The 55,259-nt window shown below is 70.0% G+C and carries 51 protein-coding genes and 2 pseudogenes (2 of these 53 only partly in view); 34 read left to right on the top strand and 19 right to left on the bottom strand.

Going from position 1 to position 55,259, the window contains the following annotated elements:
• The 3 genes from L1Z78_RS16815 to L1Z78_RS16805 form a co-directional block, all read left to right on the top strand.
• Nucleotides 1–971: the 3' portion of a hypothetical protein gene (locus L1Z78_RS16815; protein WP_234637531.1), read on the top strand. Its footprint begins 499 nt before the window's first position; the window shows 971 of its 1,470 coding nt (coding positions 500–1,470); its start codon lies off the left edge, out of view; the stop codon is at nt 969–971.
• 39 nt (nt 972–1,010) lie between these two features.
• On the top strand, nt 1,011–1,610 hold the full coding sequence (locus L1Z78_RS16810; RefSeq protein WP_234637530.1) for an SMI1/KNR4 family protein: 600 nt from the start codon (nt 1,011–1,013) through the stop codon (nt 1,608–1,610).
• 175 nt (nt 1,611–1,785) lie between these two features.
• The gene (locus tag L1Z78_RS16805) at nt 1,786–3,120 is read left to right on the top strand and encodes a M16 family metallopeptidase (protein WP_234637529.1); all 1,335 of its coding nucleotides are present in this window, start codon (nt 1,786–1,788) and stop codon (nt 3,118–3,120) included.
• A gap of 60 nt (nt 3,121–3,180) precedes the next feature.
• Here L1Z78_RS16805 and L1Z78_RS16800 read toward each other — a convergent pair whose 3' ends face one another.
• The 3 genes and pseudogenes from L1Z78_RS16800 to L1Z78_RS27975 form a co-directional block, all read right to left on the bottom strand.
• On the bottom strand, nt 3,181–4,131 hold the full coding sequence (locus L1Z78_RS16800) for a LysR family transcriptional regulator (protein ID WP_234637528.1): 951 nt from the start codon (nt 4,129–4,131) through the stop codon (nt 3,181–3,183).
• A gap of 127 nt (nt 4,132–4,258) precedes the next feature.
• The gene (locus tag L1Z78_RS27980; protein WP_267966980.1) at nt 4,259–4,792 is read right to left on the bottom strand and encodes a branched-chain amino acid ABC transporter substrate-binding protein; all 534 of its coding nucleotides are present in this window, start codon (nt 4,790–4,792) and stop codon (nt 4,259–4,261) included.
• 76 nt (nt 4,793–4,868) lie between these two features.
• A pseudogene (locus tag L1Z78_RS27975) lies at nt 4,869–5,450 on the bottom strand (ABC transporter substrate-binding protein); the annotation flags it as partial.
• 246 nt (nt 5,451–5,696) lie between these two features.
• On the opposite strand from L1Z78_RS27975, the gene L1Z78_RS16790 reads away from it, so the two are divergent.
• The 8 genes from L1Z78_RS16790 to L1Z78_RS16755 all read left to right on the top strand — a co-directional run bounded on the left by L1Z78_RS16790 (nt 5,697) and on the right by L1Z78_RS16755 (nt 14,910).
• Nucleotides 5,697–6,614, top strand: coding sequence for a branched-chain amino acid ABC transporter permease (locus tag L1Z78_RS16790; protein ID WP_234637527.1), 918 nt, complete (start codon nt 5,697–5,699; stop codon nt 6,612–6,614).
• On the top strand, nt 6,614–7,795 hold the full coding sequence (locus L1Z78_RS16785) for a branched-chain amino acid ABC transporter permease (RefSeq protein ID WP_234637526.1): 1,182 nt from the start codon (nt 6,614–6,616) through the stop codon (nt 7,793–7,795). The genes L1Z78_RS16790 and L1Z78_RS16785 overlap by 1 nt, the downstream gene beginning before the upstream one ends.
• Nucleotides 7,785–8,612: an ABC transporter ATP-binding protein gene (locus L1Z78_RS16780; protein ID WP_234637525.1), complete on the top strand. Its 828-nt coding sequence runs from the start codon at nt 7,785–7,787 to the stop codon at nt 8,610–8,612. The genes L1Z78_RS16785 and L1Z78_RS16780 overlap by 11 nt, the downstream gene beginning before the upstream one ends.
• Entirely contained in the window at nt 8,605–9,303 is a 699-nt protein-coding gene (locus L1Z78_RS16775) for an ABC transporter ATP-binding protein (RefSeq protein WP_234637524.1), read from the top strand. The genes L1Z78_RS16780 and L1Z78_RS16775 overlap by 8 nt, the downstream gene beginning before the upstream one ends.
• 113 nt (nt 9,304–9,416) lie before the next feature.
• On the top strand, nt 9,417–10,691 hold the full coding sequence (locus tag L1Z78_RS16770) for a flavin-containing monooxygenase (RefSeq protein WP_234637523.1): 1,275 nt from the start codon (nt 9,417–9,419) through the stop codon (nt 10,689–10,691).
• A gap of 46 nt (nt 10,692–10,737) precedes the next feature.
• Nucleotides 10,738–11,172 carry a RidA family protein gene (locus tag L1Z78_RS16765; protein WP_234637522.1) on the top strand — a complete coding sequence of 145 codons (435 nt, stop codon included), beginning with the start codon at nt 10,738–10,740 and terminating at the stop codon, nt 11,170–11,172.
• Nucleotides 11,173–11,198: 26 nt separating this feature from the next.
• Entirely contained in the window at nt 11,199–11,876 is a 678-nt protein-coding gene (locus L1Z78_RS16760; protein ID WP_234637521.1) for a DUF1028 domain-containing protein, read from the top strand.
• A 472-nt stretch (nt 11,877–12,348) separates the two neighbouring features.
• Nucleotides 12,349–14,910: a DUF6493 family protein gene (locus L1Z78_RS16755; protein ID WP_234637520.1), complete on the top strand. Its 2,562-nt coding sequence runs from the start codon at nt 12,349–12,351 to the stop codon at nt 14,908–14,910.
• On the opposite strand, the gene L1Z78_RS16750 is transcribed toward L1Z78_RS16755, so the two are convergent.
• The 5 genes from L1Z78_RS16750 to L1Z78_RS16730 form a co-directional block, all read right to left on the bottom strand.
• Nucleotides 14,887–17,181 carry a putative bifunctional diguanylate cyclase/phosphodiesterase gene (locus tag L1Z78_RS16750; RefSeq protein WP_234637519.1) on the bottom strand — a complete coding sequence of 765 codons (2,295 nt, stop codon included), beginning with the start codon at nt 17,179–17,181 and terminating at the stop codon, nt 14,887–14,889. The two genes, L1Z78_RS16755 and L1Z78_RS16750, sit on opposite strands and share 24 nt — an antisense overlap.
• 27 nt (nt 17,182–17,208) lie before the next feature.
• Nucleotides 17,209–17,949: a GGDEF domain-containing protein gene (locus L1Z78_RS16745; protein ID WP_234642195.1), complete on the bottom strand. Its 741-nt coding sequence runs from the start codon at nt 17,947–17,949 to the stop codon at nt 17,209–17,211.
• A complete protein-coding gene (locus tag L1Z78_RS16740; RefSeq protein ID WP_234637518.1) occupies nt 17,949–18,350 on the bottom strand; it encodes a DUF1987 domain-containing protein in 402 nt (133 codons plus the stop codon). Before L1Z78_RS16740 ends, L1Z78_RS16745 begins: the two co-directional genes overlap by 1 nt.
• A gap of 90 nt (nt 18,351–18,440) precedes the next feature.
• Nucleotides 18,441–19,013 carry a SiaB family protein kinase gene (locus L1Z78_RS16735; RefSeq protein WP_234642194.1) on the bottom strand — a complete coding sequence of 191 codons (573 nt, stop codon included), beginning with the start codon at nt 19,011–19,013 and terminating at the stop codon, nt 18,441–18,443.
• A gap of 16 nt (nt 19,014–19,029) precedes the next feature.
• Nucleotides 19,030–20,262: a SpoIIE family protein phosphatase gene (locus L1Z78_RS16730; protein WP_234637517.1), complete on the bottom strand. Its 1,233-nt coding sequence runs from the start codon at nt 20,260–20,262 to the stop codon at nt 19,030–19,032.
• A gap of 159 nt (nt 20,263–20,421) precedes the next feature.
• Between L1Z78_RS16730 and L1Z78_RS16725 the strand changes: the two genes are divergently transcribed.
• On the top strand, nt 20,422–21,468 hold the full coding sequence (locus L1Z78_RS16725; RefSeq protein ID WP_234637516.1) for a transporter: 1,047 nt from the start codon (nt 20,422–20,424) through the stop codon (nt 21,466–21,468).
• Between the two features lie 13 nt (nt 21,469–21,481).
• On the opposite strand, the gene L1Z78_RS16720 is transcribed toward L1Z78_RS16725, so the two are convergent.
• Nucleotides 21,482–21,739 (bottom strand): DUF2789 domain-containing protein, encoded by a 258-nt coding sequence (locus tag L1Z78_RS16720; protein ID WP_234637515.1) that lies wholly within the window; start codon nt 21,737–21,739, stop codon nt 21,482–21,484.
• A gap of 178 nt (nt 21,740–21,917) precedes the next feature.
• Between L1Z78_RS16720 and L1Z78_RS16715 the strand changes: the two genes are divergently transcribed.
• Genes L1Z78_RS16715 through pdeM form a run of 4 tightly spaced genes read left to right on the top strand, consistent with a single transcriptional unit; the run spans nt 21,918 to nt 28,156 of the window.
• Entirely contained in the window at nt 21,918–22,949 is a 1,032-nt protein-coding gene (locus L1Z78_RS16715) for a ligase-associated DNA damage response exonuclease (RefSeq protein WP_234637514.1), read from the top strand.
• Nucleotides 22,946–24,634, top strand: coding sequence for an ATP-dependent DNA ligase (locus L1Z78_RS16710; protein ID WP_234637513.1), 1,689 nt, complete (start codon nt 22,946–22,948; stop codon nt 24,632–24,634). Before L1Z78_RS16715 ends, L1Z78_RS16710 begins: the two co-directional genes overlap by 4 nt.
• A gap of 11 nt (nt 24,635–24,645) precedes the next feature.
• Complete coding sequence (locus tag L1Z78_RS16705) at nt 24,646–27,438, top strand: ligase-associated DNA damage response DEXH box helicase (RefSeq protein WP_234637512.1); 2,793 nt, start codon at nt 24,646–24,648, stop codon at nt 27,436–27,438.
• A 7-nt stretch (nt 27,439–27,445) separates the two neighbouring features.
• Complete coding sequence (gene pdeM / locus L1Z78_RS16700; protein WP_234637511.1) at nt 27,446–28,156, top strand: ligase-associated DNA damage response endonuclease PdeM; 711 nt, start codon at nt 27,446–27,448, stop codon at nt 28,154–28,156.
• A gap of 81 nt (nt 28,157–28,237) precedes the next feature.
• On the opposite strand, the pseudogene L1Z78_RS28090 reads toward pdeM, so the two are convergent.
• The 3 genes and pseudogenes from L1Z78_RS28090 to L1Z78_RS16685 all read right to left on the bottom strand — a co-directional run.
• Nucleotides 28,238–28,452 (bottom strand): annotated as a pseudogene (locus L1Z78_RS28090) (tripartite tricarboxylate transporter permease); the annotation flags it as partial.
• A 214-nt stretch (nt 28,453–28,666) separates the two neighbouring features.
• A complete protein-coding gene (locus L1Z78_RS16690) occupies nt 28,667–29,248 on the bottom strand; it encodes a peroxidase-related enzyme (protein WP_234637510.1) in 582 nt (193 codons plus the stop codon).
• 129 nt (nt 29,249–29,377) lie between these two features.
• On the bottom strand, nt 29,378–30,304 hold the full coding sequence (locus L1Z78_RS16685) for a LysR family transcriptional regulator (RefSeq protein WP_234637509.1): 927 nt from the start codon (nt 30,302–30,304) through the stop codon (nt 29,378–29,380).
• 123 nt (nt 30,305–30,427) lie between these two features.
• Between L1Z78_RS16685 and L1Z78_RS16680 the strand changes: the two genes are divergently transcribed.
• A complete protein-coding gene (locus tag L1Z78_RS16680) occupies nt 30,428–31,330 on the top strand; it encodes an alpha/beta fold hydrolase (RefSeq protein WP_234637508.1) in 903 nt (300 codons plus the stop codon).
• 369 nt (nt 31,331–31,699) lie between these two features.
• Nucleotides 31,700–33,202 carry a YdgA family protein gene (locus tag L1Z78_RS16675; protein WP_234637507.1) on the top strand — a complete coding sequence of 501 codons (1,503 nt, stop codon included), beginning with the start codon at nt 31,700–31,702 and terminating at the stop codon, nt 33,200–33,202.
• Between the two features lie 60 nt (nt 33,203–33,262).
• Here the strand turns inward: L1Z78_RS16675 and L1Z78_RS16670 are convergent, their stop codons facing one another.
• Complete coding sequence (locus L1Z78_RS16670; RefSeq protein WP_234637506.1) at nt 33,263–34,069, bottom strand: IclR family transcriptional regulator; 807 nt, start codon at nt 34,067–34,069, stop codon at nt 33,263–33,265.
• A gap of 122 nt (nt 34,070–34,191) precedes the next feature.
• Between L1Z78_RS16670 and L1Z78_RS16665 the strand changes: the two genes are divergently transcribed.
• From L1Z78_RS16665 to L1Z78_RS16615, 11 genes are all read left to right on the top strand, one after another.
• The gene (locus tag L1Z78_RS16665; protein ID WP_234637505.1) at nt 34,192–35,193 is read left to right on the top strand and encodes a Bug family tripartite tricarboxylate transporter substrate binding protein; all 1,002 of its coding nucleotides are present in this window, start codon (nt 34,192–34,194) and stop codon (nt 35,191–35,193) included.
• A gap of 72 nt (nt 35,194–35,265) precedes the next feature.
• Nucleotides 35,266–36,201 carry an amidohydrolase family protein gene (locus L1Z78_RS16660; protein WP_234637504.1) on the top strand — a complete coding sequence of 312 codons (936 nt, stop codon included), beginning with the start codon at nt 35,266–35,268 and terminating at the stop codon, nt 36,199–36,201.
• Complete coding sequence (locus L1Z78_RS16655) at nt 36,198–37,193, top strand: Bug family tripartite tricarboxylate transporter substrate binding protein (RefSeq protein ID WP_234637503.1); 996 nt, start codon at nt 36,198–36,200, stop codon at nt 37,191–37,193. Before L1Z78_RS16660 ends, L1Z78_RS16655 begins: the two co-directional genes overlap by 4 nt.
• Before the next feature lie 53 nt (nt 37,194–37,246).
• Nucleotides 37,247–37,933 carry an RraA family protein gene (locus L1Z78_RS16650; RefSeq protein WP_234637502.1) on the top strand — a complete coding sequence of 229 codons (687 nt, stop codon included), beginning with the start codon at nt 37,247–37,249 and terminating at the stop codon, nt 37,931–37,933.
• The gene (locus tag L1Z78_RS16645; protein WP_234637501.1) at nt 37,930–38,862 is read left to right on the top strand and encodes an NAD(P)-dependent oxidoreductase; all 933 of its coding nucleotides are present in this window, start codon (nt 37,930–37,932) and stop codon (nt 38,860–38,862) included. The genes L1Z78_RS16650 and L1Z78_RS16645 overlap by 4 nt, the downstream gene beginning before the upstream one ends.
• 28 nt (nt 38,863–38,890) lie before the next feature.
• Complete coding sequence (locus L1Z78_RS16640) at nt 38,891–39,895, top strand: tripartite tricarboxylate transporter substrate binding protein (protein WP_234637500.1); 1,005 nt, start codon at nt 38,891–38,893, stop codon at nt 39,893–39,895.
• Nucleotides 39,896–39,936: 41 nt separating this feature from the next.
• Nucleotides 39,937–40,893 (top strand): tripartite tricarboxylate transporter substrate binding protein, encoded by a 957-nt coding sequence (locus L1Z78_RS16635; protein WP_234637499.1) that lies wholly within the window; start codon nt 39,937–39,939, stop codon nt 40,891–40,893.
• A gap of 68 nt (nt 40,894–40,961) precedes the next feature.
• Entirely contained in the window at nt 40,962–41,936 is a 975-nt protein-coding gene (locus L1Z78_RS16630) for a Bug family tripartite tricarboxylate transporter substrate binding protein (RefSeq protein WP_418921710.1), read from the top strand.
• Nucleotides 41,933–42,793, top strand: a complete 861-nt coding sequence (locus L1Z78_RS16625) for an amidohydrolase family protein (RefSeq protein ID WP_234637498.1) — start codon at nt 41,933–41,935, stop codon at nt 42,791–42,793. Before L1Z78_RS16630 ends, L1Z78_RS16625 begins: the two co-directional genes overlap by 4 nt.
• A 12-nt stretch (nt 42,794–42,805) precedes the next feature.
• On the top strand, nt 42,806–43,729 hold the full coding sequence (locus tag L1Z78_RS16620; protein ID WP_234637497.1) for an SMP-30/gluconolactonase/LRE family protein: 924 nt from the start codon (nt 42,806–42,808) through the stop codon (nt 43,727–43,729).
• Nucleotides 43,730–43,833: 104 nt separating this feature from the next.
• A complete protein-coding gene (locus tag L1Z78_RS16615; protein ID WP_234637496.1) occupies nt 43,834–44,442 on the top strand; it encodes a DUF4337 domain-containing protein in 609 nt (202 codons plus the stop codon).
• Nucleotides 44,443–44,522: 80 nt separating this feature from the next.
• On the opposite strand, the gene L1Z78_RS16610 is transcribed toward L1Z78_RS16615, so the two are convergent.
• Nucleotides 44,523–45,062 (bottom strand): PadR family transcriptional regulator, encoded by a 540-nt coding sequence (locus L1Z78_RS16610; RefSeq protein ID WP_234637495.1) that lies wholly within the window; start codon nt 45,060–45,062, stop codon nt 44,523–44,525.
• 165 nt (nt 45,063–45,227) lie between these two features.
• Between L1Z78_RS16610 and L1Z78_RS16605 the strand changes: the two genes are divergently transcribed.
• The gene (locus L1Z78_RS16605; protein ID WP_234637494.1) at nt 45,228–47,249 is read left to right on the top strand and encodes an NADPH-dependent 2,4-dienoyl-CoA reductase; all 2,022 of its coding nucleotides are present in this window, start codon (nt 45,228–45,230) and stop codon (nt 47,247–47,249) included.
• A 29-nt stretch (nt 47,250–47,278) separates the two neighbouring features.
• A complete protein-coding gene (locus L1Z78_RS16600; protein WP_234637493.1) occupies nt 47,279–47,719 on the top strand; it encodes a nuclear transport factor 2 family protein in 441 nt (146 codons plus the stop codon).
• A gap of 11 nt (nt 47,720–47,730) precedes the next feature.
• Here L1Z78_RS16600 and L1Z78_RS16595 read toward each other — a convergent pair whose 3' ends face one another.
• Both L1Z78_RS16595 and L1Z78_RS16590 read right to left on the bottom strand, forming a co-directional pair.
• Nucleotides 47,731–48,918 carry an MFS transporter gene (locus L1Z78_RS16595; protein WP_234637492.1) on the bottom strand — a complete coding sequence of 396 codons (1,188 nt, stop codon included), beginning with the start codon at nt 48,916–48,918 and terminating at the stop codon, nt 47,731–47,733.
• Nucleotides 48,915–50,117 carry a serine hydrolase domain-containing protein gene (locus L1Z78_RS16590; RefSeq protein WP_234637491.1) on the bottom strand — a complete coding sequence of 401 codons (1,203 nt, stop codon included), beginning with the start codon at nt 50,115–50,117 and terminating at the stop codon, nt 48,915–48,917. Before L1Z78_RS16590 ends, L1Z78_RS16595 begins: the two co-directional genes overlap by 4 nt.
• 112 nt (nt 50,118–50,229) lie before the next feature.
• On the opposite strand from L1Z78_RS16590, the gene L1Z78_RS16585 reads away from it, so the two are divergent.
• Complete coding sequence (locus L1Z78_RS16585) at nt 50,230–51,165, top strand: LysR family transcriptional regulator (protein WP_234637490.1); 936 nt, start codon at nt 50,230–50,232, stop codon at nt 51,163–51,165.
• 60 nt (nt 51,166–51,225) lie between these two features.
• Here the strand turns inward: L1Z78_RS16585 and L1Z78_RS16580 are convergent, their stop codons facing one another.
• Nucleotides 51,226–52,254, bottom strand: coding sequence for a bile acid:sodium symporter family protein (locus L1Z78_RS16580; protein WP_234637489.1), 1,029 nt, complete (start codon nt 52,252–52,254; stop codon nt 51,226–51,228).
• 115 nt (nt 52,255–52,369) lie between these two features.
• Between L1Z78_RS16580 and L1Z78_RS16575 the strand changes: the two genes are divergently transcribed.
• Nucleotides 52,370–53,290, top strand: coding sequence for a LysR family transcriptional regulator (locus L1Z78_RS16575; RefSeq protein ID WP_234637488.1), 921 nt, complete (start codon nt 52,370–52,372; stop codon nt 53,288–53,290).
• Nucleotides 53,291–53,294: 4 nt separating this feature from the next.
• Here the strand turns inward: L1Z78_RS16575 and L1Z78_RS16570 are convergent, their stop codons facing one another.
• Entirely contained in the window at nt 53,295–54,026 is a 732-nt protein-coding gene (locus tag L1Z78_RS16570; RefSeq protein ID WP_234637487.1) for a type 1 glutamine amidotransferase, read from the bottom strand.
• A gap of 155 nt (nt 54,027–54,181) precedes the next feature.
• A complete protein-coding gene (locus tag L1Z78_RS16565; RefSeq protein ID WP_234637486.1) occupies nt 54,182–55,093 on the bottom strand; it encodes a DMT family transporter in 912 nt (303 codons plus the stop codon).
• Nucleotides 55,094–55,107: 14 nt separating this feature from the next.
• On the opposite strand from L1Z78_RS16565, the gene L1Z78_RS16560 reads away from it, so the two are divergent.
• Nucleotides 55,108–55,259, top strand: the start of a protein-coding gene (locus tag L1Z78_RS16560; protein WP_234637485.1) for a helix-turn-helix domain-containing protein. It continues 418 nt past the right edge of the window; the window shows 152 of its 570 coding nt (coding positions 1–152); its start codon is at nt 55,108–55,110; the stop codon falls past the right edge of the window.

The raw sequence follows: 55,259 nt of genomic DNA, 5'->3' as shown, positions 1-55,259 counted from the left end.
GGAAGGTGCCGTTGCCCAGGCGCTGGCTCAAGGGCTTTGCCGAGACGCAGATGCTCTCGGCGGGCATGGCGCTGCGCCATGATCTGGCGGGGCCTGCGCTGCGCCAGTTCGTGCAGGCGCTGCCACGCAGCTCGGGCATGACGACCGTGATGTGGGCTGCGCGCGCCGCGCGTTCGCTGAGGCTGGCCTCCCAGCCCGCGCCGGGCGCCGTCTGCCTGGCGGGGCCCGAGCGGCTGCGGGTGCTGGAGCCGTTGCTGCGCTTCGCCACGGCGACCGGAGGGGAAATGCCCCGGACCACCGAGCGGATACGCATCGAATGGCGCAGCCGGGGCTCGGATGAGCTCAAGGCCGACGGCTCGCCGCAGTGGGTGTGGCGGGACGCGCGGGTGCATGGCGCACCCATCGCGGCCCCCTCGGCGACACAGCCGGCGCTCATCGCCTCGGGCGAGCTGGCATTCAGCGACGGCCCCGTGGCCAGCGAACTGATCACGGCCGCGCTGGGCCTGGCCCATCCGGCCTCGACCCTGCCGATGGCCGCGGCCGGCGTGGACATCCTCCATGGCGCGCTGGGCGATGATGTCGAATACAGCGCCGCAGGCCTGCTGCGCGCGCAGGCGGTGGAACTGCTGGCCGCTGCCGTGCCTGACCGCCTCGACGCGCCAACGGCGGCCCGGGGCTTTGCCGCATGCGCCCCCGCCGTCGTGCTGACCCGCTGGGCCCAGTCCCTTGCCGATGCCGCCAGCTTGGCGCCCCGGACCGTCATCGCGCTGCTCACCAACCTGCTGCCGCAGCTGGAGCACAAGGCGCGGGGCGCGGGCACACTGGTCACCGTGCTGCTCGATGAATCGCTGCGCCATGCCTGCCCCGCCACCGACGGCAGCCTGCGCGCCTGGCTGTCCGGCTTCACGGGTTCTTCCGCCGCCGCCCGTGCCGCCAAGGCATTGCTGGCGCTGGGCACGTCCGGGCGATGACGCCGGCCTGCCCGTTCCATTTTCATGAGGACTTTTTGCATGACCATTGCCATGACGGCTGAACAATCGCACCAACGCATCTGGGAGATCCTTGACCCTGTGGACTCCACGTGCTTCCAGGTCGTCGCGGCGCCCGCGCCCGGCCCGGGGGCGCTGGCCGCCCTGGAGGCGGCCGCCGGCTTTGCCGTGCCGCCGGCCTACGCGGGCTTCTTTGAGGGCCTGTGCCGGCGCAACAACGGCCTGTGCGTCATGGCGCGCGAAGAAGTCTGGCCGCAGGCACGGGAGTTCGACGTCGGTCCGGCCTGGACCTTCTGGCGTGGCCTGGTGCTGCTGGGCATGGATGCGCCTGAGCTGCCCGACTGGGCCAGCATCTCGGCCCAGCAGCGGCGGCTTGCCGAGTCCGGCCAGACGGGCATCCTGCCCCTGCTCAAGGTGGTGGGCGACGGCAGCCGGGTGTGGGGCATCGACCGGGCGGGCACCCTGGTGGAGACCGGCGACCTGGACGAACCCGTGCCCTTGGACGGCGATCTGCTGGACCTTTATGCCGTGCAGATCGCCGAGCTGGTGCAGCGCCAGAAGGACATGGCGCAGGCTATCGCACGGCGCCAGTCCGGCACCAAGGGGCGGCTGCCCGGCTGACCGCGCCAGGGAGCAGGGGGCGCTGCGCTCCAACTCCCGGCGCCGCCATCCCCGGAGTGCATTCATTGGAGATGATGTTGCGGCAGCGGTGCATGAAGGCCTGCATCCCATGGCGGGGCTTTTGCGCTCCGGGCCAGACTCGGGCCTGACGGTGCCGGCTGCACGACAATAGCCCATGACTCAAGACAAACCCCTGGCGGCAACCGAATTGCAGCATCCTGCCACGGCCCTGCACACTCTCCCGAACGGAGTCCGGCTGCTGGCGCTGCCCATGCCGCACCTGCAGAGCGTCAGCGTGGGCGTGTTCCTGCGCGTGGGCTCCCGCGACGAGAGCCCCGCCAGCAACGGCATCAGCCATGTGCTCGAGCACATGGCGTTCAAGGGCACGCACTCGCGTTCCGTGCAGGCGATCAACCTGGATGCGGAGCGGCTGGGCGCGGAGGTCAACGCCTTCACGGGAAAGGACATCACCGGCTATTTCATGACCGGCCTGGGCCGGCATGCGCAGGCCCTGCTGGAAATGACGGCGGACATCGTGCTGAACAGCGTGTTTCCCGAGCAGGAGTTGCAAAGGGAGCTGGAGGTGATACGGCAGGAGGCCATCGAGTACGAAGAGGACCCCGAGGACAGCGCCGGCGATCTGCTGGACCGCGCCATCTGGGGCGACCACCCCATGGGCATGCCGGTGATCGGCACGGTCGCCAACATCGAAGGCTTCACGCGGCAGGATCTGGTGCGCCATGTGCAAACCCATTACGTGGCAGAAAAGACCGTCGTCGTAGCGGCCGGAAACTTCGATGTCCCGGCCTGGATGGAGCAGGCTGCGCAGCTGTTCGCCGGCATGCCTGCGTCGACCGATCCCGCCGTGGGACTGCCACCCCGGCCCGCAAGCTATGTGGGGCAGGCCCTGGCCCGGCGTTTCACGCAGGTGTCCCAGGTGTTCGTGAACCTGGCCTATCCCCTGGCGTGCGAGCCGGGGCAGGGCGAGCACCCGCTGCGCGCGCGTCTCGTGGCCTCGCTGGCCACCCATCTGCTGGGGGAGGGGATGTCCTCGCCCCTGGTCGATACCGTGCGCGAACGGCTCGGCCTGGCCTATACGGCCTATGCGGCGATGGAGGGCGGCGACGTCTGGTCCCACTTCATCGTGCATGCCGTCACGACACCGGACAAGCTCGAAGCGCTGGTGGCCGCGACAGGCGGCCTGCTGCGCGCCCAGGCGGCCGGCATCGACCCCGTGCATCTGGAACGGGCCAAGAACCAGCTGGCGGTCTCCCGTGTGCGCGCGGGCGAGCGGACCTACGCCACCATGGAGCGGGCCGTAGAGGAGCTCTTTGCCCATGGCAGCGTGACGTCCGTGGCCGAGGCGCTGGCGATGATCGATGGCATTGGCGCAGAGGAGGTGCGAAAGGTCTTCGAGCGCATGCTGGACCACCCTCCTGCGGTGGCCATCACGGGCAAGGGCGCCAATGCCCGGACGGCGCGGCAGCTGGCCGCAGGCCTGGCGGCCTGAGCCGGCCGCGCCAGCAGCGGCGGGGATCTGCCGCCCCTGCAAGGCCGAACAGGTCGCTGCTCAGTCCGCCTCCCCGCGCCCCGGCGCCGTCATCCCCGGGATGTATCCGTTGGAGATGACGCTGCGGCAGCGGTGCATGAAGGCCTGCACCACATGGCGGGGCTTTTGCGCGCTGGCCCAGGCCAGGCCCAGATGCATGGGGCGGTGGCTGCCGGCCAGGTGCAGGTTGGCGATCTTCTTGCCATCCAGTGCATGGCTGTTGCGCGGGCGCACGTTGACCAGGGAATAGCCCACGTCGTTGGCCACCAGGGAGCGCACCACGTCGGGGCTGGCGCTGCGGGCCGCGATCAGTGGCGAAACGCCCGCCTCGCGGAACAGCGACAGGAAGTACTCGCGGCTCAGCGGCAGGTCCAGCAGCACCATGGGCCGGCGCGATAGTTCCTCCAGCGTGGTGCTGTGCTGTCCGGCCAGCGAACTCAGTTCGCTGGCGATGACCCTGGGCGGCAGCTGGGCCAGCGGCTCGAAGCAGATGCCGGAATCGGCCGCCAGCAGGTCATAGGTGATGGCGACGTCGATGCGGGCCGTGTGCAGCATGTGGATCAGGCCCTCCTGATGGTCCTCGACCTGGGTGACCGTGGCCTGGGGATGGGCACGCGCGAAGCCCTGGCACAGCTCGGGGGCGACCATGGCCGCCAGCGTGGTGAAGCAGCCTACGCGCACCGGCCCGCGCACCTCGCCTTGCGCGCTGCGGGCCACGCCATACAAGGCCATGGCCTGGTCGAGCAGGCTGCGGATTTCCCGCAGCACTTCGGCGCCCGTGGGGGTGACCGACAGGCCCTGGGCATGGTGGCGCACGAACAGTGCCACCTGCAGTTCGGCCTCCACCTGGGTGATGGCCGAGGAGATGGAGGAGGGCGATACATGGATGCGGCTGGCGGCCTCGGCGATGGAGCCCGACTCGCCTGCGGCCGCGCAGTATTCCAGTTGTCTGAGGGTCAGTCGTGTCAGCACAGGGCAGGCGCGGGCAGGGCGCAGGAGGGCGGCGAAAGTGAACCGCCATGTAGTTGAACAAGCCGCAGCGGCCCCGCAATCAGGCCCTTCCCCGAAACCCCCCCCCGCCAGCGTGCGCCCGCGCGCTTCACCGGTTGACCCACTGGCCGCCCCTGACCTCGTGCAGCTGCAGCTCCACGGGCACCTGCGTCTGGCCGTTGGCGTCGAAGGTCACGGTGCCGGTCACGCCCTCATGGCGTATGGCGCGGATGGCCTTGGCCACGGCCTGCCGGTCCTTGGTGCCGGCCGTCTTGAGCGATTGCAAGAGGATGCCGGTGGCGTCGTAGGCGTACTTGGTGTACGGGCTCTCGGGGTCGGCATAGCCCTTGGCGGCATAGGCGCGGCGCATGGCATCCAGCCGGGGATTGGTCTGCGCTCTGGGCGTGCCGACGATGGTGCCGTCGGCCGCCGGGCCGGCGATCTGGATGAGCTGCGGGTCGAAGATGCCGCTGATGCCCAGCATGGGCTGCTTCATGCCCAGCTCGGCCATCTGCTTGCGCACGATGCCGGCCTCGGTGATCACGCCGCCGAAGTAGACCGCGTCGGGGTTCAGGCTCTTGATCCTGGTGAGGATGGAGCGGAAGTCCGTGGTGCCCACGGGGTAGCTTTCCTCGGCCACCACGCTGCCTTTTTTCGGCCTTGTAGAAGCTGCCGAACGAGGCCAGGTTGGCGCGTCCGTAGTCGCTGGTGTCGGCAAGGATGGCGATCTTCCTGGCGCCCAGGCCCGTGGCGGCCCAGGTGGCCATTGGCTTGTTCTCGTTGACCAGGGTGGGTGTCACGCGCGTGGTGTTGGCGAAGTTCTGGTCGGTGATCCTGGGGCCGATGGCGCCCCAGACGATGAAGGGCATCTGCACGCGGTTGAACACCGGCAGCGTGGCCAGCGCCACGGGGCTGTTCCAGTGGCCTGTGGCGCCCACCACGTCGCGGTCGTTGACCAGCTTGAGCGCGGCGGACACGCCGGTCTGCGGGTCGGAGGCATCGTCCAGCACCACGCCCTCCACCTTGAACGGCACGCCGGCCGTGGCATTCCACTGGTCGATGGCCAGCAAAAGCCGTTCCTGGCGCCCAGGCCCTGCTGCGCATTGCCGCCGCTGACGGGGCCGATGAAGCCCAGCTTCACGGTGGACTGGGACCAGGCCGCGCGCCGCAGGCCAGCGTGGCGGCGGCCAGCGCCAGGGCGGATGCGGCAAGGCGCCGGCGCGATGGCAGGAGGGCGGTGGTTGTCGTGAAGGCTTGCATGGTCGGTCGGTCCTGTTCAGGTGAAGACGAGGGGCAGCCATGGCGGCCCGGGGGGGGGGGGGCGGCGGGGCGCCACGGTGCATGGCGGGCTGGCCGGCGCTGTCTGGCAACGCCGCCGAATCAATGTATCGCCGCATCTGCCGCGGACTGGATCGCGTTTTCCGAAGCAGCGCCTCGGCAAAAGCGACGCAGGTTTTGCGCGGTTTCTTGCTTCAATGGTTGCGTGACATGGAGACAAGCGAAGCCCCGCCAACCCGGCCGAACCCGACACAAGAGGAACCCTATCGATGCATGACGCGCTGTTCCAGCAACTCATCAACTGGCTGACCCTGGGCTGCATCTACAGCCTGCTTGCCCTGGGTTTCAGCCTGTTGTTCGGCGTGTTGCAGGTCATTCATTTTTCCCATGGCGACGTGGCCCTGGTCGCCCCCTTCATCGCCCTGGCGGCCGTGCAGGCCCTGGCTGCCGCGCTGGGCGGCTCGGCCCCCTGGCTGGTGCTGGGCCTGGCCTGCCTGGTGGCCATTGCGGCCGTGGGAGGGCTGGGCGTGGCCCTGGACCGGCTGGTGATCAGCCGCTTTCGCGATGCGCCGCCGATGATGCCGCTGGTGGCCACCGTGGCGCTGGGCATCGTGATCCGCGAGCTGATCCGCCACCTGTACCCGCAGGGCAGCAACCCGCACGCGTTCCCCGCGATTGCGCAGGGGTCCATTGCGACCCCGTTCGGACCGCTGCCGCTGATCAGCGTGGTCTCGGTGCTGGTGGCCGTGGCGCTGGTGGGCGCGCTGCTCCATGGGCTGCACCACACGCCGATGGGCATGCGCCTGCGCGCCGTGTCGCAGGACCGCGAAACCGCGCGCCTGTTCTCCATTGCGCCGGGGCCGGTGTTTCGCAACACCTTCTTCATCGCCTCGGCCACCGGCGCCGTGGGCGGCATCTTCCTGGCCAGCTATGCGGGCGTGGTGCGCTTTGACTTCGGCGTGCAGGCGGGGCTGATCGGCTTTTCCGCCGCGGTGGTCGGCGGCCTGGGCCGGCTGGGGGGCGCCATCGTCGGCAGCCTGCTCATTGCGGCCATCGAGACCATCGTGCAGGGCTATGTGCCGGGCGGCACCTCGTGCCGGCTGGTGTTCGTGTTCGCGCTGGTGATCCTGGTGCTGATCTTTCGCCCCGCCGGCCTGTTCGGCGTTCAGAAAATGGAGAAGGTGTGATGCAGACAACGACGATACAGGCGCCGCCGCAGGCGGCCCCATGGAGTGCGGGCTCTGCCGCCATCGTGCTGGGCGTGGCCCTGGCGGGCGCGGTGCTGCTGCGCCAATTCCTGCTGGCCGAAAGCTGGATCACGGTGCTGGTGCTGCTGGCCTGCTTTGCCGTGGCCCTGGTCGCGGTGCAAAAGCGCCCGCTGGCGGAAGACCGCATCGTGGCCGCCTTCGGCCAGTGCAGGCCGCTGGCCGTGGGCACGGGCGTGGTGCTGGCCCTGGTGTTTCCGTGGCTGCTGGGTGGTGACAGCTATGCCGTGCACCTGATGATCATCGCCTGCCTGTACGCGGTGCTGGCGCTGGCGCTGAACTTCCAGCTGGGCAGTGCCAACATTCCGAACTTCGCCACCGGCGCGTCCTACGGCATCGGCGCCTATGCCTCGGCCCTGCTGGCCATCCACTTCGGCGTGAGCTTCTGGATCGGCCTGCTGGTGGCCGCCGCCGTGGCCACGGTCTTCGGCTTCTTGCTGGGCCTGCCGTCCATGCGCACCCGCGACAGCTACCAGGCGCTGGTGACGATCGCCTTCGGCATCGTCGTGCACCAGCTGCTGATGAACCTGGAGTGGACGGGCGGCGCCAACGGCCTGGTGGGCATTCCTTCGCCCACCCTGTTCGGCCATTCGTTCAACGACCCCATCACGCTGTGGGGCCACAGCCTGCCGGGCCAGGCCAACTTCTACTACGTGGCCGTCGCCCTGCTGGGGCTGGCCATCGTCTCGGCGCAGCGCCTGCACAGCTCGCGCGTGGGCCTTGCCTGGAATGCCCTGCGCGACGACGAGATCGCCGCGCGCGCCTGCGGCATCCACGTCACCTGGTTCAAGGTCCAGGCCTTTGCGGTGGATGCCTTCCTGGCGGGCTTCGCGGGCACGGTGTATGCGTTCTATGTGAGCTTCATCTCGCCGGACAACTTCACCTTCCTGGTGTCGGTGACCATCATGACGCTGGTGATCGCAGGCGGCATGGACAACACGCTGGGCGTGATCGTCGGCGCCTTCCTGCTGACCATGCTGCCGGAGAAGCTGCGGGCGTTTTCCGACTACCGCATCCTGTTCTACGGCCTGGTGGTGATCGCCTTCCTCATCATCCGCCCGCGCGGCATCTTTCCCCAACGGGTGCGCAACCATGAGCATTGATTCCCCTCCCATCCCCCATGCCACGCCCGCAGGCCCACGGGTCCTGGAAGGGCGCGGCCTGACCATGCGCTTCGGCGGCCTCACGGCGGTGCAGGGCGTGGACATCCACCTGGCGGCGGGCGAGGTGCTGGGCATCATCGGGCCTAACGGCGCGGGCAAGTCCACCTTGCTGAACCTGCTGACCGGCATCTACCAGCCCACCGAGGGCGAGGTGCTGCTGCAAGGCCGCTCGCTCAAGGGCATGGCCGCGCACGACATTGCGGGCGCCGGCATGGCGCGCACCTTCCAGACCAGCCGGCTGTTCGGCTCGCTGAGCGTGCTGGACAACGTGATCATCGGCATGCACGCGCGCACCCGCTGCGGCGTGCTCACCGCGCTGCTGCGCCCGGCCGCCGCGCGCGCCGAGATGAAGCGCTGCGCCGAGCGCGCCTGCGCGCTGCTGCACAGCGTGTCCAGCGACCTGCACCAGCGCCGCAACCTGCTGGCCAGCAGCCTGCCGCAGGCCGACCGCCGCCGACTGGAGATTGCGCGCGCCCTGGCCGCCGAGCCCCGCATCGTGCTGCTGGACGAGCCCTCCAGCGGCATGGACGACCGCGACACCGATGCGCTGATCGCCGACATACAGCGCCTGCGCGAGGCCAACCCGGCGCTGGGTTTCATCATCATCGAGCACGACATGCGGCTCATCGCCACCTTGCCGCAGCGCGTGATGGTGCTGGACCACGGACGCAAGATCGGCGACGACCGCTTCGAGGCCGTGCGCCGGCTGCCGCGCGTGCAGCAAGCCTATCTGGGCAGAAAGGCCAGCCATGCTTGAACTGGACTCCATCAGCACGCGCTATGGCGTGGTCAACATGCTCCACCAGGTCTCGCTGCAGGTGCCCGAGCACAGCATCGTCTGCCTGCTGGGCCCCAACGGCGCGGGCAAGACGACGACCTTCAAGGCGATTGCGGGCCTGCTGCCCGTGCACCACGGCGCCATCCGCGTCATGGGCCAGCCGCTGGCGCGCATGCGCACCGAAGACCTGGCCGGCCTGGGCGTGGGCTTCGTGCCCGAAGGGCGGCGCCTGTTTGCCGGGCTGACCGTGCAGGAGAACCTGAAGATCGGCCACGACGCGCTGCGCCCGCGGCAGGGCTTTGCCCAGGCGCTGGAGCGCGTGGTGGCCCTGTTCCCCCGGGTGGGCGAGCGCCTGTCGCAGGCGGCGGGCACCCTGTCCGGCGGCGAGCAGGCCATGGTGGCGCTGGGCCGGGTGCTCATGGGCGAGCCGCGCCTGGTGGTGATGGACGAGCCCACGCTGGGCCTGTCGCCCAAGCTCATCGAGGAGTACTTCGAGACGGTGCAGCGCATCCACGGACAAGGCATCACCGTGCTGCTCATCGAGCAGAACGCGGAGGCGGCGCTGTCCATCGCCCACACCGGCCATCTTCTGCTCAAGGGCCAGCTGGTGGCCTCGGGCACGGCCAGCGAGCTGCTGGCCAACGACGTGGTCAAGCACCTGTACCTGTAGCGCCGCACGGGCGGCCTTCACCTTCTTCCCCTTTTTGTTGCGGACCCCACCCAGGCAGTCGGCACCGCGCCGATGCGGGGCGGCCTGCGCCTTTTTTTCTGAGAGAGCACACCATGACAGCTGAAATCCAAACCATCGACACGCTCGTGGTCGGTGCCGGGCAGGCCGGCATCGCGGCCAGCGAACACCTGAGCCAGCTTGGCGTGGAGCACCTGGTGCTGGAGCGCCAGCGCATCGCCCAGGCCTGGCGCACCGGGCGCTGGGATTCGCTGGTGGCCAACGGGCCGGCCTGGCATGACCGCTTTCCGGGCCTGCAGTTCCAGGGCGACCGCGACGGCTTTCCCGGCAAGGACGAGGTGGCCGACTACTTCGAGGACTATGCACGCCAGATCCAGGCGCCCGTGCGCACCGGCGTGGAGGTCAGGAAGGTCACGCGCAACCAGGGCCGGCCGGGCTTCACGGTGCAGACGTCCGAGGGCGTGATCGAGGCGCGCAGCGTGATCGCGGCCACGGGGCCGTTCCAGGTGCCGGTGATCCCGCCGATAGCGCCAGCCACTCCTGCCGATGGCAGCCTGCTGCAGATCCATTCCGCCCACTACCAACGCCCCGCGCAGCTGCCCGAAGGGGCCGTGCTGGTGGTGGGCGCAGGCTCCTCGGGCGTGCAGATCGCCGACGAGCTGCAGCGCGCGGGCCGCAAGGTGTTTCTCTCGGTAGGTGCCCATGACCGGCCGCCGCGCGCCTATCGCGGCCGGGATTTCTGCTGGTGGCTGGGCGTGCTGGGCGAATGGGATGCGGCCGTGGCCCAGCCCGGCCGCGAGCATGTGACCATTGCCGTCAGTGGCGCGCGCGGCGGCCATACCGTGGACTTTCGTGCGCTGGGCCACCAGGGCATCACGCTGGTGGGGCTGACCGAATCCTTTGCCGGCGGCAAGGTGCGCTTCAGGGACGACCTGGCCGAGAACATCGCCAACGGCGACGCCAACCACCTGGCCATGCTCGATGCGGCCGACGACTACATCCGCCGCAACGGCCTGGACCTGCCCGAGGAGCCCGAGGCGCGCTGGTGCCTGCCCGATCCCGAATGCCTGCGCCAGCCCCTGCGCGACCTCGACCTGGCCGCAGCGGGCATCACCTCCATCATCTGGGCCACGGGCTACCGGGTGGACTTCAGTTGGCTGCAGGTGGACAGCTTCGAGCCCGGCGGCAAGCCCCGGCACCACCGCGGCGTGGGCCATGAGCCGGGCATCTACTTCCTGGGCCTGCCCTGGCTGTCGCGCCGGGGCTCGTCCTTCATCTGGGGCGTGTGGCATGACGCCAAGTTCGTGGCCGACCACATCGCCAAGCAGCGCCGCTACAGCGACTACGACGCCGCCGCCCGCAGCAAGTGACACGCTCTGAGACACCTTCCCATCCATCCCCTTCAGGAGCCAGACCATGCCCACCCATACCCGCATCCGCATGTTCAACACCAAGGACACCTATCCCGACCAGTCGCTGGACAACGACCTGTGCCAGGCCGTGCGCGCCGGCAACACCGTCTATGTGCGCGGCCAGATCGGCACCGATTTCGAGGGCAATCTGGTCGGCCTGGGCGATCCGCAAAAGCAGGCCGAGCAGGCCATGAAGAACGTCAAGCAGCTGCTGGAGGAGGCGGGCAGCGACCTCTCGCACATCGTCAAGACCACCACCTACATCATCGACCCGCGCTACCGCGAGCCCGTCTACCGGGAAGTGGGCCAATGGCTCAAGGGCGTGTTCCCCATCTCCACGGGGCTGTGCGTCTCGGCCCTGGGGCAGCCGCAGTGGCTGATGGAGATCGACGTGATCGCGGTGATTCCCGAGGGCTGGCAGCCGCCGGCCCGGGCCTGAAGTTCGAATCGGCAGGAGGCAGGATCATGACCTTTTCCATCGTCGGACGCTGTGGGCGCACCGGACAACTGGGCGTGGCCATCAGTTCTTCCAGCATCGCCGTGGGCGCGCGCTGCCCCTGGGTGCGCGCGGGCGTGGGCGTGGTGTCCACGCAGAACATCACGCTGCCCGCCCTGGGCCCGCGCGTGCTGGACCGGCTGGAGCAGGGCGCCGACCCCCAGGCCGCGCTGCTCCAGGCGCTGGACGACGGCAGCTGGCCGCAGTACCGCCAGGTCACCGTGGTGGACGCGCAGGGCCGCACCGGCGTCTTCAGCGGCAGCCAGGCCCTGGGCATCTTCACCAGCGCCGTGGGGCGGCAATGCGTGGCGGCCGGCAACCTGCTGGCCAGCGAACGCACCATCGATGCCATGGTGCCCGCCTTTGAAGAGCGCGCCGACCTGCCGCTGGCCGAGCGCCTGCTGGCCGCCCTGCAGGCCGCCATGGCAGCGGGCGGCGAGGCCGGCCCCGTGCATTCCGCCGCCCTCAAGATCGCGGGCGAGCACGCCTGGCCCATCGCCGACCTGCGCGTGGACTGGTCCGAGCACGATCCCATTGGCGAACTCCAGGACCTCTGGTCCGCCTATGCGCCGCAGATGCAGGACTACCAGACGCGGGCCGTCGATCCCAGGACAGCGCCCAGTTATGCGGTGCCTGGCGACGAATGAGCATGCCGCGCATGCGGGCATGGCGCTGCACTGCCTTTTGTGCCATCTGTTGTCATTGATGTGACGGGCCTTGCCTGCAGGCGGCATGGCCCGTCTATCGAATCGGAGTGAAGTCACCCCAATGCCCATGGGCGCAGGGGACACCGGAAATGATCTCGACAGTCTCCGGCGCCCTGGTCCGCGGGCCGACGATGGATACGCCGGGACGGGCTGGCCCTTTCCCGGACCTTTCCTGGACCTTTCCCGGACCATTTTCGGCAAGCCACGGGGCATGGTCTTTGTCTGTCGGCGCAACCAAGGCGCGCGGCGCAGCCATCCAGCCGGAAAACGGGCCCTGGCGGCCGCAGACTGGAGCCTGGTGATCTCCTGGACCATGCGCCCCGCCGCCTGGCCATGGCCGTGGCCGCCACCAGGGGCCGCATGCCTTCGTCGATCTCCTCAACGCGAACGCAATGACCATTGCCTCCAGCCCATGACTCTGCACCTGAACGAACGCCGCATCCTGCTGCGCAAGGCCCTGTCCAGCGGCGATACTGCCGACCTCGCAAGCGTTGCCAGGGCCCTGGGTGGGGCCAGTGAAGAAGACCGTGCCCAACTGGCCAAGGGACTGTCGTTCTCGCGCCTGATGCGCGACGAGGGGCCGACGCCGCGCATCTGCCATGTCCTGGTGGCACTGGCCAATCCCAGGCGGGCCGCGGAGACCCTGGCCCCCGGCGACATGCAGCGCAAGCGCCAGTTCGGCGATCTGCTGGCCGGCATGGCGCCCATCGTCCTGCAGGCGGTGGCCACGCGCGATGCCTGCTGGCGCGCCGAATTCGCCGAGTTTCTGGCACAGCAGTACTGGTGGAGCGAAGACCTGGTATGGACGGTATGCCACACACTGGTGCGCCAGGCCGGCATGGTGCCCGACTCCATGGCCTATCTGGACTGCTTCGTTCACAGGGTGACGGCCGCGGGCGGCGATGGCCGGCCTGGCGATCTGCACGGGCAGCGCATGGCCCGCTACCTGGGTGAGCATGCCGATCTGCTGGAACAGGAGTTCTGGGCCCTGTTCCGTGTCGAGGGCATGGGGATGAACTACCAGCTCGTCGACTACGCGGCGACCGCCTGGGATGCCGCGGTGCGCGTGCTCTGCCAGGCGGATCCGGACTTCCGGAACCGCCTGCTGGCGGCATCGCTGGATGCACTGCTGCGCGACTTCCCCGGCAAGGCCATCACCTGGTACCTGCGCGTGCACCGGCTTGCCGCAGCTTCGCCGCAGGAGGTGGCGGACCGCCAGCAGGCCTACTGTGCGGTGCTGGGCACGGCGCCCGGCACGGCCGTGGGCCTGGCGCAGGAGATGCTCGGCTCCGCTGTGGCGCATCTGGATGCGCAGGGCTTGATCGAGGCCTCGCGCGGCGTGCTCATGCGGTCGGAAAAGAAGCTGATCAAGGCCCAGCTCGCGCTGCTGGCACAGGTTGCCGCCGATGCGGCGCAAAAGCGGCATATCTCGCAGATCGTGTCCGAGGCGCTGGCCGGCATGCCGCCGGACCTGGCCTTGCAGGCCCGCAGACTGGTGCTGGCGTCCGGCCGGGAGCGCGCCGTGGCGCCCGCATCGCGGACCGTGGTGCCGGCCGTGGTCGTGCCGCCGCCACGGCGCACGCCACTTCCGGGGGGCTGGGTGCTGCCGCCCGTGCGGGACCGGCAGGAGTTGTACGCGCTGATCGCTGCCCAGCTGGATGGCTCCGGGCAGGGCACGGATCTGCAGCGCATCATGGTCCACCTGGCCAGCCATCCGGACACGGCCCTGTCCGATGCGCTGCGCCGGCGCGCGGGCGAGGTGATCGAATCGGTCGGGGACGAGCGCGAGGCCTCGCCCCGGCGCCTGCTGGCCACCGTGCTGCTGGGGCGCGACGCAAGCCGCTTCCGGGGCTATGCGCGCTTCGTGGTCGTGGACCCTGGCGCGCCTGCTCCTGGCGGAATGGACCCGCAGCGGCATGCGTTCGCCGGCCACCGGCCGCGGCAGGAGCCCTGGTCTTCCCGCTACGGCTATCAGTACCTGGAAACGCACTCGCCCCTGGCCCTGCTGGCCGATGCTCTGTGGCACCTGGGGCGGGCGAGGCGGCAGGGCGTGCCGTGGCGCCCGCCCGTCGCGTTGCCCGGACGGCGACAGGCCTGGACAAGGCAGGTGATGTTGCCGGGAGAAGGCATGTTCGTGCGTGAGCTGGAGGTGCTGGGCGAGGGGGCAAAGCCGTTCTGGACCGTCGTGGGTGCGTCCGCCGTGGACCGCCGGCATGCCGGCCTGGAGGAACTGGCCCTGGATGTCGCCTGCGTGCCGGCCGAGTTCACCTTCCGGGCCCAGGAGGCGCGCGACCAGGATGGCTATGACCAGATCGTGCAATGGACGGCATGGCTGCTGCAGGCCCACCCCGACACGCTGGCCGCGCATTTCCACCCCTTGCTGTGCGCGGCAGTCGCCGTGGCCAATGTGCGGGGCATGGGGCCGCTGCTGGCCGCGCTGGGCGCCTCGCGCAAGGTACCGGGCGGGCCGGTGTACTCGGCGCTGGCGCTGGCCGGATCGGCCCGGCTGGCCGTGCAGCGCGCCCGGGCCGCCGAGGCCATCGCGCAGCTGGCCGGCGCGGGCCTGCTTGATCCGGAGCCCTTTTCCACGCAGATCGCTGCGCACATCGCCCAGGGTTTCGTGATGGGCGGTCGTCTGGCACTGACGCTGGCCGACGCCGCATCGATCAGCGCGCTCTGCGGCTACCGCGTGCTGCAGACGCTGGAGAGGCTGCTCGGGCACTTCGCCGGCGTGGACGGCAGGCCGCTGAACCGGGCGGGCGACCTGGTCGCGCTGGCGGCACGCCTGTCCGCCGACTATGGAATGCCCCTGCCTGTGCCGGCGGTGCTGCTGGCGCGGCGCAAGGGCGCGTCGACGCTGTCGGTGGCGGTGCGCGCCCTGGAGACGGTCCTGCCACGAAACACCGCGCTGGTCCAGGAGGCCGCCTTGGCGGCGCAGCGCGCCTTGCGGTCACCGGCGCGCAAAAATGCATGACGGGCTCTGGAGGTTCATGGCGCATGCCGGGCCGCCGGCACCGGCCTGCTGCGGCAGCCATTGCTGCAGCTGTCCCTTGTCCATGGGCCGGGCGATGTGGTAGCCCTGGCCCTCCTGGCAGCCCATGGCGCGCAGGGCCTGCCAGACGCCGGCGTCCTCTATGCCTTCGGCCAGTACCTGCAGGCCGAGCTTGCGACCCAACTGGGCCACCATCTCGGCGATGCGCGCGCCCTGTGCCTCGCCGAGCCGGCGCACGAAGCTGCGGTCTATCTTGATGCGGTCCAGGGGCAGGCGCTCCAGGTAGCTCAGCGAGGAGTAGCCGGTGCCGAAATCGTCGATGGCGATGGTCACGCCCAGGGCGCGCAGCGCGCTGAGCGTGGTCTGCAGCAGCTGGGTGGGCAGCACGGCCACCGATTCGGTGATCTCCAGCTCCAGCTGCGCGCCGCGCAGGCCATGCCGCATCAGCGCCTGCTGCACGGTCTGCAGGAAGCCGGGGTCCTGCAGCTGCACGGTCGAGACATTGACCGCCATGCGCCTGGGGGCGTGGCCCGCGTCCAGCAGCTCGCGCATGGTGCGGCAGGCCGTGGCCAGCACCCATTGGCCCAGCGGGATGATCAGGCCCGAATGCTCGGCCACGGGAATGAATCGGTCCGGCGGCACGAAGTTACCGTCGGGCTTGCGCCAGCGCAGCAGGGCCTCCAGGCCGACCAGGGCATGGCTTTCCAGGTCCACCTGGGGCTGGTAGACCAGGAACAGCTGCGCGCCGTCGATGGCCGCGCGCAGGTCCGACAGCAGCAGGGCACGGTCGCGGGCCTCCGTGCCCATGTGTTCTGAGTACTCCAGCAGCTGGCCGCGGTGGTCGCGCTTGGCGCGCTTGAGGGCGATGGTCGCGTCCTTGACCAGGTCGGTGCCGGCCTGGTGCGCGCGGGGCAGGCGCACGTAGCCGCAGGTCAGGGAGACCTTGTGCGGCACGCCATCCACGTCCAGGGGCTGGCGTGCGCTGTCCAGCAGCTGTGCCAGCTCCTTTTCGTGTGTGGGGCCCAGGATGCCGAAGGTGTCCGAGCCCACGCGCGCCAGCAGCAGGCCCTGCGGCAGGGCCGTGGCCAGGCGCCGGGCCATGGCTTCGAGCAGGCGGTCGCCGAAGCGGTGGCCCATCACGTCGTTGGTGGCGCTGAAATCGTCAATGTCCAGCAGGGCCAGCACATGCTGCGGCGTGCCGCGCCACACGCACTCATCCACCTTTTCCACGAAGTGGGCACGGTTGGGCAGGCAGACCAGGGGGTCGAAGTAGGCCGACTGGTGCAGGCGCTCCAGCAGGCCCCGGTTGTGCAGCAGCGTGCGCAGGTTGGCGCAGAAGACTTCGAGCAGCTGGCGGTCCAGCGTGCTGGGCGAGGCCGGCGCATCGATGAAGACCGCCATGTCCTGTTCGTCGCCACGGCCGATATAGAGGGCCACGCCGTGCTGCGGGCCGTAGATGTTGCGGCGGGCCTTGAGCGCCTGGCGCAGCAGGTGCAGCCCGCGCGAGGCGAGCACGGTGGCGATGGGCTGGCCGACGAGCCGCGCGAACGGTCCCGTGGCCGCGAGCACGCGGTAGGGCTCGCCCGGGTGCGAACCCTCCGAGCAGACCAGGCCTTCGCTGGCCACGCCCAGCAGGGACGCCAGCTGGATGATCACGCCCCGGGCGAAGGCATGCAGGTTGGTCTCCTCCAGCAGCGCTGCGCTGGAGCGCACCATCAGTTCCAGGCTGCGGCGGTTGGCTTCGATGGCGCACAGCTGCTCGTAGGAGCGCACGGCGGTCACCACGATGGCCAGCAGCCGGTCCGGCGTGAGCTCGTTCTTGGTGCGGCAGTCGTTGATGTCGTAGCGCAGCAGCGTGTCCAGGTCGGGGGCCTGGCCCGGCCGGCCGGTGCGCAGCACGATGCGGCTGTCGCGCAGCCCGGCGGTGTGGCGTATGAAGTCCACCAGGTCCAGGCCGGCGCCCGTGCCGTCGGTGACGGCGTCCAGCACCACCACCGCCAGGTCCTTTTCGCGGCGCAGCAGGGCGCGGGCCTGGGTGCCCGAGCGGGCGTACAGGAACACCAGCGGCCTGCCGAACAGGGCCCGGCCTTCCAGCGCCAGTCGGAAGGCGGCGTGGACATCGGGGTCGCTGTCCACCACCAGCACCCGCCACTCGCGTCCCCCGGCCGGGGCCGGCAGGGGCAGCGGGGCCGGTGGCGCGGCCAGCATGGGGGCAGGCACCTGGGGCTTGCGTGCGCGCATCACGAAACTCATGCGTCACTCATGCGTGGCGGGTGCCGCTCAGGCAGGGACATGGTCCGCGGCACGCACCACCTGGTTGCGCCCGCTGCGTTTGGCGGTGTACAGGGCATCGTCGGCCAGGGCATAGGCATCGTCGAAGCGGCCGCCGCCCGGGCGCCAGCTCACGCCGAAGCTCGCGGTGACGGCGCTGGCATCGGGCAGGCCGAAGGCATGTGCGGCGATGCGGGCACGCACCGCCTCGGCCACGCGCATGGCGCCGTCGCCGTCGTGCTCGGGCAGCAGCACGGTGAATTCCTCCCCGCCCACGCGGCCGATATGGGCCGTGGCCGGCACCGTGGCCTTGAGGCAGCGCACCACGCCCAGGATCACGCTGTCGCCCACGGGGTGGCCGAAGCTGTCGTTGACGCGCTTGAAGTGGTCTATGTCCAGCACGATCAGGGCCAGGCCCTGGCGCGTGAAATGGCGGTTGACATGCTCGATGATGGCCGCGCGGTTGAGCACCCCCGTCAGCGGGTCGTGGGTGGCGCGGTACTCCAGCTCGCCGGCCAGGTCCTGCAGGCGCTGGTTCAGCTGGGTCATCTCCAGCTCGGCGCGGTCGCTGCGGCGCACCAGCCGGCGCGTCTCGCGCAGCAGGCGCTCGTAGGAGGACAGCAGCACGCCCAGTGCCTGGTGGCAGGCCTGGGCGCCGGCATGCTCGCCCTGCTCGAAGGCGGCGCGCGCGGCCAGCAGCGCACGGTGCTCGGCGTCGAACAGGTCGGGAGGGGCGTCCACGCTGTCCATCATGCGGCCTTGACGGGATGGCTGACGAAGCCGATGGCGGGGAAGTCGTCGCGCAGCTCCTCGCCGAATTCGCAGATGGTGTCGTCCTCCTCGTCGAAGTACCAGTGCAGCGCCACGGCGCGCCCGGCCTCGGCGGCTTCGCTCAGGACTTCGATGAGGTTGAACAGCATCTTGGTGCTGGAGCTGTTGAAGTAGGCCAGTGCGATATGCATTTCGATGCGCGCCTGCCGTTGCGAGTCCTGCGGGCCTGCCAGGTAGTCCCTGAGCCGGCCGATGATGCCGCTGTAGAAGGCGGCGGCGTTTTCCGGGTAGGACTCGCCACGCAGGTGCAGCGTGTGCGTGTCGAACCGGAAGTCCACTTCCGGGGAGCTGGGTGTCGGTGCGATGTAGAGGTGGTCCATGCGTGATCTCGATTCGGTGCCCGTGCCTGCGAGCTGGGTATCTTCAAGCCAGGGGCCGGAAGGCGGGCCTGCCCTCCGGGTCCGGGCGGCTCAGATCGCGGCCTTCAGGTAGAAGACGGGCTGGCCGTCCAGGGTGCGGGCCGGATCGAAGTCGAACTCCAGGGGCTCGCTGGCATCGCGCGCCAGGGTCAGAAAGCCCATGCCCGCGCCTTTGCTGCCCTCGGGCGTTTCCCCGCGCAGCGACTCGCGGCAGGCCTTCTTGATGTCCTCCAGCGTCATGCTGCGCAAGGCCCCCAGCCTGGCCTGGATCTGCGCGCCCATCGAGGGCTCGACGGGGTTGGCGCACAGCAGCAGAAAGCGGCCGTCGTCCTCGCGGCGTATGCACACCGCGCCGTGGCGCAGCTCGCCGTCGTCCTGGTGTGGCGGTGTCAGGGCGTCGGCCGAGTAGTGGATGATGTTCTGCGCCATCTCCACGAAGGAGGAGAACAGCTTGCGCCGCGTGGGGCCGGGCACGCCGGCCACCTCCAGCTGCAGGCGCACCGCCTCGGCCATGGCCGCCACGATGTTCTGCGAGAAATAGCCCACGTAGTAGAAGATCACGTGGTGCTGGCGCGCCAGCTGGAAGAAGCTGCCGTACTTGTCGGCGATCTGTGCGTCGGGCATGGAAGGCATGGGGCAATCAGGTGCGAAAGCAGAAGAAGGTCAGGTCGTCGCGGCGATGGTGCTCGCCCTGCCAGGTGTGCAGGGCCGCGAGCAGGGCGCGGTTGATCTCGGCGGGCGTGCAGCCGGCATGCCCGAGCAGCAGCTCGCGCACGCGCTTCTTGCCGAAGGTGATGCCGCGTGGGCCGCCGACCTGGTCGATGAGGCCGTCGGTGGTGGTGAAGACCAGGGTGCCGGCGGGCAGCTCCAGCTCCGCGTTGTGCCAGGCGAAGTCCAGCTCGCTGTCCACATAGCCCACGCCCTTGCGCTGTCCGTCCACCTGCTCGACGGTATCGGCATCCGGGCGCAGCAGGAACAGTGACAGCCGCGCGCCGGCGAAGCGCAGACGCCGGCTGGGGGGCTCGAACCAGAAACAGGCCGCGTCCAGGCCGTCGTCCGAGCCCGGCGTGCCGTCCTGGCCGTCCAGCTGGCCCAGCATCTGCTTGACGCTGCGGTTGACGCTGCCCAGCAGCACCGCGGGATCGCGCGCCCCGTGTTCCTTGATCGCCTGGTTCAGGCTGCTGGTGGCGATCAGCGTCATGAAGGCGCCCGGCACGCCGTGGCCCGTGCAGTCGGCCACGGTGGCGAACCAGCCAACGCCCTCCTGGCAGAACTGGTAGAAGTCTCCGCCCACCACGTCGCGCGGCTCCCAGACCAGGTCGGCTTGCGGGCAGGCGCGGGCCAGGGCCTCGCGCGAAGCGCGCAGCGTGGCTTGCTGTATCACGCTGGCGTACTCGATGCTGTGCATGATCTGGCGGTTGCGCGCCACCTGCATGTCCGCGACCGCGCGCATCAGCGGCAGGCCATGGCCCACGCCGGCGAACAGGCCGTCGCGGGTGATGATGAAGCCGTCGGTCAGGGCCTTCTCGCCATACTCCACGGTCTTCACGGTCAGGGTGTCGATGTCGGTGGCGGCATCGACGACCAGGGGCTCCTTGTCCATGAAGGCGATGCAGCTCTTCTTGCCGTACAGCTCCATGCGGAAGGGCTTGCTGAACTGGGAAAGGAAGATGCTGCGATTGATCAGCCCGATCGGGCGGTTGCCCTCCACCACGGGCAGGCTGGCCAGGTCGCGGTGGCGGGTGAAGACCTCCAGCACCTGCTCGTTGGTACCGTCCGTCGTCATGCAGGGCACGGGCGTGCACAGGTCGGCCGCGCTGGGGGGGCGGAAGCGGGGCCGGGAATCGCTCAGGTAGGCGCGGGACTGATCCATGGGAGGCAGGTTGCAAAATTGTTAGTGAATGTTACGTATCCCCTGTGACAGTTTTGTGATGGGCAAGCCGCCGTGCTCCGCACGGGGCATGCGGTGGCAGGGCTTTGTGATGGCTGTCACGGCCGTGTCATGGAGGCTGGCAAGAATCGCGGGCCAGCCATGAACGACGACATTGCCTCCCCCCTGGCACAGGCCCGCGAGGATGCCGGCCTGATCTGCGGCTGGCGGTTTTTCTGTGACACGCAGCGGCGTGTGGAAGCGATGACCGCCCAATCGGCGGCGCGATGGCTGGCGGGCGAGCGCCCGCTTGCCGAGCCCGGCAGGCGCGACTTCCTGTGGCTGCACTTCAACCTGGCCAACACCCAGTCCCTGCGCTGGCTGCAGCGCCATGCCGCGCTGCCCGAGGTCTTCTACGCCACGCTGCGCGAGGGCCTGGCCTCCACGCGCATCGAGCGCTCCGATGACTCGCTGGTGGCGGTGCTCAACGATGTGAACTTCGAATTCAACTTCGAGTCGGCCGACATCGCCACGCTGTGGATCTGCCTGGACGAGCGTCTGGTCGTCACGGCGCGCACGCAGCCGCTGCGCTCCGTGGATGCGCTGCGCGCCGGCGTGCGCCAGGGCGACAGCCCGGCCACCACGGCCGAGCTGCTGGAGCACCTGATGCGCACCCAGGCCGATGTGCTGGTCAAGGTGGTGCGCGAGACCACGGCGCGCGTGGACGACATCGAAGATGCCATCCTTGCGCAGCGCTACCACCATCCGCGTGCCCACCTGGGGCGGCTGCGGCGCCTGCTGGTGCGGCTGCAGCGACTGCTGGCGCCCGAGCCCGCCGCGCTGTTCCGCCTGCTGCAGCAGCCGCCGGCCTGGATGGGCGAGGACGACCGCCACGGCCTGGCCGCCGCCAGCGAGGAATTCTCGCTGATGCTGCGCGACATGCAGACCCTGCAGGACCGCATCAAGCTGCTGCAGGAGGAGGTGGCCGCCGCCGTGAACGAGGACAACAGCAACAGCCTGTTCGTGCTGACCGTGGTGACCGTGCTGGCCCTGCCCATCAACATCCTGGCCGGCCTGTTCGGCATGAACGTGGGCGGCATCCCGCTGGCCGAGCACGAGCACGGCTTCTGGATCGTGGTGTCCATCGTGATCGCCTTCACGGTCATCGCCGCCTGGCTGGCGTTCCGCAAGAAGCGGTACAGGGACTAGAGCCGGCGCCTGCTCACCCGGCGGCGCGCAGCCGGACCGCATCCTCGTGCAACGACTCGCTCAACTGGTCCACCACGATGGACCATGGGGCATCGGCCCGCAGCTGCTCGGCCAGGAACTGGCGCTGCGCATCGTTCCAGCAGGGGGCGTCCACCAGGTCCACATCGGCGGGCAGCTGGTGCGCGCGGATGAAATCGGCAATCGCCTGATCGCTGGCGTCGAGGCCTAGCTGCAGGAAGAGGTTGGACATGCGGACGACGGAGTTGTTCATGGGGCGCGTGCAGGATGGTTGCCGTTGAAAGCCGCTATCTTCCCCGATCTGAGGGGGCATGTCGGTGATCCCGCCTGAGGTAGGCGTGTGCTGACAGCGCGCCGCGACCTGGGCCAGCGCCCGCGCCGCGGCCGTCCCGCTAGGATGGTGCCATGCCCATTGCCTGCAACCACACCGCATGGCCGCCGACCTGATCGCCGCCCGCCCCGAAGGCCTTTACTGCGCGGCCGGCGACTTCTACATCGACCCCTGGCGGCCTGTGGAGCGCGCCGTGATCACCCATGGCCATTCGGACCATGCGCGCGCAGGCCATGCCCGCTACCTGGCCCACACCGACAGCGAAGGCGTGCTGCGCACGCGGCTGGGCGAGGGCATCACGCTGCAGACGCTGGCCTATGGCGAGGCCATAGAGCACCACGGCGTGCGCATCTCGCTGCACCCGGCCGGCCATGTGCTGGGGTCGGCCCAGGTCCGGCTGGAGCATGGGGGCCGGGTCTGGGTCGCCTCGGGCGACTACAAGACCGAGGCCGACGGCACCTGCACGCCCTTCGAGCCCGTGCGCTGCGATACCTTCATCACCGAATCCACCTTCGGCCTGCCCATCTACCGCTGGCCGGCCCAGCCCGTGCTGATGGCCGACATCGACGCCTGGTGGCGTGCCAACGCGGCCCAGGGCAGGTCGTCCGTGCTGCTGTGCTATGCCTTCGGCAAGGCCCAGCGCATCCTGCATGGCGTGGACCGCAGCATCGGCCCCATCGTCGTGCATGGCGCCGTGGAGCCGCTCAATGCCGTGTACCGGGCGGCTGGCGTGGACCTGCCTGCCACCCTGCGCGTGACCGATCCCGGCGTGGATGCCGCGCTGCTCAGGCAGGCGCTGGTGCTGGCGCCGCCTTCGGCGCAGGGCACGCCGTGGATGCGCCGCTTCCCCGGCCACTCCGATGCCTTCGCCAGCGGCTGGATGCAGTTGCGCGGCACGCGCCGGCGCCGGGGCGTGGACCGGGGCTTCGTCATGTCCGACCATGCCGACTGGCCCGGCCTGCAGCACGCCATCGCGGCGACCGGCGCCGAGCGCGTCTTCGTCACCCATGGCAGCGTGGCCGTGCTGGTGCGCTGGCTGCGTGAGCAGGGGCTGGATGCCCAGGTCTTCCAGACCGAGTACGGCGACGAGGACGAGCCCTCATCTGCGGTCTCCGGCGAGGCCGCCCCATGAAGGACTTCGCCGGCCTGTACCGCGCGCTGGATGCCAGCACCGCCAGCCGCGACAAGCAGGCCGCGCTGCAGGCCTATCTGCGCGCGGCGGCGCCCGCCGATGCGGCCTGGGCCGTCTACTTCCTGGCCGGCGGCAAGCCGCGCCAGCTGGTGCCCACCAAGGTGCTCAGGGCGCTGGCCCGCGAGGCGGCCGGCCTGCCCGAATGGCTGTTCGACGAATGCTACGAGGCCGTCGGCGACCTGGCCGAGACCATCTCGCTGCTGCTGCCTCCGCCCGTGGACACCCATGGCCTGGGCCTGGCCACCTGGGTCGTCGACCACCTGCTGCCGCTGCGCGGCATGGCGCCCGAGGCGCTGGCGGCCCGGCAGCGCGCGCAATGGGCACGGCTGGCGGCCGATGAGCGGCTGGTGTACTTCAAGCTCATCACGGGCGCATTCCGCGTGGGCGTCTCGCGCCTGCAGGTCACTCAGGCACTGGCGGCCATCAGCGGGGTGGATGCCAAGCGCATCGCCCAGCGGCTGATGGGCTACACGCATATCGGCGCCCAGCCCACCGCGCAGGACTATCTGCGGCTGGTGGCGGGCGAGGACGCCCCGGGGACGGACGGCGAGGCCGGGGGCCATCCCTATCCGTTCTTCCTGGCCCATCCGCTGCAGTTGCCCGTGGCGCAGTTCGAGGCCGTGCTGGGCCCGCCCTCGCAATGGCTGGTGGAGTGGAAGTGGGACGGCATCCGCGCGCAGATCGTGCGGCGCGATGGGGGGCCTGCGGGGCAGGGCACCTGGATCTGGTCGCGCGGCGAGGAACTGGTCAGCGAGCGCTTTCCCGAGCTGCAGGCCCTGGGCGAGGCCTTGCCCCCCGGCACCGTGATCGACGGGGAAATCGTCGTCTGGGCCGCGCAGCAGGGCGATGTGGCGGCCCATGTACGGCCCTTTGCCGACCTGCAAAAACGCATCGGCCGCAAGACCCTGGGTCCCAAGCTGCTGCGCGAACTGCCCGTTGTGCTGCTGGCCTATGACCTGCTGGAAGAGGGCGGGCAGGACCTGCGCGTCCTGCCCCAGCACGAGCGCCGCGCCAGGCTCGACGCCCTGGTGGCCCGCGTGGACCATCCCTGCCTGCTGGCCAGTCCCGTGCTGCACGGCCCGCGCTGGGAGGACCTGGCCTTGCTGCGCGGGCAGGCGCGCGCCCTGGGCGTGGAGGGCATGATGCTCAAGGCCCGCGACGCGGCCTACGGCGTGGGCCGTACCAAGGACAGCGGCGTCTGGTGGAAGTGGAAGATCGATCCGCTGAGCGTGGACGCGGTGCTCATCTACGCCCAGCGCGGCCATGGCCGGCGCGCCAGCCTGTACAGCGACTACACCTTCGCCGTCTGGAATGCGCCGCCCGGCACCGAAGGCCGCGCCCTGGTGCCCTTCGCCAAGGCCTACTCGGGCCTGACCGATGCCGAGATGGCCCGCGTGGACGCCATCATCCGCAAGACCACCATCGAGAGCTTCGGCCCCGTGCGCAGCGTGCGCCCGACCCTGGTATTCGAGCTGGGCTTCGAGGGCATCTCGCGCAGCGCACGCCACAAGAGCGGCATCGCCGTGCGCTTCCCACGCATGCTGCGCTGGCGCGAGGACAAGCCCGTGCAGGAGGCCGACTCGCTGGACACGCTGGCCGCGCTGCTGCCGCACTCCGATCCCTGAGGCCGTCGCGCATGGCTGCCACCCGCCACACCCTTGCCGCCCGCTGGCTCGCCACGCGGGGATGGAAGCCCTTCGCCTTCCAGCGCGCCGTATGGAAGGCCATGGCCCAGGGCCGCAGCGGCCTGCTGCATGCCACCACGGGCGCAGGCAAGACCTATGCGGTCTGGCTGGGGGCGCTGCAGGCCTTCGCGGCCGACCGGCCTGTACCGCAGGCCCGGGGTGGCAAGCCCGCAGCCGCGCCCCTGACCGTGCTGTGGATCACCCCCATGCGCGCGCTGGCGGCCGACACGCTCAAGGCGCTGCAGACCCCGCTGCCGGCATTGGGCGCCGAGCATGCGCCGCTGGCGCGCTGGACCGTGGGCGCGCGCACCGGCGACACGGCAAGCGCCGAGCGCAGCGCGCAGTCGCGCCGACTGCCCACCGTGCTGGTCACCACGCCGGAGAGCCTGTCCCTGCTGCTGGCCCGCGCCGATGCGCGCGAGCAACTGCACAGCGTGCGCCTGGTGGTGGCCGACGAATGGCACGAGCTGCTGGGCAACAAGCGCGGCGTGCAGCTGCAGCTGGCGCTGGCACGCCTGCGGGGCTGGAGCCCGCGGCTGTGCATCTGGGGCATGTCGGCCACGCTGGGCAACCTGGACGAGGCCCTGCAGACCCTGCTGGGCCTTGACGATGCAGGCGGTCCCCGTCCCGGCGTGCTGGTGCAGGGCCAGGTGGACAAACGCCTGGTGGTGGACACCTTGCTGCCCGATCGACCCGAGCGCTTTTCCTGGGCCGGCCACCTCGGCCTGGCCATGCTGCCGGCCGTGGTGCGCGAACTGGACGCCACGCGCGGCTCCACCCTGGTCTTCGTCAACGTGCGCTCCCAGGCCGAGGTCTGGTACAAGGCGCTGCTGGAGGCCCGGCCCGACTGGGCCGGGCTGCTGGCCATACACCATGGCTCGCTGGACCGGGACGTGCGCGAATGGGTGGAGGCTGGCCTCAAGGCCGGCACGCTCAAGGCCGTGGTCTGCACCAGCAGCCTGGACCTGGGCGTGGATTTCCTGCCCGTGGAGCGCGTGCTGCAGATCGGCTCTGCCAAGGGCATCGCGCGGTTGCTGCAGCGCGCGGGCCGCTCGGGCCACGCCCCGGGCCGCCCCTCGCGCATCACCCTGGTGCCCACGCACAGCCTGGAACTGGTGGAAGCCGCCGCCGCGCGCGAGGCCGTGCGCGCCGGACAGGTCGAGATGCGCGCCAGCCCCCGCCAGCCCGTGGACGTGCTGGTGCAGCACCTGGCCACCGTCGCGCTGGGGGGCGGGTTCGAGCCCGATGCACTGTACGCCGAGGTGCGCCGCACCGTGGCCTTTGCCAATCTTGCGCCCGCGACATGGCAGTGGTGCCTGGACTTCGTGCACCGGGGCGGCCCCTCGCTGGCCAGCTATCCCGACTACCAGCGCGTGCGGCCCGACGAAGAGGGTGTCTGGCGCATGCCCGACGCGCGCCTGGCGCGGCGCCATCGCGCCAACATCGGCACCATCGTCAGCGACGCCAGCATGAGCGTGCAGATCCTGCACGGCACGCGCCTGGGCAGCATGGAAGAGAGCTTCCTGTCGCGCCTGCGGCCGGGCGACGCCTTCGTCTTCGCAGGCCAGGTGCTGGAACTCGTGCGCATCGAGGACATGACGGCCTACGTGCGCCGAGCCGCCCGGACACGGCCCACCGTGCCGCGCTGGGCCGGTGCGCGCATGCCGCTGTCCACCGTGCTGGCGGACTTCGTGGTGCGCCAGCTGGCACTGGCGGCGCAGGGCGACTACGCCTCGCCCGAGCTGCGCTGCGTGCGGCCGCTGCTGGAGGTGCAGCAGCGCTGGTCGGCCCTGCCCACGCCCGGCACGCTGCTGGCCGAAACCCTGCGCACGCGCGAGGGCTGGCATTTGTTCCTCTACCCGTTCGCGGGCCGCCATGCCCATCTCGGGCTGGCCAGCCTGCTGGCCTGGCGCGCGGCCCAGGGCGAGGCGGGCACCTTCTCCATCGCCGTCAACGACTACGGGCTGGAGCTGCTGAGCGCCACCGAGCGCGACTGGGCGGCCCTGCTGCCCGGGCTGCTGCAGGCGGAGCCCGCGCCTGCGCCTGCTCGCGTGCCCGAGCCTGGGCGAGTGGCGGCCACCGAAGCCCCAGCCATCCGCAACACCGCCAATGCCGGCGCCCCGCCGCCCGATGCCGCCCACCACGCTCTGCTGCACGAGGTGCTGGCCAGCCTCAACGCCACCGAGATGGCGCGGCGGCGCTTTCGCGAGATCGCGCGCGTCTCGGGCCTGATCTTCCAGAGCCACCCCGGCGAACGGCGCAGCGCGCGCCAGCTGCAGGCCTCGGCCCAGCTGTTCTTCGAGGTGTTCCGCAAGTACGACGACGCCAACCTGCTGCTGCGCCAGGCCGACGAGGAAGTGCTGAGCCAGGAGCTGGACGTGGCCCAGTTGCTGGCCGCGCTGCGCCGCATGCAGGGCCAGCGCCGCGTGGTGCGCGCGCTGCAGCGGCCCAGCCCCTTTGCCTTTCCGCTGATGGTGGAGCGCTTTCGCGAAAAACTCAGCAATGAACAACTGGCCGACCGCATCGCGCGCATGCTGGCGCAACTGCATGAAGCGGCCGATACCCAGGGCAAGACGGTGGCGCCGCGCGCCCGCAAGAAGAAGCCCGCGACCGGCAGCGTGCCCGAGGCCACGGCCGCCGTGCGCCGCACGCTGGACTTCGCCCTGCCGGCGCCCGATGATCCCGGCGCCGCCCGTCCGCCGCGCCGCGCGCGCAAGCCGTCCCGGCCCCTGCCTTTGCTATGACACTCTGATGGCATTCCTCTCCCTGTCCGACACCGGCGTTCTGGCCGGCAGCCACGCCACCACGCTGGCGGGCGAGTCCGTGCACCTGCTGGCGCAGCACGCCCTGTGGTGGCCGGCCCGGGCCACGCTGTGCATCGCCGACCTGCACCTGGGCAAGGCCGCCACCTTCCGCGCACGCGGCATCCCCGTGCCTGCGGGCACCACTGAGGGCAACCTGGAGCGGCTTTCCGCTCTGCTGCTGGGCCTGCCCGTGCGCCGGCTGGTGGTGCTGGGCGACTTCCTGCACGCGGCCCAGGCGCGCACGCCGGCCGTGCTGGCGGCGCTGGCGGCCTGGCGCGAGCGCCACCCCGCGGTGGAGCTGGTCCTGGTGCGTGGCAACCACGACAGCCATGCCGGCGATCCGCCGCCCGCGCTGGGCATGGCGGTGGTGGACGAGCCCTGGCCCCTTGGTCCTTTTGCCGCCTGCCACCACCCGCAAGTCGGCGTTCCCCTGCATGTGCTGGCCGGCCATGTCCACCCCGCCGTCGTGCTGCGCGGCCCGGGTCGCGATGCGCTGCGCCTGCCATGCTTTGCGGTGCACCCGCAGTTCACGCTGCTGCCGGCCTTCGGCCTGTTCACGGGCATGGCGAGCCTGGCGCCCGAGGCGGGATGCCAGTTGTTCGCGGTGGGCGGGGAAAGGGTCTGGCCGGTGCCGCACATACCTGCGCGGACTTCTTAGGGGGATGCAGGCGGCCTGGCACCGGGCCGATATCATCCTCTTGCGCCATGGGCATCGGAAGATTTCACCGCTCGTGCATTCTCACGCCGCTGCCCTGGCCCCGAACGCCATCTCCCGCACCTTCCCCGGCAGCGGCCACGTCGGCATCAGCCGGGCCGCGTGGTGATGGTGCCGACCACGCCGAAGACCCGCATCATCCAGATGTCGGTGGCGTTGCCGTGCACGGTGAAGGCGCCGATGGCGCAGACCATGAGGATCATGGGCGCGACGATGGAAAACGGCACGCGCAGGATCGACCTGCCCCCTCATGGCCGCGCCCCTTGTAGCGGTACTGATGGCGCCGACGGTCCCGGTGCTCCTGGATGTCTGTTGCCTGCCTCATCCGGCCGATGCGGGTAGTGCCGCTCTCGGGGTGGGCGCCCGCGCTGCGGGGCGCCGCTTTTTTTGGGGCCAGTCCTGCGGCCCGTTCGTGCATGCCCCCGGGGCGGTTGACCTTCAGGTGGCCCGCTGCTACTTCTTGTCGCGCGGCACGCGCCCCATCAGGAAGAATTCAGGATTGGGCTGCATGCCGGCGAAGCTGGCCATGCGGTTGGACAGGCCGAAGAAGGCCGTGATGGCGGCGATATCCCAAATGTCCTCGTCGTCGAAGCCATGCGGGTACAGGGCCTGGAAGTCGTCCTCGCAGATCTCCTGGCTGCGCTCGCAGACCTTCATGGCGAAGTCCAGCATGGCCCGCTGGCGCGCACTGATGTCGGCCTTGCGGTAGTTGACGGCGACCTGGTCGGCCACCAGCGGCTTTTTCTCGTAGATGCGCAGGATGGCACCGTGGGCCACCACGCAGTACAGGCACTGGTTGGCCGCGCTGGTGGTGGTGACGATCATCTCGCGCTCGCCCTTGGTGAGGCTGCCTTCCTCCTTGAGCATGAGGGCGTCGTGGTAGGCGAAGAAGGCGCGCCACTCGGCCGGGCGTCGCGCGAAGGCGAGAAAGACATTGGGAATGAAGCCGGCCTTTTCCTGCACTTCGAGGATGCGGGCGCGGATGTCCTCGGGCAGGCTGGACAGTTCGGGCTGGGGATAGCGGCTGGCGGTCATGTGTCTCCTCTTCGGGTGGTGGTTGCCGTTGCCCGGCATGTTCGCACGGCGCGGTGCGCGGGCGGTGAACCAGCATGACAGGCCCGGCGCGGCCCGGCCTGCCGCCGAGGTTGCAGATCGCGCCCGGACTCATGGCGGCGCGGCCCCCGTCCCCGGTTCCTGCGCGAACCAGTCCCCCAGAAAGCCGGTGAGCGCGCGGATCTTGGCCGACATCTCGCTGCGCGTGGCGTGCACCAGGTAGATGTCGGCCGCGGGCAGGTGCCATTGGGGCAGCACCTGGCGCAGGCGCCCCGAGGCCAGCGGCGCAGCGGCCTCCCACAGGGAGCGTTGCACGATGCCCTGGCCATCGAGCGCCCAGGCCAGGGCCGTGCTGCCATCGTTGCTGCTCAGGGCGCCATGGACCTTGACGGTTTCCTCGCGCAGGCCCTGGCGTGTGCGCCGGCCCAGGCGCCAGCTGCCATAGGTGTCGTCGCTTTCCCGGATCACGATGCAGCGGTGGGCCTGCAGGTCGGCGGGCTGGCGTGGCTCGCCGTGGACATCCAGGTAGGAAGGCGCGGCGCAGAGCACGCGCCGGTTGGGCAGCAGCAGGCGGGCGGTGAGGGCGGAGTCCGGCGGGTTGCCGAAGCGCACCACGGCGTCGAAGCCCTGTTCGACCAGGTTGACGGGCCGGTCCGTCAGATGCAGTTGCACCTGTACCTCGGGGTAGGACCGCGCAAAGGCGGACAGCGCAGGCGCCAGCCGCTGGCGTCCGAAGCCCAGGGTACAGGCCAGGGCCAGGGGGCCGCGCGCCGTGGCACGCGCGCCCGAGACGCTGCGCTCCAGACTGTCCAGGTCCGCCAGGATGCGCGTTCCTTCGAGCAGATAGGCTTGGCCCTCGGGCGTCAGATGGATGCGCCGTGTCGTGCGTTGCAGCAGGCGTACGCCCAGGCGCCGCTCCAGCAGCGCAAGGCGGCGGCTGACGGCCGGTGGCGTCACTCCCATCTGCTGGGCGGTGGCTGCCAGGCTGCCTTCGCGGATCAGCAGCGAGAAAAATCGCAGGTCGGAGAAGCCATCCATGGCGAGGAACGATTCGTAAATTGAACTGATGGATCAATGCAGCATTTTGCTATTTATGCAGCCTGGTTTACTGATTAGGATGGCGGGCTGATGGTCATGAACAATGTGGAAGGAATCTCCGGGATGCGCACAGAACCATGGATGCCGGGCCTGCGCCAGCAGCGCGTCACGGTCGATGAGGGTGTGGAAATCAACGCCTGGGTGGGGGGGCAGGGCCCGGCGCTGCTGCTGGTCCATGGCCATCCGCAGACCAGCGCGATCTGGCATCGCGTCGTGCCCCGGCTGGCGCAGGAGTTCACCCTGGTGCTGGCGGACCTGCGGGGCTACGGCGATTCCTCGCGCCCGGCCGGTGATCCGGACCATGTGAACTACAGCAAGCGCACCATGGCGCGCGACCTGCTGCGGCTGATGGAGCAACTGGGCCATGGGCATTTCAGGGTGCTGGCGCATGACCGGGGGGCGCGCGTGGCGCATCGCCTGGCGATGGACCATCCCGAGGCCGTGCAGCGCCTGGTGCTGCTGGACATCGCGCCCACGCTGGCCATGTACGAACAGACCGGCGAAGCCTTTGCGCGGGCCTACTGGCACTGGTTCTTCCTGATCCAGCCGGCGCCGCTGCCGGAGCGCCTGATCGAGTCCGACCCCGTCGCCTATGTGCGCGAGATCATGGGCCGGCGCAGCGCGGGCCTGGCGCCCTTCGATCCCCGCGCCCTGGCCGAGTACGAGCGCTGCCTGGCCCTGCCGGGCAGTGCGCGGGGCATGTGCGAGGATTACCGCGCCTCGGCCGGCATCGACCTTGTGCATGACCGGGAGGACCGCCGCCTGGAGCGCATGCTGGCCATGCCGCTGCTGGTGCTCTGGGGCGAGGAGGGCGTGGTGCACCGTTGCTTCGAGCCGCTGCGCGAGTGGCAGCGGGTGGCTCGCGACGTGCGCGGCCATCCGCTGCCGTGCGGCCACTACATCGCGGAAGAGGCTCCGGCGGCCCTGCTGGATGCGGCATTGCCCTTTCTGCGGCAGTGCGCTTGAACTCGTAGTGGCGTGCGGGCGCCATTCCCGGCTTCGCGTCCCCATGCATGGCGGGGCCGGTGGCCAATGGCGCCATATCCATGGCGCCACAACGTCGGCCTGCAAGAACATTGGCATGCAAACCATATGTGGCAATGGTAAGCAATTGCAAAAAGCAGGGCCCGCCAACAATGCTGCAATGCACCGGCATGGCACGCGAAACGCCGTTGCAACCGGCATATTGCAAGGGTGTGTGCTTACTGAAGCGGGGCGGCCCCCCATTGATGGACCGATCTCCAATCCATTGCCGGCAGGCCGTGAAATGCGGACCTGATAAGCTCGCGCCGCCCACCCGAGGGGGAGGGCCTTATTCATCACGGGATATTCACAATGAGCAACAAGAAAACCGTAGTGGCCGCCGCCGTGGCATTGGCCGTCGTGGCCTATGGCGGAACCACCTGGTATACGGGCCAAAGGGCCCAGACCGCCTACAAGGAGGCCGTGGCCGAATTGCGCAAGGTGCTGGGCGACAAGGCGGTCGTGACCGACGAATACCACAAGGGATTCCTCTCTGCCCAGGCCAGGCTGGTGCTGCAGTGGCCCGCGTCGGTGGAGGGCGAGGCAGCTGCCGCATCGGAGCCCGCCGCCGAAGCCAGGCCCGTGCGCCTGGTGGTGGACACCACGGTGCGCCATGGCCCGCTGGCGGGTGGCCGTCTGGCCGCGGCCGCGTCCGAGACGCGCTTCGCGCTCGAGGGCCTGGACGACAAGGGGCGCCAGGCCCTGGCCAAGGCCACGGCGCCCACGCTGACCAGCGTGCACCATTTCACGGGCGGCAACGATGTGCGCCTGCTGCTGCCTGCCGGCGAGATCGGCGACAACGAAGTCACCATGCGCTGGCAGGAGATGGTGCTGGACACGGCGCTGGGCGGTGGCAGCGTCAAGGGCACCTGGCGCTGGCCCGAGGTCGCCCTGCTGGGCCTGCCCAGCCGCGACGCGGCCTCCGACCTGGAGGAGGAAGAGGGCGAGGAGGAAGAGTCCGATGGCGATGAGTCCCTGCCTGCCCAGCCGGTGGCCGCGCCCGTGGAGCGCACCAGCATCGTGCTGACGGGGCTGGACAGCAGCTTCGAGAACAAGGTCATCGACGGCCTGTGGGGCCTGGGCCCCGGCAAGGCCAGCATGCGTTTTGCCCGTGTGGCCATGAGCAGCACGCCTGCCGAGGGCGGTGAGACAAAGACGCTGCTGGACCTCAAGGACGTGAGCGGCGACTCCGTGATCGAGTCCGACAAGACCACGCTGGGCATGACCACCCAGGTCAAGGGCGCGGGCCGTATCGGCCCCATCGAATTCGAGTCCCTGGGCTATGAGGAGAAGATCCAGCGCCTGGACATCGAGGCGCTGCGCAGCTTCCAGCGCATCCTGGTCGAGGGCTACCGCAAGGAAGGCCTGGCCAAGGCGCTGGAATCCCTGGAGCAGCAAGGCATGGGCGTGCTGATGCAGAACGCCCCCCGCCTGGTGGCTGCCCTGCCGGCCTACTCGATGAAGCTGCAGGCCACCTACCAGGGCCAGACCGGTCACCTGGAATACGGTGCCGAGGTGCAGAGCGCCCCCACGCAGGAGCAGATCGCCCAGACCGGCTGGATGCCGGCGCTGCTCAAGACCTCGTCGCTGCAGGCCAATGCCAGCCTGCCCAAGGCCTGGCTGGAGCCGTTGCTCAAGGCCTCGGGCAAGCCCGATGTCTCGGCCGAGGATGTGGAAGGCATGCTGGGCATGGCCCAGGCCACGGGCTATGCACGCCTGGAAGGCGACAAGCTGGTCAGCGCGCTGAAGATGCAGGGCGGCCAGGTGACGCTCAATGGCAAGCCCATGGCCCTGCCCATGGGCGCATTGCAGTAGGCGATTCGCACCGCACCCGGGCCCGCGCCCGGTGCGGTTCAGGGGCGCGTCAAGAGTGCATCAGGGATGCCATTGGCTGGCGCGCACGGGTGCCTGTGTGCTGGCACTGCCCGCCAGCGCATAGGACAGCTGGTTGGCGGCCGCCACCACGGTCTGTGCCAGCGACTCCAGCCGTGCTTCGGGAAGGCGCGATGCCGGCCCCGAGATGCACACCGAGCCCATCAGCCGCCAGTGCATGCCGAACACGGGCGCCGATACCGTGGCCACGCCCTGTTCGCGCTCGCCGATGGACCAGTGGTAGCCGCGCTGGCGGATCTGCTCGTACACCGGACCCGGTTCGCCTGAAAAAGCCAGGATCACGCGTCCGGGCGAGCCCTGGTCCAGCGGCAGACCCTCGCCCATGCGCGCATGGTGGCGCAGGGCCTGCGGCCCTTCCACGCGCACGAGGCAGGTGCGCACACTGCCTTCACGCACATAGAACGCCGCGCTTTCGCCGCTGGCCTGGGTGAGCGCGCGCAGCGCCGGCTCCAGCACGTTCTGCACGTCGAAACCTGCCTGGTAGCGCGCGCCCAGCCATCCCGCCGCGGGCCCCAGCCGCCAGTCCCCATCCTCTCTTTGCACCATGAAGCCCGATTGCGCCAGCGTGCGCGCCAGGCGCAGCACCGTGGTCTTGTGCAGGGCGCAGCGCCGGCTCAGTTCAGCCAGGGACAGGTGTGATTCGCCCAGCGCGAATGCCGCCAGCAATTGCAGGGCACGCGTGACGGCGATGACGCCGCCATCCTTGGGGCCTGCGCCTGCGCCTGCGCCTGCGCCTGCGCCTGCGCCGGGGTCGGGCGGCTGTACGGGTGTGGATCGGGAGTTGCTCATGGTGCAATATGTTGCATTGTATGAAACATCATTGTATGGGTTGAAACGTTTCTCTAAAGTCCGTTCCACGCCAGCGCAGCCATGCGGGCGTTTCGAGACACAACGAACGGAGACAAACCGCCATGCCGATTTCCTCGCTTTCGCGCCGCCTGGGCGCACGCCTGCTCGCCACCCTGGTGGGTGCCGCCGCCGTCCTGCCCATGGCCGGCGCACTGGCCCAGGACGCCTATCCCCGCAAGCCCATCCGCCTGGTGGTTCCGTTTCCTCCGGGCGGCGGCACGGACATGATCGCGCGCACCGTGGCCCAGCGCCTGGCCGACCACAACAAGTGGACCGTGGTGGTGGACAACCGGCCCGGCGCAGGCGGCAACCTGGGCGTGGACGCCGTGGCCAAGGCCGCGCCGGACGGCTATACCCTGGTCATGGGCCAGACCAGCAACCTGGCCATCAACCCCTCGCTGTACGCCAAGCTGCCCTACGACCCTCTGAAGGACCTGGCACCCGTGGCCCTGGTTTCTTCCGCGCCCATCGTCATGGCCGCGCCGGCCAATTCGCCCTACAAGACCTTTGCCGACCTGGTCAAGGCCGCCAAGGCCAAGCCTGACGGGCTGACGCTGGGCTATTCCGGCAACGGCACGGTGGCCCACCTGGCTGGCGAACTGGCCGAGAACGCGGCGGGCATCAAGCTGCGCCATGTGCCCTACAAGGGCGCGGCCCAGGCCATGACCGACCTGGTAGGCGGGCAGATCGATTTCTACATGTCGGCCGTGCCCACGCTGCTGGGCCAGGTGCGCAACGGCAAGCTGCGCGCGGTGATGGTGACCTCGCTCAAGCGATCGGACCAGCTGCCGCAGACGCCCACGCTGGCCGAGTCGGGCTACAAGGACTTCGAGGCCGTCACCTGGTTCGGCGTGCTGGCGCCGGCGGGCACGCCGCAGGCCATCGTGCAGCAGTTGAACAAGGCCATCAACGACGCGCTGCTGGTGCCCGAGGTGGCCGAGAAGCTGCGCTCCGAAGGCGGCGAGGTGCTGGGCGGCTCGTCCGAGAAGTTCGCCGCGCTGCTGCGCGCCGAGGTGCCGCGCTGGGCACGCATCGTCAAGGACTCGGGCGCCAGCCTGGACTGAGCCCGGAGGCAGGGGCGCCAGCCCTTTCGCTTCCTCCTCTCTTCCTTTTCCTTCCTCCATCGAGATCTCGCCATGGACTGCGACAGCCTTGCCGTGCCCGTCCGTTTCTCGCAGGGCAGCGCCCGGCCCCGCGCCACGCTGCCCCCGCAGGCCTGCGACTGCCATGTGCATGTCTATGACGGCCGCTACCCGGCAGCCCCGGGCGCGCGGCTGCTTCCGCCCGATGCCTCGGCCGGGGACTACCGCGCGCTGCAGCGGCGCCTGGGTACCTCGCGCTGCGTGCTGGTCACGCCGTCCACCTATGGCAACGACAACCGCTGCATGTTGGATGGGCTGGCCGCCCTCGGCCCCCAGGCGCGGGGCGTGGCCGTGATCGATGGCAGCGAAAGCGATGCCGAGCTGCAGCGCCTGCACGGCCTGGGCGTGCGCGGCGTGCGGCTGAACCTGTCGCTGGGCGTGACGGGCACGGCCGAGCTGCTGGTGCCGCTGGCCCGCCGCATTGCGCCGCTGGGATGGCACCTGCAGCTGCTGATGGCGCCGGACCTGCTGGCGTCCCTGGCCGGCGTGCTGAGGCAATTGCCGGTGCCGCTGGTGTTCGACCATTTCGGCCGCATCGCCCCGGCGCAGGCGGGGCGCCACGCCGGCCACGCGCTGCTGCGCGATCTGCTGCGCAGCGGCCGGGCATGGGTCAAGTTGTCCGGCGGCTACATCGTCAGCGCGCTGCAGTCGGTCGAAGACCCAGCGCTGGACGCGCTGGCCGCCAGCTATCTGCGCTGCGCGCCCGAGCGCGTGCTCTGGGGCAGCGACTGGCCCCATGCCACCGCCTCGGCCGGCATGCAGCCCATGCCCGACGACGCGCGCCAGGTCGACCGCCTGACCGACTGGACGGCCCGGGCCGGCGGCGCCGCCACGCTGCGGCGCGTGCTGGTGGACAACCCCCAGACGCTATACGGCTTCGAGACCGCGGCGACGCCCTTGCAATCCACACGAACAGGAGACAGGCCATGAACACCATCCGTCCCACGCGGCGCGCGCTGCTGGCTGCAGGCAGCGCCGCCTTGCTGGGGCCGCTGTGCGGCCCGGCCCGTGCCCAGCCCGAATGGCCGGCCGGCAAGCCCATCACCTGGGTCGTGCCGTATCCGCCCGGCGGCAGCACCGACGTGCTGGGCCGGCAGCTTGCGCTGCACCTGGGCAAGACCCTGGGCAGTACCGTCATCGTGGACAACCGCGCAGGCGCCACGGGCACGATCGGCGCAGCCTTCGTCGCCAAGGCCGCGCCGGACGGCCATACGCTGCTGGGCACCTCCATCGGCCCCCAGGCCATTGCTCCCCATCTCATCGGCAAGCTGCCCTACGACCCGATCGCGGGCTTCGAGCCGGTGATCACCATCGGCACCATCCCGCATCTGCTGGTGGTGGGCGCATCCCAGCCATGGCAGTCGCTGGCCGACCTGCTGGCGGCCGCGCGGGCGCAGCCGGGCCAGCTGGCCTTTGCCTCGGGCGGCAGCGGAACGATCCTGCACATGCAGGGCGAACTGCTGCAGCGCCAGGCTGGCGTGCGCTTCATCCACATTCCCTACAAGGGTGATACGCCGGCCCTGCAGGACACGCTGGCAGGCCAGGTGCAGTGCATGTTCGCCCCCGTGGCGGCCGCGCTGCCCCACGTGCAGGCCGGCAAGCTGCGCGCGCTGGCCGTGACCTCGGCGGCGCGCCTGAAGGCGCTGCCCGCCGTGCCGACCATGGCCGAGGCCGGCATTGCCGACTTCGTGGTCGAGCAGTGGCAGGCCGTCTTTGCCCCTGCCCGCACCCCCGCCGCCATCGTGCAGCGCCTGAACCAGGACATCGGACTGGCGCTCAAGGATCCCAGCGTGCTCGCGCTTGCCGAACGCCTGGGCGTGACCCTGGCCGGCGGCACGCCCCGCCAATTGGGCGAGCTGCAGAAAAGCGATTCCGCCAAGTGGGCGCGTCTCATCCGCGAGGCCGGCATCAAGGCCGACTGAAGCGAACCCGCCCGCATTCCCTTCCTTTTTTTCCGTGAACCGACTGGACCATCATGAGCCAACTTCCCGAAATCATCCGTGACATCGAGCGCGTGGACGCCGAGGTCGTGCGCCGCGCCGCCGGCTTTCAGGCCGCCATCCTGGCCGACGTGGCGGGCCGCCGCGGCACCATGCATGCCCGCGTGGCGCCCGTGCACCAGGCCATGAAGGTCGCCGGCCCGGCCTTCACTGTCGAGGTGCGCCCCGGCGACAACCTCATGATCCACGCCGCCATCGCGCTGGCCCGTCCCGGCGACGTGCTGGTCATCGACGGCAAGGGCGACCAGACCGCCGCGCTGATGGGCACGCTGATGCTCAGCGCCTGCAAGAAGCTGGGCCTGGCCGGCGTCATCGTCGATGGCGCCATCCGCGACAAGCTGGAACTGCTGGAGCTGGACTTTCCCGTGTTCAGCGCGGGCTTCAATCCCGCAGGCCCGACCAAGTTCGTGCCGGGCCGCATCAACCATCCCGTCTCTGCCGGCGGCGCCATCGTGAACCCCGGCGACCTGGTCGTGGGCGATGCCGACGGCGTGGTCGTCATCGAGCGCGCCAAGGCGCCCGCGATGATGGCCCTTGCCGACAGGAAGGTGGCCGATGAAGCCGCGCGCATCGAAGCCATCGCGCGCGGCGACACCGCGTCGAAGTGGCTGCCTGCTGCGCTGCGCGCCGCCGGCGTCCTCAAGGAAGGAGAATCGCTGTGAGCACCATCATCGTCACCGGTGCCGACCTGGCACAACAGGCCGTGGAACTGCTCGCTGGCCACGATATCGTCTACGCCGGCAAGGCACCCACCGAGGACGACCTGGTCGCACTGTGCCGCGCCCATGATCCCGTGGCCATCATCGTGCGCTACGGCAAGGTGGGCGCGGCCGTGATGGATGCGGCTCCCTCGCTGCGCGTGATCTCCAAGCACGGCAGCGGCACGGACACCATCGACAAGGCGGCGGCCGGCGAGCGCGGCATCGCCGTGGTGGCTGCCACCGGTGCCAATGCGGCGGCCGTGGCCGAGCAGGCCCTGGCCCTGCTGCTGGCCTGCGCCAAGTCCGTGGTGCAGCTCGATGCACGCATGCATGCCGGCCATTGGGACAAGGCCACGCACAAGAGCCTGGAGCTGGGCGGGCGCACCGTGGGCCTGGTGGGCCTGGGCGCCATCGGCCTGCGCTTTGCCCGCATGGCCGATGCGATGGGCATGCGCGTGATCGGCTTCGATCCCTTCGCGAAGAACCTGCCGGCATACGTGCAGGCCGTGGACCTGGCGACGATCTGGCGCGAATCCGATGCCATCTCGCTGCACTGCCCGCTGACCGAGGACAACCGGGGCATGCTGGACGCGGCCACGCTGGCCGCCTGCAAGCGCGGCGTGATCGTGGTGAATACGGCGCGCGGCGGCCTGATCGACGAGGCGGCGCTGCTGGCGGCCGTGCGTTCGGGGCAGGTGGCCGCGGCGGGCCTGGACAGTTTCGTGGTCGAACCCATGGTGGCGGGCCATCCGTTCCAGGGCGAGCCGCGTTTCGTGCTCAGTCCCCACATTGGTGGCGTGACCGGCGATGCCTACGTCAACATGGGCGTTGGCGCGGCCAGGAACGCGCTGGAGGTGCTGGCGCGCCCCCCCGTGGCGGCCGGGGCCTGAGGCTGCACAGCAGGCGAGGAGACAAGCGATGTCGAAGATTGTCGCGGCAGCCCGCCGCCGTGCGCTGCGCCACGCAACGCTGGCCGCGCTGGGACTTGCGGCATGCGCCGCCCAGCCCGCACTGGCGCAGAAGGCCTATCCGGCCAAGCCCGTGCGGCTGGTGGTGGGCTTTGCCGCGGGCGGTCCCACCGACGTGGTGGCGCGCGCCTTTGCCGACCATGCGGGCCAAGCGCTGGGCCAGCCCTTCGTGGTGGACAACAAGCCCGGCGCCAACACCATCCTGGCCGCCCAGGCCGTGGCTGCCGCGCCGGCCGACGGCTACACGCTGCTGTTCGGCGCCACCAACCACAGCATGATCCCGGCGCTCTACCAGGGGCGCGTGAAGTTCGATGTGGTGCGCTCGTTCCGGCCGCTGTGCACCGTGGCCAGCAGCCCCACCGTGCTGGTGGTGGGGCAGGGCATGCCCGTGCGCAGCCTGCAGGAGTACATGGACCGCGCGCGCAGCCAGCCCGGCAGCGTCACGGCCGGCACGGCGGGCATGGGCAGTTCGGGCCATTTCGCCACCGAAATGTTCGCGCGGGCCAAGGGCCTGAAGCTCAACCATGTGCCCTACAAGGGCGCGGCGCCCGTGGTCACGGACCTGATGGGCGGCCAGCTGGACAGCTCCTTCGCCACGCTGGGCTCGGTGCTGCCGCAGATCCGCGGCGGCAAGCTCACGGCGCTGGCCGTGGCCTCGCCCCGGCGCTCGTCCCTGCTGCCGCAGGTGCCCACCTTCGCCGAGGCAGGCGGCGGCGACTATGCGGCCGACGTCTGGTATGGCGTGCTGGCACCGGCCGGCATTCCCGACGGTGTGGTCCAGGCGCTGGAGCGCGCAGCCCGCGAATTCGCGCAAAGCCCGGCGGCGGCGGACAAGCTGCGCGGCCTGGGCATGGACGCCGAGTCCCACTGCGGCGCGGCCTTTGCGCAGCGCGTGGCCACCGAGGCAGGCACGTATGCGCAGATCGCCCGGGACCTGAACCTCAAGGCGGAATGAGCCGCCGACCGACCACCGCAGACCACTGAAGGAGACACACCATGAAACTGCTTGCCAGAACCCTGATCGCAGCCTGTGCCCTGGCTGCCGCCGTGGCGCATGCCGCCTTTCCCGAGCGGCCCATCACCCTGGTCGTGCCCTATGCGCCCGGTGGCGGCGCCGACGCGGCCGCACGCCTGCTGGCCACGCGCATGGGCGCGCGGCTGGGCACCAGCGTCATCGTGGACAACCGGCCCGGCGCCAGCGGCACCATCGGTGCCAGCCAGGTGGCCAAGGCGCGCGCCGACGGCTATACCGTGCTCTACGACGCCACGCCGTTTTCGATCAACCCCCACCTGTTCCCCAAGCTGCCGTTCGCACGCGATGCGCTGGAGCCGCTGTCGCTGGTGCTGCTCATGCCCAACGTGGTCGTGGTCAAGGCCGACTCGCCCGTGCGCAGCGTGGCCGACCTGGCCGCGCGCGCCAAGGCCGCGCCGGGCAAGATCAACTTCGCCTCGGGCGGCAGCGGCACGGTGCAGCGCCTGGCGGCGGAGCTGTTCCGCCAGCGGCTGGGACTGGACATGGTCCACGTGCCCTACAAGAGCGGCGGCCCTGCCATCTCCGACGTGATGGGCGGGCAGGTGGACTTCATGTTCGGCACCATGGCCGCCACCTATCCGCTGGTGACGGGCGGCAAGCTGCGGGCGCTGGCGGTGGCGGCGCCCGAGCGTTCGGCACGCCTGCCCGACGTGCCCACGGTGGCCGAGACGGTGATCCCGGGCTACGAGGCCTATGAGTGGAACGGCGTGTTCCTGCCCGCCGGCACACCCGCGCCCGTGGCCGCCAAGCTGCGCCAGGCCCTGGTCGATGCGCTGGGCGAGCCCGAGGTGCGCCAGCGCCTGAACGACCTGGGCGCCCAGCCCATGGGCACGACGCCGCAGGAGTTCGCTGCCTTCCTCAAGAAGGAAGACGCCAGGTGGGGCGAGGTGGTGCGCAAGGGCGCCATCGTGCTGGACTGAGCGCATGGCCATGTACCACCGGTTGCGCTTTGACTGACACAGGAGAGAGATACATGCTCAAGCAGACCATGCCCCGAAGGCAGGCAGGCAAGCTGCTGGCAGCTGCGGTTCTGATGCTGCCCGCTGCGGCCGCCCTGGCCCAGGCGGCCTATCCCGCCCGGGCGGTGCGGATCGTGGTGCCTTATCCCGCCGGCGGCGCTGTCGATCAGGTGACGCGACGCATCGCCCAGAAGCTGAGCGAGCAGACGGGCCAGAGTTTTTTTGTCGACAACAAGGCCGGTGCCACCGGCACTGTGGGCACGGCGCAGGTCGCGCGCTCGCCAGGCGATGGCTACACGCTGCTGGCCAACGACACCACGTACTCGATCCTGCCGCAGGTCTTCCAGAAGCTGCCGTGGGACCATGCCCACGACCTGGTGCCGGTCGCTGGCTTCAACTTCGCGCCCACGGCTCTGGTGGTGGCCAACAGTTCGCCGTTCACGACGCTGGGCGAGCTGGTGGCCTATTCGCAGGCGCATCCGGGCAAGCTCAACTATGGCTCCGGCGGCGCCGGCACCCTGCCGCATTTCGCCACCGAGGCACTCAAGGCCGCCAGCGGGCTGGATGCCGTGCACGTGCCCTACAAGGGTGCGGGCGAGGCCACGCTGGCGCTGCTGGGCGGATCGATCGATTTCCAGATCGCCTCGACCCCTGGCGTCATGGGGCAGGTGCGCGGCGGCAAGCTGCGCCTGCTGGCAGTCAGCGGCCAGCAGCGCCTGAAGGCGCTGCCGAACGTGCCCACCTTCGCCCAGGCGGGTGCGCCGGCCTACCAGGTGCTCAACTTCACCGGCCTGTGGGCACCCAAGGGCACACCTGAGGCCGTCGTGCAGACACTGCGCAAGAACAACGCCATCGCCATGGCGGGCGCGGACATGCAGGCCTTTGCCGACGACATGGGGGCGGTGGCCGATGTCGCAGGCGGGCCGGCGTTTGCCGACAAGCTCAAGAGCGACGCGCGGCTGTGGGCCCAGGTCGCCGGCAAGCTCGGGATGGAGCGGCAATGACGGCACCCTTGCAGCGCCGGCCGAATGCCGTCCTGCCGCAGCACGCCTGCGACAGCCACATGCACATCTTCGACCCGCGCTTTGCGCCATCGCCGCACTGGCCGCGCAGACCGCCCCATGCGGACGTGGCCATGTACCGGCAGTTGCAGCAGCGCCTGGGCACCGCGCGCGCCGTGGTGGTCACGCCATCGACCTATGGCACGGACAACCGCTGCACGCTGGATGCGCTGGACCAGCTGGGCGAGGCCGCACGCGGCGTGGCCGTGGTGGCCCACGACGTGGACGATGCCGAACTGGACCGCCTGGCCGTGCGGCGCGTGTGCGGACTGCGCGTGAACTTCGTCTCGCCCCAGTCCTGGGGCGAGACCACGGCGTACATGCTGGCCACGCTGGCGCGGCGGATTGCGCGCCTGGGCTGGCATGTGCAGGTCTTCGTCCATCCGCAGCAACTGGTGGACATGGCGCCCGTGCTCGCCGCGCTGCCCGTGCCCCTGGTCGTGGACCACATGGGCCGCATCGATCCCGCGCACGGTCCGCAGGGCGAGGCCTGGGACACGCTGCGCCGTCTGCTGGACGGGGGCAATACCTGGGTCAAGCTGTCGGGCGCCTACATGCGCTCGGCGGTGGGCGCGCCATCCTATGCCGACACGCTGCCCCTGGGCCGCGCCCTGGTGCAGGCCGCGCCCGAGCGCCTGGTCTGGGGCAGCGACTGGCCCCACACCACCGAGGCGCCGGGCAGCGTGGACGACGCCGACCTGGCCGATCTGCTGGACGCCTGGGCCGCCACACCGGCCATGATGCAGCGCATCCTCGTCGACAACCCGGCGCACCTGTACGGATTCCCGTGCGGTTCTTGAAGGAGTCCCCTCATGTTTTTGCTGCAAGCCCCCGAAGTCCGTGAACTGGAGCCATTCAGCGCCATGCCCGACGCCTTTCGCCGCCGCGAGCGCAGCGACTGGGCCGATGCCAACCGGGGCGGCGCCGTCACGGATTCCTTCCTCGAAGGGCCGGTGTTCGACGGCGCGGGCCACCTCTACGTGGCCGACATCCCCTGGGGCCGCGTGTTCCGCATCGACCCGCAAGGCGTCTGGAGCCTGGTGGCCGAGTACGACGGCGAGCCCAACGGCATGAAGTTCCTGGATGCGGACACGCTGCTGATCACCGACTACAAGAACGGCCTGATGCGTCTGGATGTGGCGACTGGCCGCATCAGCCCCCACCTGCAGCGGCGCAACAGCGAGCGGTTCAGGGGCGTCAACGACCTGGTCTTCGATGCAGGCGGCAACCTGTACTTCACCGACCAGGGCCAGAGCGGCCTGCACGAGCCCGTCGGCCGCCTGTACCGCCTGCGCCCCGACGGCCAGCTGGACCTGCTGCTGTCCAACGTGCCCAGCCCCAACGGCGTGGCGCTGTCGCCCGACGGGCGTGTGCTCTACCTGGCCGCCACGCGCGGCAACTGCGTGTGGCGCGTGCCGCTGATGCCTGACGGCAGCGTGGCCAAGGTGGGACAGTTCTTCACCTCCCATGGCCCCAGCGGCCCCGATGGCCTGGCCGTGGATGCCGAGGGCCGCCTGCTGGTGGCCAACCCCGGCCTGGGCCTGGTCTGGGTGCTCAACCACCGTGCCGAGCCCGTGCAGGTGCTGCGCGGCGTGCCCGGCAGCTCGCTGACCAACCTGGCTTTCGGGGGTGAGGACCGGCGCACGCTGTACGTGACCGACTCCACGCATGGCCGCATCCTGCGTGCCACCATGGATGTGCCGGGCCTGGCGCTGCATGGGCCGTTCGGCGGCTGAATGGAGCGACGGCTTCATCCTCGGGGCCCGTCACTCCCGGAGCCCGGAGGGCCGCCAGCCGGCCCCATAATGCGCCACCCATTGCTATCAAGGAGTTGGCACAAATGTCTTCCGGCGGTTTTCACGTCCATGGCCCACACGATCACGAACTCGAACATGCCGCCGAGGGCGAGCACGGGCAGACCGCCCACCACGGCATCGGCGGCGGCAGCCTGACCAACCAGATCGCCATGTGCACCGCGGTCATCGCCACCGTGGGCGCCATCTTCTCTTACATGGGCGGGGCGACCCAGGCCAATGCCGGACTGTACAAGAACGACGCAGCCATCAAGAAGACCGAAGCAGCCAACCAGTGGGCCTTCTATCAGGCCAAGAGCACCAAGCAGTCGCTGTCCGAGTTCGCGCGTGACCTGGCCACGACGGAGGACAGGCGGGCAGCCTACCAGGCCAAGGTGGAGCGCTACGAAAAGGAAAAGGACGACATCAAGCACGATGCCGAACGCCTGGAAGCCGAGGCCCGGCACCGGGACGAGCAGTCCGAGCTGCAGATGCACCTGCATCACCGCTGGGCTCAGGCCACCACCGCGCTGCAGGTCGCCATTGCCCTCGCAGCCATTGCGCTGCTGACCAAGAAGAAATGGCTCGAATACGCCATGCTCGGCGTGGCAGTGCTCGGCCTTGGCGTGGGCGGCCTGGCGATGCTGCATATCTGAACGGCGGCTTCAGCCGCCTGCGCCGTGACTCCACAACGTGGAGCATGTCCACTGCGCGATGGCGCGGCGCCGCATGCACCTCAAGGCCTGGCCGGCATCTCCAGGATCTCGCGGGCCTCGCGCAGCAGGCCCAGCCACAGTTCTTCATGCCGGATGCCGGCCTTGAGCACCAGGTGCTGCAGGCGCCGCTCGCGCGTGGGGGGCCTGCCAAGGAAGTCGCGTTCTTCCAGGCGCCGGTAGACATCGAGCTGGGCCTGGTGCAGGGCCTGCAGCCGCTGCACCTCGGCATCCAGCCCGCAGGGGCCGATGACGGCCTCGGCACGCAGGCGCACCATCCATTCCTCGCGTAGCGGCTTGGGGTCTTCCTGTTCGGCCACCCAGCGGCGCAGCTCCGTGCGCCCGGCCGGCAGGATGCGGTACTGGCGCTTGCGGCCCCGGCCGGATTCGGCGGGCAGCGCCTCGGTCCAGCCTGCTTCCTCCAGCCGCGCGAGTTCGCGGTAGATCTGCTGGTGGGTGGCATTCCAGAAGTAGCCGATGGAACGGTCGAAGCGCTCGGCAAGTTCCGAGCCCGAGCATTCGTGCTCGACCAGGGCGGTGAGAAGGGCGTGAGGCAGGGACATCGGCGACGGGAGACTGGAACGGGGTGCCATCTTGCCTCAAGCCCGGGCACCTCGCGGCCTGGCCACCGGGTCGATGGGGGTTTTGCAATCTTTTGCGCAACCAGTTGCATAAATAAAGACGGGTGGCTACATTCATGCAACCCGTTGCATAAAAGCGAGACGAACATGACCCACTATCCCCACCTGAATGCGCCCCTGGACCTGGGGTTCACCACGCTCAGGAACCGCGCGCTCATGGGCTCCATGCACGTGGGGCTGGAAGAGGTGCCCCACGGCTTCGAGCGCATGGCCGCCTTCTATGCCGAGCGCGCGCGCGGCGAGGTGGGGCTGATCGTCACGGGCGGCATCGCCCCCAACGAGCGCGGCCGGCCCATGAAGGGCGGGGCCATGCTGGTCAACGAGCACGAGGCCGGGCAGCACCGCATCGTCACGCGCGCCGTCCATGCCGAGGGCGGCAAGATCGCCATGCAGATACTGCATTTCGGCCGCTATGCCTACCATCCGGCCCTGGTCGCGCCCAGCGCGCTGCAGGCGCCCATCAACCCCTTCGTGCCCCATGCGCTGGATGCGGACGAGGTGGAGCAGACCATCGAGGACTTCGCGCGCTGCGCGGCCCTGGCGCGGCACGCGGGCTACGACGGCGTGGAGATCATGGGCTCCGAGGGCTATCTGATCAACGAATTCATCGCGGCGCGCACCAACCACCGCGACGACGAATGGGGCGGCAGCCATGCCCACCGCATGCGCTTTCCCGTGGAGATCGTGCGGCGCACGCGCGAGCGGGTGGGGCCGGATTTCATCATCATCTACCGGCTGTCCATGCTGGACCTGGTGGAGGGTGGCTCCACGCTGGAGGAGGTCATCGCGCTGGCGCAGGCCATCGAGGCGGCCGGCGCGACGCTGCTGAACACCGGCATCGGCTGGCATGAGGCGCGCATCCCGACCATTGCCACCAAGGTGCCGCGCGCCGCCTATGCCTGGGTCACGCGCCGGCTCATGGGCCAGGTGGGCATTCCGCTGATCACCTCCAACCGCATCAACACACCCGAAGTCGCCGAGCAGTTGCTGGCCGAGGGCTTTGCCGACATGGTGTCCATGGCGCGCCCGCTGCTGGCCGATGCCGACTTCGTGCGCAAGGCGCGCCAGGGCCGGGCCGACGAGATCAATACCTGCATCGCCTGCAACCAGGCCTGCCTGGACCATACCTTCGGTGGCAAGATCACCTCCTGCCTGGTCAACCCGCGCGCCTGCCATGAGACCGAACTGGTGCTGGAGCCCGCGCCCGCGCCCAAGCGCATCGCCGTGGTGGGCGCGGGCCCGGCCGGCCTGGCCTTTGCCGTCACCGCCGCGCGGCGAGGGCATGCGGTGACCCTGTTCGATGCGGGCAGCGAGATCGGCGGCCAGCTCAACATCGCCAAGAAGGTGCCGGGCAAGGAGGAATTCCACGAGACGCTGCGCTATTTCCGGCGCCAGCTGGAGCTGGCCGGCGTGGTGCAGCACCTGGGCCGGCGCGTCGAGGCGGCCCGGCTCATCGAGGAGGGCTACGACGAGATTGTGCTGGCCACGGGCATCCGTCCGCGCGTGCCCGCCATCGAGGGCGTGGACCATCCCAAGGTGCTCGGCTACCTGGACGTGCTGCGCGATGACAGGCCCGTGGGCGAGCGCGTGGCCGTCATCGGCGCGGGCGGCATCGGCTTCGATGTCGCCGAGTACCTCACGCATGCAGGCGACAGCGGCGCCGTGGCACCGGACAAGTTCTATGCCGAGTGGGGCATCGACACCGGTTATGCGAAGGCCGGCGGCCTGGCCGACCCGCAGGTCGAGCCCTCGCCGCGCCGCGTGCACCTGCTGCAGCGCAAGTCCTCCAAGGTGGGGGACCAACTGGGCAAGACCACGGGCTGGATCCACCGCACCTCGCTGAAGGCGCGGCGCGTGGGCATGAGCCAGGGCGTGGCCTACGAGCGCATCGACGATGCCGGCCTGCACATCACCGTGGACGGCCAGCCGCAGCTGCTTGCGGTGGACAACGTGGTGCTGTGCGCAGGCCAGGAGCCGCTGCGTGAGCTGCAGGCGCAACTGCAGGCGGCGGGCCGCAGCGTGCACCTGATCGGCGGTGCCGACGTGGCGGCCGAGCTGGACGCCAAGCGCGCCATCCTCCAGGGAACCGCCCTGGCCGCCCGCATCTGACCGCCGTTTTCAACCCCAAGGAGACAAGCATGTCGCATCCCCCGAAGAACGCCCATCCCGCGGTCGCCCGCTCGCTCGACCTGTGGCACCGCATGGTCGCCGCCCACGACCTGGGCGAGCTGGCCACCATCGTCCACCCCGATGCGGTGTTCCGCTCACCCATGGCGAACACGCCCTATGCCTCCGCGCCCGCACTGGTGCTGGCGCTGAACACCGTGATACAGGTGTTCGAGGACTTCACCTACCACCGGCAGCTGGCCAGCGACGACGGCCTGGACGTGGTGCTGGAATTCAGCGCTCGCGTGGGCGACAGAAACCTCAAGGGGATCGATTTCATCCGCTTCGACGAACAAGGCCTGATCCGCGAGTTCGAGGTCATGGTCCGCCCCATGAGCGGGCTGCAGGCGCTGGGCACGGAAATGGGAAAGCGCCTCGGTGATCAGCTGCCGGCCTTCAAGGCGCGGGCCTGAGGGGCACCCGCTCAGTCTGGCACGGGCGCGGCAAAGCCATGCCGGCTGGCGCGCCATGTGGCAACCAGCGCGGCGGCCAGCAGGGCCAGCGCGAACGGAGACAGCCCGGTGACGCCCAGGTGCTGGAGCACGGTGCCTCCCACGATGGCGCCGCCCGCAATGGCCGCGTTCCAGGTCGTCACCAGCATGGACTGGGCAATGTCGGTCGCGCCGGCCACGCCATGCGCAGCCGTCTTGGCCAGTGCTGTCTGGAACAGGGTGGCCGAGCCGCCGAAGGCCAGGCCCCAGGCGCCCACCGCCAGATAGATGGCCAGGGGCGCCGGGCCTGCCACGCCCAGCGCCAGTGCCGCCGTGCCGAAGAGCAGGGTGCTGGCGAGGGTCAGTGCGCGCAGGTGGCGGTCGATCAGCAGTCCCGTGGCCCATATGCCCGGCAGCGAGGCCCCGCCGAACACCAGCAGCGCCAGGTCCGTGCGCCGTGCCATGTCCACGGCGGCCAGCAGCGGCGCTATGTAGGTATAGAGCATGTTGTGCGCCAGCACGAAGGCCAGCACCACGAACAGTACGGAGCGGATGCCGGGCAACAGGAGCACCTGGCCCAGGCGCAGCCGCCGGCCCGCGGGCTGGCCGGCGAAGTCAGGCACGCGCAGGCGTATCCAGGCCATCAGCAGCAGGGCCAGCACGCTCATGGCGGCGAAGCAGATGCGCCAGCCCGCCAGCGTGCCCAGGAAGCTGCCCGCCGGCACGCCCAGCGACAGGGCCAGCGGCGTGCCTGCCATGGCCACCGCGATGGCGCGGCCCTGCTGATGGGCCGGCACCATGCGCGCGGCATAGCCGGCCAGCAGTGCCCAGAGCAGGCCGGCCGATACGCCCGCAACAAAGCGCGAAGCCATGGTCAGGCCATAGTGGCTGGAGACCGTGGTGACCAGATTGGCGAGCGCGAAGCCGGCGATGGCCGCCAGCAGCAGCGGCCGGCGCCGCACGGCCTGGGTGGCGATGGTCAGCGGAATGGCGGCCAGCAGCGACCCCAGGGCATAGGCCGTGACGGTCTGGCCCGCCCAGGCCTCGGTCACGCCCAGGTCCTGCGCCATCCGGGGCAGCAGGCCGGCGGGCAGGGCTTCGGTCAGGATAGCGATGAAGGCCGCCATGCCCAGGGCCAGCAGCTCCGGCAGCGGGAAACGGTCCTGGCGTGCCGTGCTCATCGTGCCTGCTCCAGGGCCGGTGCTGCGTAGATCGCATCCCGCAGATCCGTGACGAAGCGGCCATGCATGCCCTCGTACAGCGTGTTGGTCAGGGCCACGCCACTGAGCTTGCGTGCCGGGTCCACGAACCAGGAGTGGCCGTAGGCCCCGCCCCAGCGCCAGGTCCCAGCAGACTCTGGCGAGCGGGCGGCGGACGGGTCGCGCAGCACCGAAAAGCCCAGCCCGAAGCCGAAGCCCGGCGCATTGGGCAGGTCCAGTGCCGGAATCTGGTCCCGCGCCATCTGCGTGCTCCAGTCCGCGGCAAGCAAGGCATTGGCGCCACCGGGCCGCAAGGCCTCCAGCAGGCGCAGCACATCCCCGGCCGTGCCCGACATGCCTGCGCCGGCCGAGGCAAATGCCCGGGCATCGAAGATGCGCCGAGGGCTGTAGGCGATGCCGACCGTGCCGTCGAAGACCGGCACGGTCTCGCCTTCCTCCAGCCGGTGTGGTTGCGGCGTGCCCTGCACATAGGCCGTGGCCACGCGGTGCGGTGCGCGGGCGGTGAAGCCGGTGTCGGCCATGTCTAGCGGTCCGGTGACCAGGGTGTGCACCGCGTCCGCCAGCGCGGCATCCTGCACACGCTCCACCAGGGCCCCCAGCACGTCGGTGGCCAGCGAATAGCACCATGCCGTGCCCGGCTCGTACAGCAGCGGCACGCTGGCGATGCGCCGCAGGTTCTCGTCCAGGCTGATGTCCGAGCCGTCCATGCCGTCCGACACCCCGGCTCTCGCGTAGGGGCCATCGCCATCGGCTTCGAGGAAGCGGTAGCCCAGTCCCGCCGTGTGGCTCAACAGCTGTCTTGCGGTGATGCGCGCCGGGCGACCGTCGGCCGTGCGGGGCCGGAACCCGGGCAGCCAGCGGTCCACGCCGTCATCGAGTGCCAGCCGGCCCTGAGCCGCCAGCTTCAGCGCGGCGGCGCTGACGATGGGCTTGCTGACCGAGGAGAGGCGGAAGATGGTATCCAGCGCCATGGCGCGTCCGCTTTCTCGGTCGGCCAGGCCTGCGGCCTGCTGGTGCAGCAGCCGGCCGTCATGCGCCACGAGCACCACGGCGCCGACCAGGCGCTGCGCCTCGATGGCCTGCCGCACCACCGAAGCAATGTGTTGCGACCAGGGCGCCTGCGGGGTGTCGCAATGGGGAAGGCGAGGGGAAATCGTCACGGAAACTCCTTTTCGAACGGGATGGCCGTGACGATAGGCACGCCTGGATTGAAGAAAAAGCAGGCTAGAGTTCCGAGATGCGCGGAAAAAAATGTCCGCAATTGGAGGATGAATGGACAGCCTCAACGGCTTCACGGTGTTTGTGCAGGTGGCGGAAACGCGCAGCTTCGCGGCGGCGGGGCGGATGCTGGGCGTCTCCGCATCGGCCGTCGGAAAAGGCATTGCGCGGCTGGAGGACCGGCTCGGCGTGCGGCTGTTTCACCGCAGCACGCGCAGCATCACGCTGACGGCGGAAGGGCTGCTGTTCCTGGAGCGCAGCCGCCGCATCCTGGCCGAGATCGAGGCCGCCCAGCTGGAGCTGTCGCAGGCCACGGCCACGCCGCGCGGACGGCTTCGCGTGAGCCTGCCCCTGGTCAGCTCGCTGGTGCTGCCCGTGCTCGGCGAGTTCATGCGCGAGTACCCCGAGATCGAGCTGGACCTGGATTTTTCCGACCGCTTGGTGGACGTCATCGAGGAAGGCTTCGATGCCGTGGTCCGCTCGGGCGAGCCGGCCGATTCACGGCTGACGGCGCGGCGCCTGGGCCAGTTCCGGATGATGCCGGTGGCCTCGCCCGCGTATCTGCAGCGCAGGGGCGTGCCGCAGGCGCCCGCCGACTTGCTGGCGCATTCCTGCCTGCACTACCGCTTCCCGCACAGCGGAAAGCTGGAGGAATGGGTAGGGGCCGATGCCCACGGCCGCACGGACGGGCAGGGCCTGCCGCTGGCCTTGCCCGTCTCCATGGTCTGCAACAACATCGAGACGCGGCTGTGCTTTGCCCTGCAGGGGCTGGGCATCGCCTATCTGCCCGATTTCGCGGTCCGGCAGGCGCTGGCCGAAGGCCTGCTGCAGACCGTGCTGGCCGGCCAGATGGGGCATGTGAACACATTCCACGTACTGTGGCCGGCGGGCAGGCATCTCGCGCCCAAGGTCCGTGCGCTCGTGGATTTCCTGTGCGAGCGGGTGTTTCCGGGCGGGGCCTCGCAGGCCTGCAGCCCCGTGGCTCCCTGAAGAAGGGGCCTGCCGCCTGTCGCGCAAGATCCGCCGCCGTCCTGGCGCTGCTGGAGAGCCCTACTTGGCCGGCGCAGCGTTCGCCTTGGCGGCAGGTGCCGCTCCGTCCTCGATGGCCTCGGGGTGCTGGGGCCGGCGCGCATAGCGCTGGGCCAGCACGGCACAGACCATGAGCTGCAACTGGTGGAAGATCATCAGCGGCAGCACGATGGCGCCCACGGCGCTGGACTCGAACAGCACCTTGGCCATGGGCACGCCGCTGACCAGGCTCTTCTTGGAGCCGCAGAACACCAGGGTGATCTCGTCTTCCTTGGAAAAGCCCAGGCGGCGCGCGGTCCAGGAGGTGATGACCAGCACCAGGGCCAGCAGGATGGACGACAGCAGCAACAGGCCCAGCAGGGCGGGCAGGGGCGTCTGCTGCCACAGGCCGCTGATCACGGCGGCGCTGAAGGCCGTGTAGACCACCAGCAGGATGGAGCCCTGGTCCACGAACTTCACGCGCTTGGCATGGCGCGAGATGAAGCCGCCGATCGCCGGACGCAGCAGATGGCCGGCCACGAAGGGCAGCAGCAGCTGCACGGCGATCTTGCCGATGGCCTGCAGCGCATCGCCGCCCTCGGCGCTCTTGTGCAGCAGCATGCTGACCAGGATGGGGGTGATCACGATGCCCATCAGCGTCGAGGCCGAGGCGCTGCACACGGCCGCCGGCATGTTGCCGCGCGCCATGGCCGTGAAGGCAATGGCCGACTGCACCGTGGCCGGCAGCGTGCACAGGAACAGCACGCCCATGTACATCTCCGGCGTGACCAGGGGTTCGAGCACCGGACGCAATGCCCAGCCCAGCACGGGGAACAGCACGAAGGTGGCCGCGAAGATGGTCAGGTGCAGCCGCCAGTGGCCGATGCCCGCGAAGATGGCCTCGCGCGAGAGCTTGGCGCCGTGCAGGAAGAACAGCAGGCTGACCATCAGCGTGGTCGCCACCTCCAGCCATTGGGAAATCCGGCCCGAGGCGGGCAGGAAGCTGGCCAGTGCCACGGTGGACAGCAGCATCAGCGTGAAATTGTCGGGGGCGAAGCGGGGGCGTGCCATGGAAGAACTCTCTCGATCGGAAGCCGCGGCGCCTGCCGCGGCAATGGCCCCGATTGGACGCCAGCCGTATTGAAAAGAGAAATGGATTTATCTGATGGTTTTATAATTTTTTCTCATGAATATCAGCCTGCGCCAGCTGCGCGCCTTCCTGGCCGTGGCCGAAAGCCGCAACTTCAGCCGCGCGGGCGAGCTGATGGCCCTGACCCAGCCCGCCGTCAGCCGCAACGTCACCGAACTGGAGCAGGCCCTTGGCGTGCAACTGCTGCATCGCACGACGCGCGAGGTGGAGTTGACCGAGGCCGGCCGTCTGCTGCAGGGCAATGTGACGCGCGTGCTCGATGCGCTGGATGAATGCCTGCTCGAAGTCAGCGGCCTGGCCACGCAGCGCCTGGGCAAGGTGCGCGTGGCCAGCAGCCCCACGCTGTCGGCCCATCTCATGCCACGCTGCATCGCACGCTGCCGCGAGCAGGCACCCGGCATCGAACTGCTGTTGCTGGACCGCATCCAGAGCGACGTGCTGCAAAGCGTGCGCAGCGGCGAGGTGGACTTCGGCGTGGTCATCGACCCCCAGGGCCGCGACGACCTGCACTGCGAAACCATCCTGAGCGAACCCTTCAGCCTGGTCTGCCCGGCCTCGCACCGGCTGGCGCGCAAGCGCCAGGTCGCCTGGAGCGAACTGGCCCGCCAGCCGCTGGTGCTGCTGGACCATGCGTCGGGCAGCCGGCGCCTGATCGACGCGGCCCTGCAATCCCACCAGGCCAAGGCGCCCGTGGTGCAGGAAGTCGGCCACACGACCACCATCTTCAGCATGCTGCAGGCGGGCCTGGGCCTGAGCGTGGTGCCGGAGCTGGCCATTCCCGCCGAGTGGCGCAGCGCCCAGGCCGACGGCGCAGCCCCTGCACAGGCCCTGGCCAGCCGCCCGCTGCTGCCGCGCGTGCAGCGCGACATCATGCTGGTGCGCCGCCGACAGCGCGAGCTGTCGCCCGTGGCACAAAGCGTGTGGGACCTGGTGCGGGGGGAGGCGGGGCTGCTGTGACGGTTTAGCGCAACGCTGAACCCACGGCAAACACCCGGGGCCGCTCCAGCTGCGCAGTCCAGGCACCGTAGGCACGCTGCGCCAGGGCCTGCAGCGCGGGCAGGCACAGGTCGATCTGCCGCAGGATCTGCCACTCGGTCTGCGCGGCGGGGCCGCGTGCCAGCAGCAGTTCGTCATGGCCCTGCGCGCACCATTCGGCGATGCTGGCTGCCGTCACCTCCATGTGCCCCTGGAAGGCCCAGTGCCGGCCATGGCGAAAGCCCTTGTTCAGGCAGTGGCTGCCATACATGGTGCGCACGGCGCCGCGCGGGATCTCGAAGGTGTCGTAGTGCCAGTGGAACAGGGTGGCCTGGCGCGGCAGGTCCATGAGGCGCTGGGCGGCGGCCGTGACCCAGACGCGGCTCCAGCCGATGTTGGGGCAAGGGTTGCGCCAGACCCGTGCGCCCATGGCGCGCGCCAGCATCTGGGCGCCGAAGCAGTGGCCCAGCACCGGCACGTCATGGCGCAGCGCATCGGCCAGCAGGGCCTGTTCGTCGGCCATCCAGGGCCGCCCCTCGTTCACGCAGTGGTTGCTGCCCAGCACCACGATGCCGCTGTAGTCGCGGGCCTGCACGGGCGCGCGGCCTTCCAGGGCCGGGTGTAGCAGACGGAAGGGAATGCACTGCTGCTCCAGGTGCTCGCGCAGGATGCCGGGGCCCTGGGCGGATTCGTGCTGGAGGATGGCGACAGGTCTCATGGCGGAACGGCTTCACGCGAAGCCTTTTGTTGCGAGACCTTCACTCTAGGCAGGGCTGCCTCAAGAACGGATCGTGTTTGCCGCCAGCGGCATCAAGGGCGCATCAAGAGTGCGCCATGAATCCGCGCTTGAAGGCCCGGGGCATGCCGCCCGGCTCAGGCGGGCGCGGTGCCGGCCTTGCGCCTCGTCCATTTCAGCTCGCTGACCAGCACGCCGCCCACGATGAGCGCGGCGCCCAGGATGGCCAGGCCCGGCAGCCGGTCGCCCGCCACCCGTCCCACGATGCCGGCCCAGACGGGCTCGCTGGCATAGATCACGGTGGCGCGCGTGGGCGACAGGGACTTCTGGGCCCAGTTCATGGTCAGCTGGATGATGACGCTGGCGCAGGCCATGCCCACGGCGGCCACCAGCCAGACCCAGGAGAAGTCGGGCACCGACTCGCCCGCCACCGGCATGGCCAGCAACGCGAGCACGCCAGCGGCCAGCAGTTGCACCGTGGTCACGCGGCGTGCATCGACCTTGCCCGCGAAATGGCCGATCAGCAGCACCTCGGCGGCAATCGCCAGCGTGCTCAGCATGGTGGCGATCTCGCCCACGCTCAGCCCCAGCCCGCCGGATTCGGGGCCCGCCACCAGCAACAGGCCCGTGAAGGCCAGGCCGATGCCGATCCAGCTCATCAGGCGCGGCGGCTTGCCCATGACCAGCCACTGCAGCAGCGGCACGATGGGCACATACAGCGCGGTCAGAAAGGCCGACTTGCTGCTGCTGATGGTCTGCAGGCCGAAAGTCTGCAGACCGTAGCCCAGGAAGATGCTGGCGCCGATGGCCATGCCCGCCACCACTTCGGTGCGTGTGAGCCCCGCCATCACCTTGCGAAAGACCACCAGCCCGATGATGCCGGCCGTGACGAAGCGCAGGCCCACGAAGAACAGCGGCCCGCTGTACTGCATGGCCAGGTGGACCACGAGAAAGGTGCCGCCCCAGACCATGGTGACGGCGATCAGCGCCAGTTCCTGGCGGCTCGGCAGCGGTGGGGAGGGAATGTGGGAAGATGGCGTGCGCAGCATATTGCGCACATCATATGAGAAATATATTGCACAGCGCTGGCGGGCGCTCCGATGTCCTGGCTTTCGTCAGCGAAAACCTGCGCCGCCTGCGCCAGCGTGCCGGCCTGAGCCAGGCGGCCCTGGCCGAGGCCGCAGGCCTGAGCCGGCGCATGGTCGTGCAGCTGGA

The organism is Delftia tsuruhatensis, assembly GCF_903815225.1.
GTDB classification, from domain to species: domain Bacteria; phylum Pseudomonadota; class Gammaproteobacteria; order Burkholderiales; family Burkholderiaceae_C; genus Comamonas; species Comamonas tsuruhatensis_A.
This window is presented reverse-complemented; position numbering and strand designations above follow the sequence as displayed.

Bases quoted from the DNA above. Each gene is read 5' to 3' on its own strand.
- L1Z78_RS16575 (WP_234637488.1), top strand. From the start codon at position 52,370: ATGAATATCAGCCTGCGCCAGCTGCGCGCCTTCCTGGCCGTGGCCGAA.
- L1Z78_RS16585 (WP_234637490.1), top strand. From the start codon at position 50,230: ATGGACAGCCTCAACGGCTTCACGGTGTTTGTGCAGGTGGCGGAAACG.
- L1Z78_RS16785 (WP_234637526.1), top strand. From the start codon at position 6,614: ATGCAGACAACGACGATACAGGCGCCGCCGCAGGCGGCCCCATGGAGT.
- L1Z78_RS16625 (WP_234637498.1), top strand. From the start codon at position 41,933: ATGACGGCACCCTTGCAGCGCCGGCCGAATGCCGTCCTGCCGCAGCAC.
- L1Z78_RS16775 (WP_234637524.1), top strand. From the start codon at position 8,605: ATGCTTGAACTGGACTCCATCAGCACGCGCTATGGCGTGGTCAACATG.
- L1Z78_RS16735 (WP_234642194.1), bottom strand. From the start codon at position 19,013: ATGCCCGACGCACAGATCGCCGACAAGTACGGCAGCTTCTTCCAGCTG.
- L1Z78_RS16680 (WP_234637508.1), top strand. From the start codon at position 30,428: ATGCGCACAGAACCATGGATGCCGGGCCTGCGCCAGCAGCGCGTCACG.
- L1Z78_RS16670 (WP_234637506.1), bottom strand. From the start codon at position 34,069: ATGAGCAACTCCCGATCCACACCCGTACAGCCGCCCGACCCCGGCGCA.
- L1Z78_RS16690 (WP_234637510.1), bottom strand. From the start codon at position 29,248: ATGACCGCCAGCCGCTATCCCCAGCCCGAACTGTCCAGCCTGCCCGAG.
- L1Z78_RS16810 (WP_234637530.1), top strand. From the start codon at position 1,011: ATGACCATTGCCATGACGGCTGAACAATCGCACCAACGCATCTGGGAG.
- L1Z78_RS16640 (WP_234637500.1), top strand. From the start codon at position 38,891: ATGTCGAAGATTGTCGCGGCAGCCCGCCGCCGTGCGCTGCGCCACGCA.
- L1Z78_RS16635 (WP_234637499.1), top strand. From the start codon at position 39,937: ATGAAACTGCTTGCCAGAACCCTGATCGCAGCCTGTGCCCTGGCTGCC.
- L1Z78_RS16665 (WP_234637505.1), top strand. From the start codon at position 34,192: ATGCCGATTTCCTCGCTTTCGCGCCGCCTGGGCGCACGCCTGCTCGCC.
- L1Z78_RS16605 (WP_234637494.1), top strand. From the start codon at position 45,228: ATGACCCACTATCCCCACCTGAATGCGCCCCTGGACCTGGGGTTCACC.
- L1Z78_RS16655 (WP_234637503.1), top strand. From the start codon at position 36,198: ATGAACACCATCCGTCCCACGCGGCGCGCGCTGCTGGCTGCAGGCAGC.
- L1Z78_RS16805 (WP_234637529.1), top strand. From the start codon at position 1,786: ATGACTCAAGACAAACCCCTGGCGGCAACCGAATTGCAGCATCCTGCC.
- L1Z78_RS16765 (WP_234637522.1), top strand. From the start codon at position 10,738: ATGCCCACCCATACCCGCATCCGCATGTTCAACACCAAGGACACCTAT.
- L1Z78_RS16630 (WP_418921710.1), top strand. From the start codon at position 40,962: ATGCCCCGAAGGCAGGCAGGCAAGCTGCTGGCAGCTGCGGTTCTGATG.
- L1Z78_RS16650 (WP_234637502.1), top strand. From the start codon at position 37,247: ATGAGCCAACTTCCCGAAATCATCCGTGACATCGAGCGCGTGGACGCC.
- L1Z78_RS16770 (WP_234637523.1), top strand. From the start codon at position 9,417: ATGACAGCTGAAATCCAAACCATCGACACGCTCGTGGTCGGTGCCGGG.
- L1Z78_RS16705 (WP_234637512.1), top strand. From the start codon at position 24,646: ATGGCTGCCACCCGCCACACCCTTGCCGCCCGCTGGCTCGCCACGCGG.
- L1Z78_RS16600 (WP_234637493.1), top strand. From the start codon at position 47,279: ATGTCGCATCCCCCGAAGAACGCCCATCCCGCGGTCGCCCGCTCGCTC.
- L1Z78_RS16740 (WP_234637518.1), bottom strand. From the start codon at position 18,350: ATGGACCACCTCTACATCGCACCGACACCCAGCTCCCCGGAAGTGGAC.
- L1Z78_RS16745 (WP_234642195.1), bottom strand. From the start codon at position 17,949: ATGGACAGCGTGGACGCCCCTCCCGACCTGTTCGACGCCGAGCACCGT.
- L1Z78_RS16620 (WP_234637497.1), top strand. From the start codon at position 42,806: ATGTTTTTGCTGCAAGCCCCCGAAGTCCGTGAACTGGAGCCATTCAGC.
- L1Z78_RS16760 (WP_234637521.1), top strand. From the start codon at position 11,199: ATGACCTTTTCCATCGTCGGACGCTGTGGGCGCACCGGACAACTGGGC.
- L1Z78_RS16790 (WP_234637527.1), top strand. From the start codon at position 5,697: ATGCATGACGCGCTGTTCCAGCAACTCATCAACTGGCTGACCCTGGGC.
- L1Z78_RS16685 (WP_234637509.1), bottom strand. From the start codon at position 30,304: ATGGATGGCTTCTCCGACCTGCGATTTTTCTCGCTGCTGATCCGCGAA.
- L1Z78_RS16780 (WP_234637525.1), top strand. From the start codon at position 7,785: ATGAGCATTGATTCCCCTCCCATCCCCCATGCCACGCCCGCAGGCCCA.
- L1Z78_RS16580 (WP_234637489.1), bottom strand. From the start codon at position 52,254: ATGGCACGCCCCCGCTTCGCCCCCGACAATTTCACGCTGATGCTGCTG.
- L1Z78_RS16660 (WP_234637504.1), top strand. From the start codon at position 35,266: ATGGACTGCGACAGCCTTGCCGTGCCCGTCCGTTTCTCGCAGGGCAGC.
- L1Z78_RS16710 (WP_234637513.1), top strand. From the start codon at position 22,946: ATGAAGGACTTCGCCGGCCTGTACCGCGCGCTGGATGCCAGCACCGCC.
- L1Z78_RS16750 (WP_234637519.1), bottom strand. From the start codon at position 17,181: ATGAGTTTCGTGATGCGCGCACGCAAGCCCCAGGTGCCTGCCCCCATG.
- L1Z78_RS16715 (WP_234637514.1), top strand. From the start codon at position 21,918: ATGGCCGCCGACCTGATCGCCGCCCGCCCCGAAGGCCTTTACTGCGCG.
- L1Z78_RS16595 (WP_234637492.1), bottom strand. From the start codon at position 48,918: ATGAGCACGGCACGCCAGGACCGTTTCCCGCTGCCGGAGCTGCTGGCC.
- L1Z78_RS16755 (WP_234637520.1), top strand. From the start codon at position 12,349: ATGACTCTGCACCTGAACGAACGCCGCATCCTGCTGCGCAAGGCCCTG.
- pdeM (WP_234637511.1), top strand. From the start codon at position 27,446: ATGGCATTCCTCTCCCTGTCCGACACCGGCGTTCTGGCCGGCAGCCAC.
- L1Z78_RS16565 (WP_234637486.1), bottom strand. From the start codon at position 55,093: ATGCTGCGCACGCCATCTTCCCACATTCCCTCCCCACCGCTGCCGAGC.
- L1Z78_RS16725 (WP_234637516.1), top strand. From the start codon at position 20,422: ATGAACGACGACATTGCCTCCCCCCTGGCACAGGCCCGCGAGGATGCC.
- L1Z78_RS16675 (WP_234637507.1), top strand. From the start codon at position 31,700: ATGAGCAACAAGAAAACCGTAGTGGCCGCCGCCGTGGCATTGGCCGTC.
- L1Z78_RS16720 (WP_234637515.1), bottom strand. From the start codon at position 21,739: ATGAACAACTCCGTCGTCCGCATGTCCAACCTCTTCCTGCAGCTAGGC.
- L1Z78_RS16730 (WP_234637517.1), bottom strand. From the start codon at position 20,262: ATGGATCAGTCCCGCGCCTACCTGAGCGATTCCCGGCCCCGCTTCCGC.
- L1Z78_RS16570 (WP_234637487.1), bottom strand. From the start codon at position 54,026: ATGAGACCTGTCGCCATCCTCCAGCACGAATCCGCCCAGGGCCCCGGC.
- L1Z78_RS16615 (WP_234637496.1), top strand. From the start codon at position 43,834: ATGTCTTCCGGCGGTTTTCACGTCCATGGCCCACACGATCACGAACTC.
- L1Z78_RS16610 (WP_234637495.1), bottom strand. From the start codon at position 45,062: ATGTCCCTGCCTCACGCCCTTCTCACCGCCCTGGTCGAGCACGAATGC.